The sequence below is a fragment of the Streptomyces sp. NPDC057743 genome (assembly GCF_042798755.1).
Lineage (GTDB): Bacteria > Actinomycetota > Actinomycetes > Streptomycetales > Streptomycetaceae > Streptomyces.
This window is the reverse complement of record NZ_JBHVJX010000032.1, coordinates 1-57671: the sequence shown is the minus strand read 5'-3', so window position 1 is coordinate 57671 and position 57671 is coordinate 1. Positions and strand designations below refer to the sequence as shown.

Here is a 57671-nt window from a genome sequence, read left to right as displayed (position 1 = left end):
CCGTCACCACCCGCGCGGGAGTGCTCGCCCCGCAGTTCCTGACCGAGGCCGGCGACGCCGCGGGGGTCGACGCGCAGACCCTCGCGCAGATCTTCGGCGGCGCCAAACTGCTGGGTCCCATCGACCTGTCCGCCCTGCTCGCCGACGTTCCCGCGACCTCCGTGGCGGAGTTGAAGGACCTGGGTGAGGACGAGATACGCCGCAGACTCGACGGCGAGTCCCAGGCGTTGCTGCCGGTCCCGATCATGCGCGTCAGCGACCTCGTCGACGGTTCCGAACTGCGGTACGTGTGGAAGCCACAGCTGAACAACGACCTCCCGTTGCTCGATCTGGGCTCCGCCTCGCTGGTCCTCGAAGCGACCACCGTCCGCTCGCCCGACGCGCTGAGCAAGTCCACCGTGCGCGGCGAACTGCGCAGCTTCGCCTTCGTGTTCGCCGAGATCGTCCGCGTCGACTTCCAACGCCTGACGTTCGCGGCCCGGCCCGGCAGCAGGCCCGACGTCACCGCCGACGGGGTGGCCCTCTCGTTCTTCAACGACCTGGAGTTCGTCAACGCGCTCCGCGAGGCGCTGCCCGCGGACGTGTTCGGCACCGGCGCCTTCGTCGACGTGAACGCCTCGGGGGTCACCGCCGGCTACGGGCTGACGCTGCCGACGCTCTCCCTCGGCCTGTTCAACCTCAGCAACCTGGCCCTGTCCGCACGCCTCACCATTCCGTTCGACGACAAGCCGGCCCGCTTCCGGTTCGCCGTCTCCGAACGGTCCAACCCGTTCAACCTCAGCGTCTCGCTCTTCGGAGGCGGCGGGTACTTCGCCCTCGAAGTGAGCACCCACGGCATCGAACTGGTCGAGGGGGCCCTGGAGTTCGGCGGGAACGCCTCCCTCGACCTGGGGGTGGCGAGCGGGGGAGTCCACCTGATGGCGGGGGTCGCGTTCCAACTGTCCGGCGACGCGGTCACGCTCACCGGATACCTGCGCTGCGGCGGCTACCTGTCGGTGCTGGGCATCGCCAGCGTCTCCGTCGAGTTCTACCTGGCCCTCACGTACCACAAGGACCCCCACGCACACGTCTGCGAAGTGGTCGCGCAGGGCAGCATCACCGTCAGCGTTCGCGTCGCGGTCTTCAGCAAGTCCGTCAGTCTCCCGCTGGAGCGCAGGTTCACCGGCTCCGCGAGCAGCGACCCGTCGTTCGCCGACAGCGTGTTGCCGAAGCACTGGGATATCTACTGCCTGTCCTACGCCGCGTGAAACCGGCACCGGGCACCGTCGTTCGCCGCACACCCACGGGTGACCTCGTCAGGAAGGCACACCGATGACGAGCCAACAGAACAGCCAGACGAGCCAACAGGACATCCAATGGATCGCCCTACCGGACGGCCTGTCGCCCGATGGGACCGAGGCACGCCTGTCCGTCTTCGTGGCGCCCCGGCTGAGCGGCGCCGGGGCCGACACCCTGGGGGCCTTCCCGGACTTCCAGGACTGGCCGGCCCGCCTGAAAGACGCCCAGTTCCAGCTCTTCCTGGGCGACGCGGACGGCAACGAGGACGGCACCCCACCCATCCCGCTCACGCGCACCGGACCGTTGCCCGACTCCGCGCTGTGGACGATGCTCTTCACCACCAGCACCCCCGTGGAAGCCTTCGTGTTCGACGACCACCGGCAGAGCACACCGGTGACCTATCCGGCGCAGCAAGTCGCCACCACCACACGCGACGCGTTCGCCAACACCGCCGCCCAGTCACCGGACCAGATGCCCCCGGTCCAACACATGAGCACCCTCGCGGGGTTCACCGCCGACGCCCACCCGCAGAGCTCCATGCACACGATGCGCGAGCACATCGCGGCCCAACTCGCCGCCGCCGACGAGCAGATCGCCGCCCAGCCCGGCACCCTCGTGCAGCCGCAGCTCACCCCGCAGGAGGCGTTCCTCGCGTTCCACGAACCACGGCCACCGGCCGCGCCGGTCGCCGGCCTGGTCGCGGGCGCGGACGGGAGTGGGGACGGCAGTGGGGACGGAAGCCCGCCGATCGGGCCGCCGCCCGATGTGCCCAGCCCCGACTTCCACCAACTGCTGTCCTCGCTCGGCGACCACCCCACGCTGCAACGACGCCTGGGACTGGTGCTGGACTTCGTGCTGCCCGCCGCGCAACTGCACCCGTCCAACGGCCAGTTCACCCTCATCCCCATCGTCACCTGGCAATCGCTGCTGCCGCCCGCTGCCACGAACAACCTCGCGGCCGCCACGCTCTTCGCCTTCGCCCCGGGCCACGGCTTCCGCGCCGCCGCCCAGGGCAACGACGCGTTCGGACCGCCCGCCCGCGGACTCCTGGCGCTGCCGGATCCCGAATACGCCATCGAACAGGCCGACATCGACGGCGTCACCATCAAGCTGCTGTCCGCCGCCACCGCCGCTCCCGCCGATGCCGACCCGGACACCCAAGGCGCGCCGCCGACCGTCCGCACCAAGGGCCTCTCGCTGGTGCAGAGCGGCCGGGTGCAGTCCCTGTACGCGGGCTTCCAGCGGGCCGCAGACAACCAGGACAAGATCTCCGGCAACAACCGGGCGGTGTTCAACGCCGAGGACCTCGTGCGCGGACACCGCATCGACATCTTCGACGAGACCCGACAGCAGTGGTTCTCGCTGCACGAGCGGGAAGTCACCTACGACCGGCCCGGGAGCCCTGCGGGCGACCACCTGGACACCGCGTCCGACGAGGGGTTCTTCCAACTCAGCCTCGCCGCGCCGCAGGCCGCCCCGCAGCGGGTCCACATCCACGAACACCTCGTCACATGGGACGGGTGGTCGCAGTCGGCGCCCCACCCGGGCACCGCCGTCGCGGTCGACCGTCCGCCGCCCACTCCCGACGCGTCCGCCACGACGCTGCCGTTGGAGATCGACTGCCAGGTGCGGCCGGGCACTCTGCCGCGGCTACGGTTCTCCAACGCGTACCGCATCCGGGTCCGCACGGTGGACCTGGCCGGCAACGGCCCGACGCTCGACGAGGCGAACGGCCTCCTCGACCAGGACGTCCTGGCCCTCCCGGCGTCCGGCGCCGTGGTCTTCCGCAGGTTCGAACCGGTCCCCGCGCCGATGCTGCTGCCCCGCACCGCGTTCATCGACGGGTCGTCGGCGTACCGGCTGGTGATCCGCAGCACCGCCGAGTCGACCGCGACGGACTACGCCCAGACGTTCAACGCCTCGGCCCTGGTCTCCGGCGGGACGCACGCGCCGTACCAGGACGCCGACGAGCGGCACATCGTCGCGCCCAAGGCGTCCCTGGAGTGCGTCGAACGGCACGGAAAGCTGGACGAGGCGATCGGCTCCAGTGACGCCGAGGCACGCCAACGGGTGTACGCGATCGCCGCGCGGGAGAGCGGCTCGCTGGACGACGCGTCGCTGCCCGGCGTGCAGGCGGTGCCCTACCCGACGGCCACTCCCGAACAGGCACCGGGGCACTACGTCATCCACACCGGGGAGACGGTCGACCTGCCGTACCTGCCCGACCCGCTCGCCGAGGGCGTGGTGTTCCACGGACTCCCGGGCGCGCCCGACGGCCAACCGTTCGAGGTGCCGTGGGGCGGTCCCGACTGGCACACGCCGCAGTCGCTGCGCCTCCGCATCGTCGAGGGCAGTGGGGAACCCAGTCTGGACGCGACGACGCGCGTGCTGACCGTCCAGCTGCCGAAGGCGACGGTGGCGACCGTGCGGGTGTGCTCGATCGTCACGGCGGACGAGACGACCATGGGCATGCTCAAGTGGTGCCACGAAGCGCTGACCGGCGCCCCCGACCAGTTCGCGAGCGTGATGGCGGCCGCGCGGACGAATCAGCACTGGATGCTGACTCCCTGGCACGAGGTGACGCTCGTCCACGCCGTGCAACAGCCGTTGAGCGACCCGGAGTTGACGCTGTCCGAGGATGCGGGACGGGGGCTCGGGGAGACCGCCGAGCAGCTCTCCGGGGCCGTGCAGCTCAGCGCCAGCAGCACCGAACGCATCGACATGATCGCCTCGTGGAGCGAGCACATCGACGACCTCAGCGCGCCCGCGCCGAGCACCCGCACCCTCACCGCCCCGGTGTTCCGCCTCCCGCTCGCGGCCGCCACCGCACCGGACCCGAACGCGAGCACGGCCGCACCCAGCACGCTCGACGGGGACAACCTGACCTTCGACACCCGCGCGGCCGAACAGGCCGTCGCCGGCAAGGGACCCGACCAACCGCCGGCCACGCCGGTGCCGGCAAAGCACGAGTTCGGCGACACCAAGCACCGCGAGGTGTCGTACACCCCGGTGGCGACGACACGCTTTGCCGACTGCTTCCCGCCGGAGTTCGCCCAGGACCCCGGCCAAGCGCTGTTGAGCCGGCAGGGCGCGCCCGTCACGCACACCGTGCGGAGCAGCGCCAAACCCGCCGCCCCGCACGTGCTGGACACCTTCCTCACCCTCGCCTTCGACACCTCCGGAAGCCTCCCGGCCGGCCTGACCAGGCGCCGCCTCGGTGGCGGGCTGCGCGTCTACCTGGCCAGACCCTGGTACTCGTCGGGCGACGACGAACTGCTGGCCGTGGTGCTCGGCGTGCAGGGAGATGAACAGCCGCCGCAGGCCCACCCGTTCATCACCCTGATGGGCCGTGACCCGATCCGCAGCTCGGCCCCGGTGTCCCTCCCCTCGGTGAGCAACTTCCCCGGCGCGCAGACCACCCTGGACGTGGCGCTACCCGAGGTCTTCGACGGGTTCACGGTCACCGCCGCGGGCTTTGAGCCCACCTTCGACCCGACGACCGGCCGGTGGTACTGCGACATCGGCGTCGATACCGGCGGCGCGTACTTTCCCTTCCTCCGCCCGGCCCTCGCCCGGCTCCAGGAACGGTCCCTGGAAGGCTGCCAACTGTCGCAGATCGTGCTCACCGACACGCTGCGCCTGCTCCCCGAGCGCACCCTCACCGTGTCCGGCACCGACCCGCTGACCGTCAAGCTCACCGGCCCCGCCTACCACGACGACAACAGCCCGCCGACCGTCGCCGCGGTCTTCCAGCACCGCGATCCCACCGTCCCCGACCCCGTCATCGGCTGGATCGACCTCCCGGACACCAGCACCGAGCTCCCCGCCGACGACGACAGCAGCCTGACCCCCGTCTACTCCGCCGACATCCCCCTGCCCACGCCCCGCCCCGACCAGCCGCTGCGCCTCCTGGTCACCGAAACCGCCTTCATGCGCTCCGACTTCGCCGCGGACGAGTCCGGCCCGACGGAGGAGAACCTGGTCTACGCGGACGCGATCGGACTGTGACGCGTCGGCACCGAGGTGGCGCGAGGTCACCAGCCTGGTCGGCGCCGCACCCGTACGCGCGCGTGCGGTGCGCCGGTCGCACCCCTCACCGTGAACACGAGCCCGAACACGAGCCCTCCGAGCGGAAGAAGGAGGGGAAACCCCATGCCCGACGGCACATCAACCCCCCAGTCATCGCCTCCCCAACCATCATCCCCCCAACCGTCGAATCCCCAGTCACCGCCTCCCCAATCACCGAATCCCCAAGCAGGTGTTCCTCCGATCTGGGTGGCGTTGGCGGGGCTCCTGGTCCTCGGTCTCCTCAGCGCGCTGGCCCTCGTTCTCCTGTCGAAGAGCCCCGACAAACTGCCCGGAATCATCGGGGCCATCGCCACCCCGATCGTGGCCATCATCTCCGCCTATCTCGGAATCAAGATCGGAAACGAGCAGGGGCTCGCCAACACCACCGCGGCGAACCATTCCCGGGAGCGGGCCGAGAAGAACGTCACGGCCATCCTGGCCGACCTCCCACCCGAACAGGCCGCGAAGTACACACAGATGATCGGCGCTCCGACGGCCCCTCAGCCACCCGCGAACCAACCGAATCCGTGAGGACGGAAGGCCACGGGCGGAGGGCCAAGGACACGAACACCACAGTCAGGGAGGGGCACTCCCGCCGTCGGCAGGTCAACGAGGGACCTGCCGACGGCCGTGGGCGGGCCCGGGTCAGTGGGCCGTGCCGGTGTTCCAGATGGCCTGGCTTCCGTCGTAGATCACGACGTTGCCGTCGTTCTGGACCACGAGCCGGGAGCCCGGGTGACCGGCGGTCTGCGAGTTCCACACCGGGCGTCCTGTGCGGGTGTAGACGACGAAGTTGCCGTCCGTCTGGAAGACGGCCCGCCAGCCCTGGTTGACGGTGGAGCTGGCCCAGCGGGCCCGGCCGAACTCGTCGTAGACGACGAGGTTGCCGTCGGTCTGCATGACCAGCTGAGCCGTGTCGGAAGTCCAGGACTGGCCCCGCTCCAATGCGGCGGGTGCGTCCAGCACTTGGTCGGAGGTGGGTCTCGCCGCGGCCGTGGTTCTGGCCGCGTTGACTGAGGCGTCTGCGGTGGTGGCGGCACTGGCCTGGCCGGCAAGCGTCAGGGTGGCGAGCGTAGCAACTGCGAGGAGTGCACTGACCCTCTTCTTCATAGGAGGGCCTCCTTTCGCCGAGTCGGTCGTCCACCGGCACTCGCCGGGGACGGCGGACAGATTCTGTCATCGGGTGGCAAATGTTGATTCGGTGGGCATGCAGGATGACGCGATTGCGCCCCCGCATTGGCCAACTGGGCACTGTGGGAGCGATGTTCGGCCGCGCGCAGCGTGGTGGAGGTGTCGGCGCGGGGCCGTGAGCGAGCGAGGGCTGTCGTGGAAGTGGAGCCGGGGGTGTTCGAGGCCACGGAGCTGGGGCGGAGCCGTGGTCACGGGTGGTTCAGCCAGGCGGTGTACCAGGTGCCGAAGTTGGGGCTGGCCGTGACGAAGCCGGCCCAGTCGGGGTCGATGCGCCAGACCTCGCCTCTGCGCGGGCCGTTGAGGATGAGTCGGATGTAGGTGCCGCAGCCTTCCTCGGTCAGCAGGAGTGTGCCTGGGGTCAGTTCTTCGACGGGTGTCCTGAGGCGGCCGGGTAGGGGTTCGGTGAGACGAAACCGTGCGGTGAGTCGGCCCGGTAGCCGGTCTCGTTGCCACTCGTCGTCCACGGCCCAGCCTTCGCCCTCGCCTTCGCCGGCTTCTGCGCGGGGAGTGGTCAACGGCATCAGTCCATGGCCGGGGCCGGCGGGGCCGTTGCCTACCTGGGCGACGAAGGACCGGTATACCAGGGGAAGTTCAATGCGGTGTGCTCCTTCGAATGCCCTGATCTCCGCCTCTGGCAGTGCGGGCGTCAGCTCATACTGGTGTGTGTCGGCCCCGAAGCGTTGGTGCGTGGGGTCCTGCGCCGCCAGCTGTCGTATCCGCCCGTGTACGGCGTCCGCATCCCACTTGTCCATCCACTGACCGTAACAACGACGTTGACGTTGGTGCCTGGCCCCGTGCGGCTGCGATATTCAACGCCGCTACGCCTCCGGCAAGATCGCAGCCTGCACCGCCTGCCCCACCCGCTGACGTCCACAGGTGTGTCCGGTGAGGGAGGACGGGCCGCGGTCAGTCGACTGCGGTGTCGGGCCGTGACGCGTGTTCGGTGGGGCGGTGGTCGGGGTGGTCCGCCGGTGGTGGGTCGATCGTTGCTGCCCAGCGGTCGGCCCAGTGGACGAGTGGGATGAGTGCCTGGTACGCATCCCATCCCAGCGGGGTGAGCTCGTAGCGGGTGTCGGGCAGTTGGTGCACGACCTGGGCATCCAGCAGTTCGGTCAGGCGCTGCCGCATCACGCTGGAGGACATGTCGTCACACTGCTTCTGTAGCGGGCGGAAGCCGAGGGGGCCCGCGCGCAGCTCCCACAGGATGCGCAGGCTCCACCGCCGCCCGAACAGGTCGAGTGCCGCCATGAGGGGGCGGCCCGTCGTCGAGCCACGAACTGGCCTTCCTGGCCTCGGTGTTGACATTGCGGCACATCCAACTTCCCTGTTGATGCTTCGAATTCCGGCACGCTATCATCGGCGACCGCTTCGGAAATCGAATCGAGGGGGGCTTGTCGTGGCAACTGCCCTGACGACTCAGGTGTGTCGGACGTTGGGAATCGCGACGCCGATCATCCAGGCACCCATCGGATCCGCGACCACCGCGGAGTTGGCCGCCGCGGTGAGTCGGGCCGGCGGCCTGGGGACGCTCGCACTGACATGGGACACCCCAGAGGAGGCGACGCGACGCATCCGCGACACGCGACGGCTCACCGACCGCCCTTTCGGGGCCAACCTGGTCCTGGACTTCCCGGTTGACCACGTCCTGACGACATGCCTGGACGAAGGTGTGCCGATCGTTTCCACGTTCTGGGGTGACCCGGCATCCGTGAACGAACGGGTGCACGCCGCCGGCGCGCTGCATCTGCACACGGTCGGAAGCGCCGGGGAGGCGCGCCGCGCGGTCGACGCCGGTGTCGACGTGGTCGTTGCCCAAGGGTGGGAGGCCGGTGGCCATGTGCGCGGGCAGGCCGCCACCATGGCGCTGGTGCCCGCGGTGGTGGACGCGGTGTACCCGGTCCCCGTGATCGCCGCCGGGGGAATCGGGGACGGGCGCGGCCTGGCCGCGGCGCTGGCACTGGGGGCGCAGGCCGGCTGGGTCGGCACCCGGTTCCTGACCGCCCGTGAAGCGAACACGCATGAGACCTACCGCGCGGCCGTACTGCGCGCGACCGAGGCGGACACGGTGTACACCCGTTGTTTCGACGGCGGTTGGCCCGACGCCCCGCACCGCGCGCTGCGCAGTCCCACGGTCACCGCATGGGAGCGCGCGGGGCGCCCGCCGAGTCCGCACCGACCGGGCGAGGGGGAGGTGGTGGGCACCACCTCCGATGACCGCAGTCACCTGCGCTACGACGACATGATCCCCACTGCGGACGCAACCGGCGACCTCGAAGCGATGGCCCTGTACGCGGGCCAGTCCGCGGGGCTCGTCACCCGCCCCGCGCCGGCCGTGGAGATCGTCAGGGCGCTCGCGGAACAGGCCGCCGCCCTGCTCGGCGGAGAGTTGCCGAGGCTGTGCCACGAGGACCGGTCGACGACGAACTAGGTTCTGTCTCTCCGATCATGATCGGAGAGACAGGAAGGGCCACTGACTCAGGCACGGGACTCGTTTGGTCAGTTCTGCAGAGCGCGATGAGCCCCGGAATGCCCTAAATGAACATATGCCGCGGATGTGCCCAGACCGCGGGGTTTCCCAAGGGCGCCAGCCGTTGCCTGGCCGAAGCGGCCGGTCAGCTCATGCCACAGGTACGAGCCTGCCAGCGCCTCTTGCAGCGACTTGACGAACCGTACTGCCTCGGGCGGTACGGCCGTTGGGACCTCGGCCAGAGTGTCGACCCTGGCGGTCAGCAGATCGTTGACGACGGTAGTAGCGTCACGCCGATTCAGCCGAAGGGCTTCGCGGGCAACCTCCACGCCGTTGTTGCCCACGGTGCCTTCATCGACCTCCCGGTCGTAGGACACGATGTCGTTGTGCAGGCTGATGGCGTCCACGAACGCGTCAACGGCGGTGCGGAACTCCCTGCTGCGAAGCACGTTCGGACGGAGCTCGCCCATCGCGTGCTCCATGAGCACGGCGGTGAACTGCAGGCCGCCGAAATCGCGGCGGGCTCCCAGATATTCGATCAGGTCGGTCACGGCATGGTCGACGTGCTCAAGCTCCCACAGCACCCCGTCCAGGAAGCGCCGCACGCTGCTGATGAACCGATCGCGCCAGAGAGGGCTCATGGTGGCGGCCGTGCCGGTCCACAGATCGGCGAAGGCCCGCTCCACGGGATTGCCGGGGCTCAGCGGACGCGGCAATCCGTCCAACGGCAAGAACAGCATCAGCCGTTCCACCTGAGCCGCAGCCGACTCCTGATCGTGGTCACGCCGGTAGAGCGGTAGGAACAGATCGTCCACGAACCACAGAGCAACATGCCAAGCAGTAACCAGGTCCAACTCGCAGGCATCCGCGTCCGGATGAGTCAAGGCGATGAACAACGGGAAGTCGGCCGCACCGAACTTCTCCTCACTCCACCTTTGCGGCCACTGCACGTACTCCTCATCGAACATGCCCATCTGCCGGGCCCACTCCTTGGCATGTGCGCGGGCCTGCTCAACATGAGGGTTGAGGCGGGACGCGAACGGCATGTGGAACTGCGACTGTGGAAGGGATCCCATAGCCGGGTCGCTTCCCCTCCCGGGCCACCGCGATGCCAGAACTCACTCCTAAAGGTTCGATGTTGGGGCTCTCCGGGCATGCGACTCGTTGGACGGGTATGACTGGTCGGGGGATCTGAGCGCTGCCGAGTGGGCGCGCCTGGAGCCGCTGCTGCCCGTGAGTAACGGGCGTTGTGGCAGGTGGCGGGATCACCGGCAGGTGATCAACGCCCAGTGCGGTGGGCGGTCGCACCGGATGGCTGCCGCTGGGTTCCTTCGGCCATGCCGGCGGTCAGGGTCGTGCCGTCCGAGGGGTCGATGAGCAGGAAGGAGCCGGTGCGGCGGGAGTTGGCGTAGGCGTCGAGGGCCAGGGGCTCGGCGGTGCGCACGACGATCCGGCCGATGTCGTTGGCGGTGAGTTCGCCGGGGGCCGGGTGCTGGGACAGGTCGTCGAGGGCCAGCCGCGACGGGATGTCCTTGACGATGGCCTTGACGGTGCGGGTGGTGTGCTTGAGCAGCACCCGCTGGCCCACCCTCAGCGGACGGTCCGCGACATGACAGATCGTCGCCTCGATGTCCCGCGAGGTGGCCGGTGCGGAGGCGGTCGGGGCGATCAGGTCGCCGCGTGAGATGTCCAGGTCGTCGGTGAGCCGAACGGTCACCGACTGCGGCGCCCAGGCCACGTCCACGGCCCGACCGAGCACGTCGATGGCCTCGATGGTGCTGGCGCGGCCCGAGGGGAGGACGGTGACGGGGTCGCCGACGCGCAGCACGCCGGAGGCGATCTGGCCGGCGTAGCCGCGGTAGTCGGGGTGGGCGGCGGTCTGCGGGCGGATGACGTACTGGACCGGGAAGCGCCCGGGGGCGTGCGAGGGGTCGGTGTGGACCGGCGCGGCCTCCAGATGCTCCAGGACGGTGGGGCCGCCGTACCAGTCCATGGTGGCCGAGGGCATCACGACGTTGTCGCCGGCCAGCGCGGAGATGGGGATGGCGGTGATCTCCGGGACGCCCAAGCTGGTGGCGTAGGTGGTGAATTCCTCGGCGATGGCGGCGAAGACGGGCTCGGCGTAGCCGACGAGGTCCATCTTGTTGACCGCGAGCACGACGTGGGGGACGCGGAGCAGGGCGGCGACGGCGGCGTGGCGGCGGGTCTGTTCGACGACGCCGTTGCGGGCGTCGACCAGGACGACGGCGAGGTGGGCGGTGGAGGCGCCGGTGACCATGTTGCGGGTGTACTGCACGTGGCCGGGGGTGTCGGCCAGGATGAAGCGGCGGCGGGGGGTGGCGAAGTAGCGGTAGGCGACATCGATGGTGATGCCCTGTTCGCGTTCGGCGCGCAGGCCGTCGGTGAGCAGCGCCAGGTCGGGGGTTTCCTGGCCACGGCCGAGCGAGGCGCGCTCGATGGCCTCCAACTGGTCGGCCAGGACCGACTTGGAGTCGTGCAGCAGGCGGCCGACCAGCGTCGACTTGCCGTCGTCGACGGAACCGGCGGTGGCGAAACGCAACAGGGAGGTGGCACCGCCGTCCATGGCGTGGGTGGTGCTCACGGTCAGAAGTACCCCTCGCGCTTGCGGTCTTCCATGGCGGCTTCGGAGAGTTTGTCGTCGGCTCGGGTGGCGCCGCGCTCGGTGAGACGGGAGGCGGCGATCTCCGCGATGACCGCATCGATGGTGTCCGCGTCGGAGTCGACCGCACCGGTGCAGGACATGTCGCCGACGGTCCGGTAGCGGACCGTGCGCCGCTGAAGGGTCTCGCCGTCCTTGAGGCCGCCCCAGGCGCCGGGGGCGAGCCACATGCCGCCTCGGGCGAAGACCTCGCGCTGGTGGGCGTAGTAGAGGGCGGGCAGTTCGATCTTCTCGCGGGCGATGTACTGCCACACGTCCAACTCGGTCCAGTTGGACAGCGGGAAGACGCGGACGTGCTCGCCCGGGGAGTGGCGGCCGTTGTAGAGCTGCCACAGTTCGGGGCGTTGGCGGCGCGGGTCCCAGCCGCCGAACTCGTCGCGCAGGGAGAAGACGCGTTCCTTGGCGCGGGCCTTTTCCTCATCGCGGCGGCCGCCCCCGAAGACGGCGTCGAAGCGGTGGGAGTCGATCGCATCGAGCAGGGGGACGGTCTGTAGGGGGTTGCGGGTGCCGTCGGGGCGTTCGCGCAACTCGCCGCGGTCGATGAAGTCCTGCACCAACGCGATGTGCAGCCGCAGCCCGTGCTCGGCGACGACGCGGTCGCGGTAGTCGATGACCTCGGGGAAGTTGTGGCCGGTGTCCACGTGCAGCAACGCGAAGGGCAGCGGCGCCGGCGCGAACGCCTTGAGCGCCAGGTGCAGCATCAGGATCGAGTCCTTGCCACCGGAGAAGAGGATCACCGGCCGCTCGAACTCCCCCGCCACCTCACGGAAGATGTGCACCGCCTCCGACTCCAGGGCGTCCAGGTGCGACAGGGGCCAACAGGTACAGAAAGCTTGGGGGTTCAACGGGGCCTACCTTCCTGCTCGGGCGGGGGGTGAGGCGATGAAGGCGGACCAGAGCTCCGCGTACGGGCCGCCGCAGGACAGCAGTTCGCCGTGGGTGCCGGTCTGCGCGACGCGTCCGCCGTCCAGGACCACCACGAAGTCGGCCGCGGCCGCGGTGTGCATCTGGTGGGTCACGACGATGGTGGTGCGGTGGCGGGAGAGCAGCCGGCGGGAGCGGTGCACGGCGGCCTCGCTGACGGGGTCGAGTGCCGCGGTGGCCTCGTCCATGATCAGGATGTCGGGGTCGACCAACTGGGCGCGGGCCAGGGCCAGTAGCTGGCGCTGGCCGGCGGACAGGCCGCGGCCGCCCTCGCCGACCTGGTGGTGGTAGCCGTGGGCGAGCGAGGCGATTATGTCGTGGGCGCCGACCGCGCGGGCCGCCCGCTCGACCTCGGTGTCCGCGGCGTCCGGCCGTCCGTAGGCGATGTTGTCCCGGGCGGTTCCGGCGAACAGATACGCCTCCTGGGGAACGATCCCGAGTCTGCGCCGGTAGCCGGTCGGGTCGAACTCCCGCAGGTCGGCGCCCCCGATCCGGATGGCGCCCGCGGTCGGCACGTAGAGCCCGGAGAGCAGCTGCACCACGGTGGACTTGCCCGCTCCGGTGCGGCCGACGAGTGCCGTGGTGCGGCCGGGAGGGATGACGAGGTCGATGTCCGACAGCGCCTCGCGGGTGGCGGCCGGGTAGGCGAACCGCACGCCGTCCAGGGCGATGGGTCCGTCGAGCCGGGGTGGCAGCGCCAGCCGTTGCGCCGCGGGCACCGACGCGGGCGGTGGCGTCCGCAGCAGTTGACCGACCCGCTCGAAGCCCGCGGCGGCCTGCTGGTAGCTGTCGAAGGACTGCGAGAGCTCCTGGACCGGCGAGAAGAACATCTCGATGTAGAGGAGGAAGGCGGCGAGCACACCGGCGCTGACGGAGCCGCCGGTCACCCAGCTCGCGCCGAGGGCCAGCACCAGCAGGACGCTGGTGTCCGCCAGCAGTTGGACGAAGCAGAAGTACGCGGCCAGTTGGCACTGCGCCCGGTACTGAGCGGCCGTGAAGTCCCTGCTCCGCACCTCGAAGTCGCGTTGGCTGCGGCGCTCGTGACGGTATGCCTGCACGGTGCGCAGGCCCGCGATGTTCTCCTCAAGGCCGGCGACCAGCGCGCCGGCGCGTTCCCGGGACGCCAGGTAGGCACGCGAGGAGACCCGGCGGTACAGCAGGGTCGCCACGATGAGCGCCGGCTGTAGGGCGAGTACGGCCAGGGCCAACGGCACGTTGATGACCAGCAGCAGGACGGCGACGGTGACGAGCGAGAGCAGGCTGAACAGGCCGTTGGTCAGGTCCGTCTGAAGGAAGGCCGACAGTTTTTCCAGGTCGGCGGTGAGCCGGGTGATGATGCGGCCCGAGCCCTCCCGTGCGTAGTACGCCAGGTCTATCCGCTGGAGATGGCCGAACGCCTTGAGTCGGAGGGTGTAGAGGAGGCGCTCGCTGGTCCGTCCGTTGACCCGGTCCTTGGCCACGTTGACGCCCCAGGTGAGCAGGACGACGCCGAGGCCCGCCAGCGAGGCGGCCAGCAGGACGGCGGGGTCGGAGCCGCTGATGCCCTGGTCGATGCCGGTCCGTACGAGGGCGGGGAGGGTGAGGATGCCGGCCGCGCTGGCGATGACCAGGGCGAGGGAGAGGGCCAGCGGGCCGGTGAGCGGGCGCAGCAGGTGGGACAGCCGGAAGCCGGGTGGCACGTGGAGGGCGGCTTGTTCGTCGATGTCCGGGGTGTCGGTCGCGGCGGGCAACTTCGCCGCCTCGGCGGCGAGTTCAGGTGGCGGCTCAGGGTCCGGCTTTCCGTCCGTGTCCTGGTCCTGGTGCCGGGTCCAGAGTGCGGAGTTGACGTCGGTGACCGGGTGGGGCGCAGTGCTGTGGTGGCGCGGCGGGTCGGCGCGCGGGTCGGCGGCGGCCACCAGGGCGCGGTAGGGCGCGCAGTTCTTCTTGAGCGCCCGGTGGGTGCCGGTGGCCAGGATTCTGCCCTCGTCCAGCAGGGCCACCCGGTCGGCCAGGGCCAGAGTGGCTTCCTGGTACGCGATGATCAGCACCGTCCTGCCGCGCAGGGCGGTGCGCAGGCCGCGGTGGATGGCCGCGCCGGTCTTGGCGTCGACCGCGCTCGTCAGGTCGTCGATGACGAGGACGTCGGCGTCGCTGAGCAGGGCGCGGGCCAGCGCAAGGCGTTGTCGCTGGCCGCCGGAGAGGCTCTGGCCGCGTTCGCCGATCACCGTGTCGTAGCCCTGCGGTAGCGCTTCGATGAAGTCGTGGGCCTGGGCGGCGCGGGCGGCGGCGGTGATCTGGTCGGGGGTGGCGCCGGGGTTCCCGTAGGCGAGGTTGGCGCGGACGGTGTCGTGGAAGAGGAAGCCGTCCTGGGGGGCGAGTGCGACCTTGGATCGCAGGGATTCCATGGGGAGTTGGCGGATGTCCTGCCCGTCGATGCGGATCGTGCCGTCGGTCGGCGGACAGAAGCCGGCGAGCAGCAGGGCGAGGGTGGACTTCCCCGAGCCTGCCGGGCCGACGAGCGCGACGGTTTCGCCGGGCTTGACCGTCAGCGAGACCCCGGAGAGCAGGGGCGGGCCCGCGTCGTACCGGAAGGTCACCCGGTGGAGTTCCACGGCGGGCGGCGCCGGAGGGAGGGCGGCGGGCCGCGGCTCGTGGTCTTGCAGGTCCTGGGGGAGGTGCGGTGCGGGGCGGGTGGTGCGCGGGTCGGAGTCGATGATCTCGAACATCCGTTGGGCGCCGGCCTTGGTCTGCTGAGCCTCGGTCACCAGCGACGAGAGGACCATGGTGGGTTCCATCAGCTGCGCCAGATAGGCGGAGAAGGCGAGGAAGGTGCCCAGTGAGATCCGGCCGCTGAGGGTCAGCCAGCCGCCGAGCGCCAGGATGCCGATCTGCCCCAGCGCCGACAGCATGCCCATCAGTGGGCCGTAACGGCTGCGCAGCCGCACCGACCGCACTCTGGAGGCGAAGAGGCCGCGGGCCGCCGTCCGCAACTTGGCCTGCTCCTGGTCCTCTTGGCCGAAGCTCTTGACGACCTGGACGCCGTCCACCGCTCCGCTCACCACCGCGGTGACGGCGCCGGCCTGCTCCTGCGCGTGCCAGGCGGCGGCGGACACCCGGACGAAGGCGCACCGGGCAACCCACCACACGGCCAGGCCCGTTGCGGCGGCCACCAGCGTCAGCGTCGGCGACAGGACCAGCATGGCGGTGAGGGCGAAGACGAACAGCAGGACCGAACCGAGCATGGTCGGCAGGTTGTCCAGCAGCCGCTGCACGGTGGCGGCGTCGGACGTCATGCGGCTGATGAGCTGGCCCTTGTCCATCCGGTCCTGGGTGCGCCCGTCGTGCTGGACGAGCGCGCGGAACATGTCGGACCGCAGGGCGTGCAGCACGTCGAGGGAGAGCCGGCCGGCGGCGCGGCGCCGCGCGTAGGAAGCGAGGAAGCCCACCGAGGTGACGGCCGCCATCGCGCCGAGCAGCGGCCCGAGCGGGCGGTGGTGGGGGCCGATCGCGTCGTCGACGACGGAACGGATGATCAGCGGTACGGCGGCGGTCGCGGCCGTACCGGCGGCGGTGGCGGCCACGACGACGGCCAGGGCGAGCGGATGCCGGCGGCAGTAGCGCAGCAGCCTCCGGATCCAGCCGCCGGGCCCGCGGTCAGCTTGGCAGTCCACTTGAGCCTTCACGCCCCTCTTGCGACCAGCACGGCATGGCCTCCCACGAAGGTCCGGAAATGCGCGCCGAATTCTTGACCGCCGCCCCTCCTGGCGCACGGAGGTGGCGCTCTGCGCGGGGCGACGAGGATGCCCGGCCGCGCTCGATCAACCGGTGCCGGTGTGATCACGGGCCCGCTGATCAATGGCGCAACGCTTGCCCGGCAAGAAGCAATATAACAGTGGACTTCCGACCAACTGTGCCATAACGATAATTTCTTGCCATTCCGCACAGTCGGTTACTGTTCAGTAGACAGGGCGGCCGTTTTCTCCTGACAGGTTTACTCGTCCGCGGCGGGGGAAGCGCACGGTTCCGGTCGGTGCGGGAGCCGCACATTCGAGCTAGAGATATCTGCATATCGCGTATCGATTGGCGTGGCCCGGCTTATGCCGCGGCGCGCGTCCTGGCGTGAAACGAACCGTCATTGCTCCACGCTTCCGGAGCGGCTGGTAGACATGGCCGGAAGAGTGCCAGGATGACGGTTAGTCCCACAGTGCCCGATCCCCCTCCTGCGCCCCCTGGTGCACGCCAGTCTGTGTGTGCCATTGTCGGCCGGCTGGTTTTCGGGGTCGATGGCCGGACCTCGACACGGGAGGAGGGGAATGATTTCAGCCGCGGCGAATTCTCATCCTCGCGCGGCCGTGCGGGCTCTCTTCAGGACCAACGTCACTCATCATGACGCCACGGGGGAACGGGGATGAAATTTACTCTTCTGGGGCCGCTGACCGCGACCCATAACGGAAAGCGGATGCCCTGCGGAAGCACCAAACAACAGATTCTCTTGTCCTACTTATTGCTCCACGCCAACCGGCAGGTCACGGTGACGGAACTCATCGAGGCCCTCTGGGGCGTGCACCCTCCGGTATCCGCGGTCAAGAACCTCCAGCTCTACGTGGGACGACTCCGCCGGACCCTGCGGTCGACCGAATCCGAGCAGCGGCTGCACACCGTGGGCAAGGGCTATCTGCTGTCCGCAGAACCGGACGAGATCGACCTGGAACACTGCCACCGACTCATCCAGCGCGGCACGCTGGCCTGGCGCGCGTCCCAACAGGACGACGCGGCACGGCTGTTCGCCGAGGCCCTGGGCCTCTGGCAGGGCCGTCCCCTGTCGGCGCTGGTGGGCACCGCCTCCATGGCCGCGGAGATCCGATGTCTTGAGGAGCTTCGGCTGATGCTGCACGAGCACTACATCGAGGTGCTCCTGGAGGCGGGGCGACACCGGGAGGTCGTGCCTGACCTGCAACGCCTGGTCGATGCCCATCCGCATCACGAACGGCTCAGGTTCCAGCTGATGTTGGCCCTCGCCCGGGCGGGCGACCGGCTGACGGCACTGGCCGCCTACCGGGACGGCTACCACCTCCTGGCCAAGGACCTCGGGATAGAGCCGTGCCGCGCGCTCCGGGAACTCCACGACTCGATCCTCACCGACACCGTTCCGCCCGTGCCCCGACAGCCGGACGGGCGGCCTCGCGGAGCGGTCCCCTCCCCGCACCGCGGGGCCGACCTCCGCTCGTCTCCGGAACACCGCCGCGCGGTAGGCGTGCGCCCCTGACTCCGCCCGAACCCGCCCGATTTCGACGACTCAGCCAGGGAGAGATCTATGCGTTTCATCTTCGTCGGAGGCTGCGCCCGCTCCGGAACCTCGCTCGTCCAGAAGCTGCTGGCCAGCCACTCACGGATCGTCGGCGGCCCGGAATTCGACCACACCGCCGGGATCTTCGAGCTGTACCGGTCCATGTCGGTGGAGTGGCGGCTGGCGCGGCAGTCGTTCTACTACGAAGGCAGTGAACTCGCCCGCGCCTTCAAGGACTTCTACGAGGGGTTCTTCGCTCCGGCCGTCGAGCGGAAGGCGGGCGCCGACTTCGTGTCGGAGAAGACGCCGAGCAATATCTTCGCCGCCAAGACCCTACTGGAGCTGTGGCCGGACGCCGTCTTCGTGAACGTGGTACGTGACGGGCGCGACGTGCTGCTTTCCCACGAGGACGTGAACCGGCGCTACCGACAGCGCGGGGAACGCAATCCGGAGCGGGACACCCTCCTCAGCGTGAGTCGGCACTGGAACGCCTGTGCCGACGCGTACTTCTCCCTCATCAGCAGACCGGAACTCCGGGACCGGGTATTCCTGATCGAGTTCGAAAAGCTGGTCGCCGAGCCGAAGACAGAGCTTTCCCGGCTCTTCGACTTTCTCGGCCTGACCATTGAGGAACGCCAGTTGTGTCCGGAGGAGATTACCGAACAGGAAACCGGTGTCGCGCTGGAAGGCGCGTACTTCACGAAGGACCTGTACCGCCAGCCGTTCAACACCGGGAAGACGGCGCGATGGCGCCGGGAGATGAACCCAATCAAGCGGACCGCATCGACCGCACTACTCCGCACCAATCTGCGCCGCTTCCACTACCCCGTCTGACCGGTGCGCACGGGGCCGGCGGCCACCGGCCCCGCCCCCACCGTGCGTCAACTCTCCCCCCCCCGACAAGCGTGCCGATGCCCCGGAGCGCCATCCCCCGGCCACCCGCGCGGATGGCCGGGGGATCGGCGGTGTCGGCGGCTCCGGCGGCGGAACTGGCCGAACTCGCCCAGGCGATGGCAGGACCAGGAACCGGACCGATGCGGCCCACGTCTCCCGCACCATGACTCCTGACGACCAGCAAGGGCACATGAGCCACACCGAGGGTGACTCGCCGTCCGCGGTGACCGTGGATCCGCCGAGGGTCAACGACTACACCAGTTTCGCCGAGGCGTACGCGAGCGAAAACGAGGCCAACCTCCTCAATGCCCACTACGAGCGACCCGCGATGCTGGCCCTCGCCGGGGACGTGACTGGCCGGCGGATCCTCGACGCCGGCTGCGGCTCCGGCCCCCTGTTCGCGGCGCTGCGGGAGCGCGGCGCGCACGTCAGCGGCTTCGATGCGAGCGCCGGGATGCTGGAACTCGCCCGGCGTCGACTCGGCGAGGATGCCGACCTCCAGGTGGCCGCCCTGGGCAGCCCCCTTCCCTACGCTGACGACACGTTCGACGACGTCGTCGCATCCCTGGTGCTGCACTACCTGGAGGACTGGGGGCCGGCGCTGACCGAACTGCGCCGCGTACTCAAGCCCGGCGGTCGACTGATCGCTTCCGTCGAGCACCCCTTCGCCATCGCCCTCATGCACCTCCAGGCTGGTCGCCAGAGCGAGTACCACTACCTCGACACCACCAACCGGACCGAAGAGTGGACCATGGGCGGCCAGACCGCCCTGATGAGTCTCTGGAACAGGCCGCTGCACGCGATGTCCGACGCCTTCACCGCGGCAGGCTTCCGGATCACCGTCATCAGCGAGCCCGATCCTGACCCCGCCGCCCGTGACCTGTTCCCCGAGGCCAAGCCACGCTTCCTGTGCTTCCTGTTCTTCGTGCTGCGCGCGGATTAGTGCTCCGAACTGCGTGCCCGATGGCGGCGATTGCGTCTGCCGTCGAAGGCGGGCAGATCAGCAGTCCCGGGATGACCTGCCCGTAGCGGGTGTAGGGGTCCTTGCCGTAGATCTTGGCGATGACCGGCGCCAGCAGCCCGATCGCGAAGAAGAACAGCACGACGCAGGCGCTGGTGACACCGGTACGGTCCCGCTTGAAGCGCGCCCACATCAGATGGCTCGGCGACCGGCCGGTCAACGCACCGCCCTCGCGCCGCCTCTTCGAGCCCCGGCCCTCGGGCCCCGAGCCCGGACCGTCGGTCTGAGCCACCGCTGCCGGAGATGGCCTACGCATCGCGCAGCGCCCCGCGCCGAAGTCCCGTGGGCCGCCTGCCAGTTCGCCGATCCACGCGCTTCCCCCTTGGTGTGTGGCGCTCGCCCCGCCGTTCGGAGGCCGTCTGTTGACGTTGCGGTGCTCTCAGCCCGGTGGAACCGGATGCCGACCAGACCTGCGCCCGTCGGCCTGGTGCAGGCGCCTCCCCCGTTGAGGCGCCTGCACCGGCCACGACCGAGCTTTGTGGGGGCGGCGGTTGTTGCGCAGCCCGTAGCCCCGCGGGCAACAATCTTCCGGATCGCCCGCTGGCGGGCGGCTGGCCGCAACAACCTGGCCAGCGCGGGTAACGGCCTGCTTTGATCCATCTGTTGTTTCTCTGGTGAGTTGTTTCTCTCCGAGGAGGTGGGGATGGGGCGCCGTGAAGGACCCCTGGATCCGGCTGCCGGTCCAGTGCAGCGCTTCGCTTTCGAGCTGCGGAAGTTACGCCAGGAAGCGGGCGGGTTGACGTATCGGGTGATGGCGGAGCGGACCCGCTACTCGGTCGCGACGCTCTCGCGGGCGGCCGCGGGGGAGCAACTGCCCTCGCTGCCCGTCGTGTTGGCCTATGTGACAGCGTGCGGCGGCGGAGCGGCGGAATGGGAGCGGCGCTGGCGCGCAACGGCGGAGGAAACGGCGGCCGGGGGAGAGGACGAGGACGACGCCTCCGGGCCCTATCGAGGGCTCGCCCGCTTCGAGCCGGGCGACCGGGAACTCTTTTTCGGCCGGGAGGAACTCGTTGCGCAGCTGGTCGACCGGGTGCGTGCGTACCAGGTGGTCGCCGTCGTCGGGGCGTCGGGCAGCGGCAAGTCCTCCCTCCTACGAGCGGGACTGATCCCCGCCCTCCAGAACCGGGCACCGTCGAGCCAGCGACCGTCAGCCTTACGCATCCTCACCCCGGGAGCTCACCCGTTACCCACCCACGCCGCAGCCCTGACGCCCGGTCAACGCCCGGGCGACACCGTGGTCGTGATCGACCAGTTCGAAGAAGTCTTCACGCTGTGCACGGATCCGGCGCAGCGCACGGACTTCCTCGACCTGCTCCTTTCCGCGACGGAGCCGGGGAGCCGGCTGCACGTGGTGATCGCCGTGCGGGCGGACTTCTTCGGCCGCTGCGCCGAACACCCCCGTCTCGCCGAGGCACTGCGCCAGGCGACCGTGCTGGTGGGGCCGATGGGGCCGGGGGAGTTGCGGGAGGCGATCGTCAAACCGGCGGCCGCACAGGGACTGATCGTCGAGCGCGCGCTGACCACCCGCATCGTCGCCGAGGTCGCCGAAGAGCCCGGCGGCCTGCCACTGATGTCGCACGCGCTGCTGGAGACCTGGCGCCGCCGCAAGGGCCGCACCCTGACCCTGGCCGCCTACGAAACCACCGGCGGGGTGCGCGGAGCCCTGGCCCGTACCGCGGAACAGTTCTACGGTCGCCTGACGGCAGAGCAGGCCGAGACGGTCCGTCGGATCTTCCTCCGCCTCGTCACCCCGGGCCAGGGCGCACAGGACACCAGCTGCCCCACCGCACGCGCCGAGTTGGAGACCACCGGAACCGGTGGAGCATCCGCCGCCGACACCGCCCTGCTGGTGGAGAAGCTGGCACGCGCACGCCTGGTCACCCTCGACGGCGAGATGGTCACCCTCGCCCACGAAGCGCTGATCACCGCCTGGCCCCGGCTGCACACCTGGATCGACGACGCCCGCGACCGACTGCGCCTGCACCGCCGACTGACCCAGGACGCCCGCACCTGGGACGAACTCGGCCGCGACGACGGAGCGTTGTACCGGGGCGCCCGACTAAGCACCGTAGAAGACACCCTGACCAGGCACCACGACGAACTCACCCCCCTGGAGCGGGACTTCCTCCACGCAAGCTCCGCCCACGCGGCCGCCGAACGCCACAGGGAACGGACCCGCATCCGCCGCCTACGCCAACTCGCCGGCAGCCTGGCGGTCTTGCTGGTCCTGTCGATCGTCGCCGGCACGGTGGCGCTCGTACAGACGCGCAGCGCCCACGACCAGAGCCACCTCGCGCTCTCCAGAGAACTGGCGGCGCGGGCCGACGCGATGCTGCGCCAGCGACCGGAAGCGGCGATGCTCACCGCGCTGGCCGCCTACCGCCAATCCCCCACCGCCGAAGCCCGCGGAAGCATGCTCAGCGCCTACGCGGCATTCCACGCCACCAGACTCGGCGGACACGACGTCTCCGCCATGGCCTTCAGCTCCGACGGGCGAACCCTGGCCACCGGTGGCGCCGACCACACCGTCAAACTCTGGGACACCGCCACCCACCAGTTGACCGCGACCCTGCACGGGCATACGGACGAGGTGGCGGGTGTCGCGTTCTCGCCCGACGGGCGCCTCCTGGCCAGCGCCGGACGCGACAAGACGGTGAAGCTGTGGGACGTCGCCACCCACAGGGAGCTCGCCGCCCTCACCGGACACACCGCTTCCGTCGAGGGCGTCGCCTTCAGCCCCGACGGGCGGACCCTGGCCACCGCCAGCCTGGACCGCACCGTCCGCCTGTGGGACATCCGCACGCAACGCCAAGTCGCGGTCCTGTGGGGGAAGGACTGGGTGTACGGCGTCGCGTTCGCACCGGACGGGCGCACGCTGGCCAGCGCCTGCAACGACCACACGGTGAAACTCTGGGACGTCTCCACCCACCGGCAACTGGCCACCCTCACCGGGCACACCGACTCGGTGGCAACCGTGAGCTTCTCTCCCGACGGGCGCACTCTGGCCAGTGCAGCCGGCGACAACACCGCGCGGCTGTGGGATGCCCGCTCCCATCGGCTGCTCGCCACGTTCCAGGGCCAGCGGGTCGCGTTCTCCCCCGACGGCCATACCCTCGCCACCGCCGGTACGGACCGCACCGTCCGCCTCTGGGACGCCCGCTCCCACGCGTTTGTGGGAGCACCGCTGCAACGGAACGGGGACCTTGTGGCGTTCAACCCGCAGGGCAACACCCTGGCGGTCGCCGCGACCGACAGCGACGGTGCCATGCTCTGGGACGTGGCCACACGCACGATGACCACCACGATCGGCGGCAGCAACGCCACCCCGGCCAAGGCCCTCTTCGCCCCCACCCACCACCTCGCCGCGGTCGCCAGCAGCGACGGTTCGGTGACCCTCTGGGACCTCGCCACCGGGAGGTCGGTGGCCGCCTTCCGCACCGGTGCCGTCGGCCTCTCCAGCAGCCCGACCACCTTCATGCACGCGGCCTTCGCCCTCAACGGGAACACCCTCGCCGTCGGCAACCAGGACGGAACCCTGCGCCTGTGGGACATCCGCACACACCGCCAGGTCGCAGCAGTGAGCGGCCACACCCGGCGGATCACCGCCGTGGCGTTCTCGCCCGACGGGCGCACCCTCGCCACCGCGAGCACGGACCGCACCGTCCGCCTCTGGGACACCCGCTCCCGCACACCGCGCGCCACGCTGACAGGGTTCTCCGACTTCGTGAGCTCCCTCGCCTACAGCCCCGACGGACGCACTCTCGCCGCGGGAAACGCCAACGGAACCATCCGCCTCACCGACGTCCCCTCCGGCCGAACCGTGACCACCCTCACCAACGGATCGTCCCTGAGCATCACGGACGTGGAATTCAGCCCCGACGGAATCACATTGGCCGTCGCAAGCGACACGGTCACGCTGTGGAACGTGGCAACGCACCGGCCCACCGCGACCCTCACCGCCCACACCGCCCTCGTCACCGACCTGGCGTTCTCGCCCGACGGGCGCACCCTCGCCACCGCCAGCGCCGACGGCACCACCCGCCTGTGGGACACCACCGACCGCCATCCCGTCACGACCCTCAACGGACACGACGGCATCGTCTATTCGGCCACGTTTTCCCCCGATGGACGCGCCCTCGTCACCACCGGCAGCGACCGCACCACACGGCTCTGGCAACTCACCACCAAGGAGGTCAGGCACCGCATCTGCCAAGCCAGCAAAGACCACCACTGGACGTTTCCCCTCCCCGGCACACCGGACGAGACCCCCACCCCGTGCCCCTGAGGCACCTCTATGCGTAGAGCCGCCCCGCCGGGTCCGTGACGCGGAGATGGAGGAGGTGGGGGCCGTCGTCGTCGCCGAGTGACGTGACGGCGTGGTCCAAGGCCGCGCCGAGGGCGTCGGGGCGGTCTGCGTAGCTTGCGGGGCAGCCGAACGAGGCGGCGAGAGCGGTGAAGTCGACCCCGCGGATGTCCGTGCCGGGGACGGGTGTGACGCCGAGGCGGCGACCGAGTGCGCTGACCGCTTGGTAGCCGTTGTTGTCGAGGACGACGAAGGTGACGGGCGCCTGGTGTTGGGCCGCGGTCCATAGTGCCTGGACGGAGTACAGCGCCGAGCCGTCCCCGAGCACGCAGAACACCCGTTGCCGGTCGGCGAGGGCGCGGCCGACGGCTAGCGGTAGGCCCCAGCCCAGTGCGCCGCTGCCGGTGGTGAGGAAACCGCCGGGGAGGTCGATGGGGATGCGTGCGTGCAGTGCGTCCCGGTGGCTGGGGGCTTCCTCGACGAGTACGCGGTTGTGGGGGAGGCGTTGGTGGAGTTGGTCGAGGACCAGTTCGGGCGTGAGGGCGGGGCGCGCGCCCGCGCTGACCGGTGTTGAGGGCCGGCGCCTGGGAGGCGGATTGCGGTCGGATCGGCTGGTGAGCGTGGCGAGTTGGGTGAGGGCGGGGCGTAGCGTGGTGAGCAGGCTGGTGCCGATGGGGAGCCATGCTGCCTGGGTGGGGTCGCAGTCCAGGTGGAAGAGCTCGGTGCCGGGCGCCAGTAGGGGGCCGTCGTCGGCGACGTGGTAGGTGAACACGGGTGCCCCGAGCGCGACCACGACGTCGTAGGGCTCCAGGCAGGCCGCCAACGGTCCCGCGACGGGGGGCAGGATGCCCTGGAAGTACGGGTGTGTCTGGGGGAAGCCGGAGCGGCCGGACATCGGGCTGATCCAGACGGCCGCGCGGATGCGTTCGGCGAGGGCGACGGCCTGGGGGAGTGCGGCTTCGTCGTCGACGCCGGGGCCGACGACCAGTGCGGGCCGTCCGCAGGTGTCCAGGCGGGCGGCGAGCGCGCCGAGCGCGTCCGGGTCGGCGGTGAACCCACCGTGCACCGTGCGGGGTTGGACCAGTTCGGCCGGTTGGTCCCAGTCGTCTTCCGGCACGGAGAGGAACACGGGTCCGCGTGGCTGCGTCATGGCGATGCGGTGCAGCTCGGCGAGGGCGGCCGGTACGTCGGCGGCGCGTTCGGGCTGGCGGGCGGCCTTGACGTAGGGGCGCGGGAACTGTTCCGGCTCGTCGGCGCCGAGGAAGGGACGTAACTGGAGCAGGGAGCGCGCCTGTTGGCCGGCGACGATCACCAGCGGTACGCGGTCGCGGTAGGCGTTGAAGACGGCGCCCAGGGCGTGGCCGACGCCGCCGGCCGAGTGCAGGCTGACGCATGCGGCGCGCCGTGTGCCGAGGGCGTGGCCGGCGGCCAGGGCGACGACCGAGGACTCCTGGAGGCCGAGGACGTAGGTGAAGTCGTCGGGCCAGTTGCGGAACATGCGGAGTTCGGTGGAGCCGGGGTTGCCGAACAGGGTGGTCATGCCGGTCTCGCGCAGGAGATGGGTGACCGCGTCCAGGACCGTTGACGTCATGCTGTCCTCCCTGTGCCGAGCCGTCGTTTCCGACGGCCGGGAGCCGGTGTTGAGGAGATGGTCCAAGGAGCCGGGAGCAGAATCAACGCCGCCCGGGTGGCGAGCAGTTCGGGGCGGGACGAGGGGGCGGGGGCAGGAGTACAGCCCTTTCACAAGGGCGCAACCTTTCACCGTGTTGCACATGCCCGCGACGGGAACCGCCTTCCGTCTCCCCGTGGGTGCCTGGTCCGCTGGACACCGCAGGGCCAGATCTTCGTTCGCGGCCACGTCACCAACACGTCCCCGAACAGTCAGAGGAGACGACCAGTGGAACTGAAGCAGGCGACGCCCCAGTTGGCTCGGAGGTGTGCCATGCGCCCGCGTGGACGCCCGGCTGGTTACGACCGTGCCCGGCATGGCGTGCATCTGCTCAGGTCGCCCGAGGTCATTGCGGATCCGTCCCGCTACATCGATGCGATTGCCGAGCTCGGCCCGCTGTTCTTCGACGAGGTCGGCTCGGTGTGGGTGTGCTCCGGCTATGCCGAGGCGGTCGAGATCCTGCGCGATCACCGAAGGTTCTCCTCCGTACGCGAGCACGACCGCACCGCGCTGCGCGAGCGGGGACTGCACGCCTCCGCCGCGCTGAGCGCGATGGTGCACGAGCAGATGCTCTTCCTGGACCCGCCGCACCACAGCGCCATCCGCTCGGCGTTGGCCGGGCAGTTCTCCGGCAAGCGGATCAAGAGCCGTGAGGGAGAGCTGCGGCGGATCGCCGCTCGTATCGTCGAGGGGCTGCCCGCCGAGGGCGTCCTCGACCTGGTCGGCGACTTCGCCGCGCAACTTCCCGCGGCCTTGGTGGCGTTGTTGCTCGGCATGCCGGGGCGGGAGGCGGAGCTGACCCGGTGGGCCGAAGCCTACGAACGGCTGCTGGGCAGCCTCTCCGCGCTGCCGTCCACCCCGGACCCCCAGGTGGACCAGGACCTGGCCGACGCGCTCTCGGTACTCCAGCAGGAGGCGAAAAGCCGCCTGTGCGACCCCGGCGACGATGTGATCAGCTCCCTGACGGCCCCGCTGGCCGGCCGGACGCCGAGCGACGAGGAACTGTTCGCCATCGCCGCGAACTGCATCGTCCTGGTCGGCGGCTACCAGACCCTGACCCACCTCGTCACCTCGACGCTGCTGGCCCTGCACGACAACCCGGCCTGCCAGCAACAGCTGCGTGCAGCACCCGAGGCGATCCCCTCGGCCGTCACCGAGATCATGCGGATCAACGGATCCAGCCAGTACGTCGCACGCCGGGCCCGCACCGACGTGACGGTCCAAGGCACGCCGATCGCGGCCGGCGAGAGCGTCCTGGTCCACCTGGCCGCCGCCAACCTCGACCCGCGGACCTTCACCGCGCCCCGGGCCCTGGACCTGACCCGACGCGGTCCCAGACATCTCGGTTTCGGCACCGGGCGGCACGCCTGCCCGGGCGCGGGCTATGCCGAACGCCTGGCCAGCTTCGCCATCGAGGGCTTCCTGGACAGGTACCCGTCCTATGCCCCGGAGCCCGGGCCGAACGCGCTGTCCTGGGGCCTGCACGGCAACACCCGCTGCCTCGAACACGCACACATCCGTGCCACCGCGGCCGCGCCAGCCAAGACGATCACCGCCACCGCCCTCCAGACGGCCGGAGAGGACACCTGCCCCGAAGGCGACCACCCACTCCCGCCGCCGAGCGGCTCCACGACCGCGAACTGCTGGCACGAGGTCTTCGCACAGCAGGCCCGGCTGACCCCCGAGGCACCGGCGGTGCAAGGGCCGCACGGCGCCGCCACGTACCGCGAACTCGACCAGCGGGCCAACGCATTGGCCCACCGGCTGCGTCATCTGGGTGCCGAGCCCGGCGCGGTGGTCGCCGTGGTGATGGAGCGGTCCGTCGAGTTCGCGCTCGCCGTGCTGGCCGTCGCCAAGACCGGCGCCGCCTTCCTGCTCGCGGACGTGACCTGCCCTCGCGAGCGCCTGCGGACCATGCTCGTCGAAGCCGCAGCCCGCCTGGTCGTCAGCGACGGCACCCTGCCTGCGTCAACCTTCCCCACCCAGGTGGTCAGCACCGACGTGCCCGCACCCCGGCCCGACGCCCCGCTGACCGGCGTCTCGCCCGGCGACACCGCGTACATCGTTTTCACCAGTGGCACCACCGGCACCCCGAAGGCCATCGCGATCAGCCACGAGGCGACGGTCAACCTCTCCCTCGCCCAGCGTCAGATCTTCCGCCTTGGCCCCGGCGAGCGGGTCCTGCAGTTCCTGTCCCCGAACTTCGACGGATGCCTCGCCGACCTCACCCTCGCACTCCTGTCGGGCGCCACCCTCATCGTCGCCCCGACCGACCAACTCACCGTAGGACCACCGCTGGTCCGGCTGCTCGCCGACCAGAAGATCACCACGGCGATCCTGACGCCCTCCGTCTGGAGCGCACTGCCCGACCAGCCCCTGCCCGACCTACGCATCGCCGCGGCCGCCGGCGAGCGGCTGCCGGCAGCATGGGTGCGGCAGTGGGCGGCCCCCGGGCGGCGCCTGCTCAACCTGTACGGTCCGGCCGAGACCGCCGTCCTGGCGACCTGGCACGAATGCACCCCGGGCGAGGACCAGCCGCCCATCGGCCGACCGGTCGCCAACAAGCAGGCGTACCTCCTGGACGACGCCTTGCGCCAGGTCGCGCCCGGCCAGGAAGGCGAACTGTGGATCGGAGGCATCGGAGTCGGCCGCTACCTCAACCGGCCGGATCTGATGGAAGAGCGCTTCATCCGCAACCCGCACGCCACCACCGAGGAAGCCGGCCTGCTCTACCGCACCGGCGACATCTGCCGCCAACGCCCGGACGGCACACTCGACTACGTCGGCCGGCGCGACCGCCAGGTCAAGATCCGCGGCCAACGCCTCGAACTCGACGAGGTCGAGCGCGTCGTGGAATCCGCCCCCGGCGTCGCCGCCTGCCATGTGCAGGAGAACGACGGCCGCCTCCACGCCCTGATCGTCCCCACCGGCCCGCACCTCGACGAGGAACCGCTCCGCAGCCACCTGGCCCTGCGCCTGCACAGCGCCATGCTGCCCGCGACGTTCACTCCCGTCACCGAACTCCCGCGCACCCAAAACGGCAAGGCCGAGCACCGCTTCGCCCCCGCTACGGCCCCCACCGCACCCGCTCCCCACCCTCACGGCCCCGCCGCCGCATCCGACCCACCCCGCAGGGAACACTCCCGTCTGACCTGGCAGATCGCCCAGGACTTCGCCCACGCCCTGGACATCCCCCTGCACCAAGTCCGGGCGGACTCCGACTTCTTCACCATCGGCGGCGACTCCCTCACCCTGGCCGCCTTCCTGGTACGCCTGGAATCCCTGACCGACAACCCCACCGACACCACCGCGCTGATCACCGCCCCCACCCCGGAGCAGATCGCCTCCCGCCTCCTCACCTCCGGGGCATCCACATGATCCGGCCGGCCCTGCGCACTCGACGAGGCACCGGACCCGAGACGGTCCTGTTCGTCCACGGGACGATGGACCACAGCGGGAGCTTCCACCGGATCGCCACTCACCTGCCCGACTGGACCGTTGTCGGCTATGACCGCCGCGGATGGGGCGCCTCCCGCGCGCTCGCCACCCAGCAGACCGCGCTGGCCGACCACCTCGCCGACCTGACCACGGCGGCTGCCACGCTGCCCAGGCCCGTCGTGGCCGGACACAGCTACGGCGCCCTGCTGGCGCTCACCGCGGCGGCCCAACACCCGCACCTGATCCGCGCGGTTGTCGCTTTCGAGCCACCCCTTCCCTGGCTTCCCTGGTGGCCCGGAACCGCCCCCTGGGAACAACTCGTCGACGAGGCAGCCCACCAGGGCCCGGCCGCCGCCGCCCAAGCCCTCCAGGAAGCCGTCCTCGGCCGCGCTGTCGCAGGGCAGAGCGACGAGGAACTCACCGCGCTCGGGACCACCCTGATCCGCGAGATGACAGATCCCACGGTCAGCCAGCCCTCCTTCGACCCCCTCACGATGACCACCCCCGTCCTCGCCGCCTCGGGAAGCCGATCGCTGACGCACCACCAGCAGACCGCACTTCACCTCTCCGACCTGATCCCCGCCGGCCGCCACGAGCACATCGACGGCGCCGGCCACCTCGCACACGTCACCCACCCCCGACACTTCGCCGCGCTCATACGACAGGCCATCGCCCCCTAACCCCGCCCGGCCCGCGCACGCCACAGCGGACCCGCTACCGCACCACACAGGAGGACCCCGTGCTGCCGAGCAACTTGGAAAAGGCCATGTTCGGCGTGATCGCCACGCCCATCCTGCACCTGGCCGACCGCCACCACGTGTTCTCCCACCTGGCAGCCCACGGACCAGGCACCGCAAAAGACATCGCCACGGATCTGAACGTCGACGAGGACACCCTGGACCGGATGCTGCTGCTCCTGACCGCCTTCGACGTCATCCAGCGCACCCCCGCAGGCCAGTACAGCCTCCCGGGGAACATGCGGCCCTACGTCGACCCCGACGACGAGCGGTACGTCGGAGGCTTCCTCACCCACCTCGCCCAGGAGACGGCGAGCAGGATGCCGCTGCTCGACTCCTACCTACGGCACGGCAAGCGCGCCGTCGACGGCCCCAACCCCCAGCCGTTCGCCTCCCTCTACCGCGACGACCAGGCCACCCGCACCTTCCTGAACGCCATGTGGGACCTCAGCTTCGCCCCCTCCAAAGAACTCGCCGCGCTCGCCGGACTCGACGACGCCACCCACCTCGTCGACGTCGGCGGCGCCAGCGGCCCGTTCGCCCTCGCCGCACTGCACGCCTCACCCACCCTCCGGGCAACGGTGTTCGACCTCCCCCTAGTCCAGCCCTACCTCGAAGAAACCCGCGCCACCCACGACCTCGGCGACCGACTCACCTTCGCCCCAGGCGACTTCTTCACCGACGACTTCCCCGAAGGCGACTTGATCGCCTTCGGCTACATCCTGTCCGACTGGCCCGACCACATCTGCCTCCACCTCCTCCGCAAGGCACACCAGGCATGCCAGGACCACGGACGGGTGCTCGTGATGGACAGGCTTTTCGACGACTCCCGCCAAGGCCCCCTGGCCACTTCGGCAATGAACCTGACCATGCAGCTGGAAACCCAGGGCCGGCACCGCACAGCCGACGAATACACCGCACTCCTCGAAAACGCCGGATTCACCTCCTGCGAGACACCCCCTTCCCACAGCGACAAACACCTGATCATCGGGCACAAGACCACAGACCGGAGCCTGGCGCGCCCGCAAACCCGCCCCAGCGCACGCTCGTCACACCCCCGCCCCCTCGCGTCGAAAGGCCGTCTCGCATGAGCGCATCAGGTGCGACAGAGTCGATGGAACCCCCGACCGGCGTGCGGCACCCCGCGGAACCGTGGCGGATCAAGAGCGTCGAGCCGATCCGTCTCACCAGTCCCGAGGAGCGCAGGGCGGCCCTGGCCGCGGCGGGCTACAACGTGGGCCTGCTACCGGCCGAGTTGGTCTACATCGACCTCTACACCGACTCGGGAACCGGGGCGATGTCGGACCGGCAGTGGGCGGCCGTGATGCTCGGCGACGAGTCGTACGCGGGATCGCGCAGCTTCTACCGCTTCGAGGCGGCGGTACGCGACCACTACGGCTACGAGCAGGTGATCCCCACCCACCAGGGGCGGGCGGCGGAGAACATCCTCGCGCGCTGCCTGATCCGGCCGGGCCACCACATCCCGGGCAACATGTACTTCACCACCACTCGTGAACACCAGGAGCTCAACGGCGGGACCTTCCACGACGTCATCGTCGACGAGGCCCACGACCCGTCAGCGGACCTGCCGTTCAAGGGAAACGTCGACCTCACCAAACTGCGGCAGCTCATCGACAAGGTAGGGGCCGAGCAGATCCCGTACGTCTCCCTGGCCGCTACGGTCAACATGGCCGGGGGCCAACCCATCAGCCTGGCCAACCTCGCCGAGGTCCGCGAACTGACCCGCCGCCATGGAATCCCGGTGATCCTCGATGCCGCCCGCGCGGTGGAGAACGCCTGGTTCATCAAGCAGCGCGAACCCGGCTGGAGCCAGCGGACGGTGGCCGAGATCCTGCGGGAGATGTGCGCGCTGACCGACGGCGCCACGATGTCGGCGAAGAAGGACAGCTTCGCCAACATCGGCGGTTGGCTCGCCGTGCGCGATCCCCACCTCGCCGAGCAGGCCCGCAACCTGGTCGTCGTCTACGAGGGCCTGCACACCTACGGCGGGATGGCGGGCCGCGACCTGGAGGCGGTGGCACAGGGCATCGAGGAGTCGGTGCAGGAGGACAGCATCCGCACGCGCGTCGAGCAAGTGGCCTACCTGGCGCACCGGATCGCCGGCGCCGGTGTGCCGATCGTGCGCCCGGTAGGCGGACACGCGGTGTGCCTGGACGCGACCGCCTTCCTGCCACATGTACCGCGCGAGCAGTTCCCCGCCCAGACGCTGACCTGTGCGCTGTATCTCGACTCCGGTACCCGGTCCACCGAGCGGGGCGCGGTGTCGGCCGGCCGCGACCCGGACACCGGCGAGAACCGGTACCCGCCCCTGGAACTGGTCCGGCTCACGATCCCACGCCGTGCCTACACCCAAGGCCACATGGACGTGGTGGCCGACAGCGTCATCCGGCTGTACGCGCGGCGGGTAACGCTGCGCTCGGGTGTGGAGTTCACCCACGAGCCCACGACGCTGCGCTTCTTCCAGTCCCGATTCCAACCGCTGTCACCAGAGCCGCTGTTCGGCGCCCCCGCCACCTAGGGCGCTTCTGACGGATCTCCGCGGCGTCTGGCACGCACGCTCGCGGCGTTGCCGAAATGCCCCCATAGCTCTGCTATGAAGCCATCCCGGCGCCTTGCGATCGCACGCACCAGACGCCGCTCCTTCCTCCACGGAGATCCGTCAGAAGCGCCCTAGCCCACCGGACCCGTCGACCCCGCCGGGCGGCAACCAACCACTTCCCCCTGTCCCCGCCGTCGGCCACCGCGGCCGACCACTGCCCCTGAGGAGTTCCGCCATGCCCGAATCGCCCCCAAGCACCACCCCACTTCTCCCCACCTCACTGATGCAACTCGCCACCGGATTTTGGAGTTTCAAAACCTACGCGGGCGCCATCGAGATCGGCCTGTTCAACCTCCTGGCCAACGGGCGCGAGCTGACGGTGGAGGAGGTGTCGGCCGGACTGGGAATCGCCCACCGCCCGGCCGACCTGCTGCTGGCAGGCTGCGCCTCGCTGGGCCTGCTGGACAAGTCCGGTACCCGGTACCGCAATTCCGCCCCGGCAGAGGAGTTCCTGGTCGAGGGGCGGCCGTACTACTTCGGCGGGTTCGTCCGCTACCTGGACCGCAGGGAGTACCCGGCGTGGCAGCACATCACCGAGATCCTACGGACCAACCGCCCCACCACCTGGACACCCGGCACCCAGCAGTCGCTCTTCGACACCGAGGACCCGCAGACGCTCCAGCTGTTCTGGGACTGCATGTACTCCATCTCCACCTTCACGGCACGAGCGCTGGCCGGCGTCTACGACTTCACCCGGCACAAGCGGCTGTTGGACGTCGGAGGCGGCGCGGGCGCCTTTCCCATCGAACTGTGCCGCACCTTCGGCCACTTGAGCGCCACGGTCTTCGACCTGCCGCCCGTGTGCGACCTGGCCCGCCAGAAGATCACCGACGCCACATTGGACGACACCATCGACGTGGTCCCCGGCGACTTCCTCCGCGACGCCGAACTGCCCCCCGGCCACGATGCCATCATCCTGAGCATGATCCTGCACGACTGGGACGAGGAGACCGGCCGGACGCTCCTGCGCAAGTGCCGCGCCGCTCTCCCCCCAGGCGGCGCTGTGCTGATCTGCGAGCTCCTGCTGAACGACGAGCGCACCGGCCCGCCGGCCGCGGCCCTGATGGGGATGAACATGCTGGTGGAAACCGAGGGCGGCAAGAACTACTCGGCCGCGGAGTACCGCAGTTGGCTGCGGGAGGCGGGCTTCGCCCGCGTGGAGGTCCTGCCCCTCGAAGCGGCCGGCGCCAACGGCGTGGTCGTCGGCTACGCCAGCTGACCACGCACCGACGCCGTTTCTCCGCCGCACCCCAAGCCGGACCACTCCCTCAGGAGGTTCCCAAGCGCCTGCGTGAACGCCCCGCCGGATACGACCGTGCCAGGCATGGCGTCCACCTGCTCACCACCCCCGAAGTCATCGCGGGTCCGTCCCTTTCCATCGATGCCATCGCCGAGCTCGGGCCCCTGTTGTGTGACGAGGTCGGGGCGGCGTGGGTGTGCTCCGGCCACGCCGAGGCCCCGCCAGTTGGACCGCCCCACCTCGACGGTCATGCGCGAGGTCGCGCGTAACAGCCGCAGAACTGGCGCGGCGCCCGCGGGTCAGCCCGGCGACCATCTCGCGCGCCGTCGCCCTTCTGAAGAAGCAGGCGCTGATCCGCCGTGGCCGCGACGGCCGGCACCGGCGCGACGGTATTTCCTCGACGACGACGCGGGGTTCCGCTCCGCGGTGGTCGGCGTCCACGCCAACCAACGGCACGCGACCACCGCGACCGGCAAGGGGTCTGAGGCCGCACCGGCAGACCAGGCATCGTTGGAACAGCAGCCCAACCGGCTGCACATCGTGATGCGTTGATGTTCCCGTCAACCACCTCAAGGGGCGCCGCGCCGTCGCGACCCGGTACGGCAAGCTCGCCGTCCGCTACGAGGCGACTGCCCTCAACGTCGGAGATCTCCGGGATGGAGAACGGCCGAGGGTGCCGCGCAAGGTCCGCTCAGACCAGCAGCCGCACCGATCCCTATATCAGTCTCATCTAATGTTGCGCAAGGGCACATTGGGAGCGCGTTGAGGCGTGCTGGAGTATTGATGGAGCTTCAATGCGCCCCGAGCGTGACGCGTGGGGAGCGCGAGCGGGGAGCGTTGTCGGTGTGTGCAAAATCGGCCAAGGTGTGGCCGTATATCGGCCGCGGCAGGGCGCCGTATGTATGTCGTAGGTAAAGCCTTCGTGTTTCTTGCCCGTGAATTGGCTGGTCGGTGACGCCAAACGGAAAGGGAGGGGCGCTCGGAGGCTTAGGGGGAGTGGGGCGCTACCCCCGTCGCGGTGTGTGATCGCATGGGCGTGGCCGGTTCGCCGGACTGGTCAGGTGTGAAGGTTTTGTGGTGTACCGTACTGACGCTCGCCCGATTTCCGTTCGGAATATCGGTCAAAGCCGTAGCGCATAGGTGGGGTTGGGGCGCGGGTGCGATCCCGATCGCCTCCTGGTTTGTCAGCAGGAAGGAAGGAGCAGGGGGAAGCTATGGCCAACGTTTTTGACGATGAGTTCGCCCGATTCATCGTTCTGGTCAACGAGGAGCGTCAGTACTCGCTCTGGCCGGCCGTCACAGAGGTGCCGGGCGGCTGGCACGTCGCGCGGCCCGAGGGGACGCGCCAGGAGTGCCTGGAATTCATCGAGTCCACCTGGACCGACATGCGGCCGGCCAGCCTGGTCGCGGCCATGGAGGCTCAGGGCTCCTAGCCCACGGTCGTGACCAGGGCAAGTACGGCTGTGGCGCGCCCAGTTGAGGGCGTGGCAACCGGCGGTGCCACCTGGTCACCGGCCGTACCATCCGCCATCGCCCGCGCCGGGCGGTGCTGCGCATGTACGTCAATCCTTCTCCTTCGATTCTCGTCGATGACGCCGCTTCGCCATGCCCGGAAAGGATCTCCGGGCATGGCGGACACGGCGAACGAAGGTAATTCTTCGGGCCGTTACCCGTAGTTCAGGGCGTGACTCTTCTCCGGTGATCCCGGATGCATTCTCGAACCCTGACGGGGCAGTCGAATACCCACCCCCTGAAAGGGCGGAAGCACCATGCCGAAAAACCACGCACGCCTCCTCCCGCTGACGATGTCGCAGCAGGGAGTGTGGTACGGACAGCAGTTGGATCCACAGAGCCCGAAGTACAACATCGGTGAATGCATAGAAATCCAGGGCCCGTTGGACGAGGCCCTGTTCGTGACGTCGCTCGAAAAAGTCAGCAACGGCTGCGACAGTCTCAACATCGAATTAATCGAGCAGGGCGACGACATCCGTCAACGCGTGGGACGAGCATTGTCCGGGTGTCCGCGCGTCATTGACTTCTCCGCCGAGCCGGACCCGGCCGCCGCCGCTGAGCGCTTCATGGCCGCCGACATGGCCACCGCCGGCACGCCGGCCCCGCCGCACCACGCCTTTGCCCTGCTCAAGCTGAGTCCCGATCACTACTATTGGTACATCCGCTATCACCACATCGTGATGGACGGTCTCGGGTGCTCCGTTCTCGCGCGCAAGGTGGCCGAGACGTATACCGCCGCGGTGCGTGGCGAAGCGCAGCCGGAATTATTTGCTCCGCTCAGCACTCTCGTCGACGACGAGACCGCGTATCGACAATCGCCTGATTTCGAACGGGACAAGGCGTATTGGACCGAGAAATTCGCTGATTTCGCCCGGACCGACGCCGCCGGAAACGCGTTGCTCGTTGCCGCCCGCCAAGTTGGTGACGACGTTTCCACACCGCGTGACGTTGCTTCGGGACCGGGAGCCGGCGACGAACGGCATTCGGTGCCCGGTAATCACCTGCACCAGGGTGAAACCCTCGACCCGCAGTTGATGGACGGCCTGCGCGAGTTGGCTGCCGCGACCAGGACCACATGGTCCGCCGTCTTCGTCAGCGCGGTCGCCGCCTACCTCGCCCGGGTCACCGGCGCGAGCGACGTGACGGTCGGGCTCGCCTCGAACGGCCGCCCCGGCCGCCTGCGCGAGATCCCGGGCATGACGGCGAACATCCTCCCGCTGCGCGTGCGGATCACCCCGGACATGACCGTTGAGGCACTGATCCGGACCGTCGCCGCCGAGATGCGGCTGGCGCTGCGCCACCGTCGCTACTCCAAGGAGCAGCTCGCGCGCGACCTCAGGATCACCGGCGACTCGGCCCGGCTGTGCGACGTGGTCGTGAACGTCATGCCCTATGAGTACGCCCTCGACTTCGCCGGAAGCGCCGGCGCTTCAAGGCTGTTGTCCACCGGCCCGGTTGACGAGCTCTCGCTCTTCATCTCCGAGCGGTCGGAGGGGAAGGGCCCGCTGATCGGCTTCGACGTGAACCCGGACCAGTACCGTCCCGAGGACGTCAGGCCGCACCAGCAGAGCATCACCGCCCTCGTCGCCGCACTCTCCCGGGCGGACGCCACGTCTCCGCTCTCCCGCCTCACCATCCTCGACGAGCAGACCGCCGACCAGGTGCTCGCGGCCGGGCGCGGCGCCCCCCTCGAACGACGGGACCACGAGCCGGCGCGGCGGGCGTCGCTCCCCGAGCTGTTTGCGGCGCGGGTGGCTGTGGATCCGTGCGCGGTGGCGGTGTCGGGTGGTGAAGTGTCGTTGTCGTATGGCGAGTTGGAGTGCGTTTCGGGTGTCTTGGCGTCGTGTTTGGTGGGGTGTGGTGTAGCGGCCGAGGGTGGCGTGGGTGTGCTGTCGGGGCGTTCTGTGGCGGTGGTGTCGGTGTCGTTGGCTGCGGTGCGTGCGGGTGGTGCGTATGTGCCGTTGGATGTCCGTTGGCCTGTGGAGCGGCTGCGTCAGGTCGCGGGGGTTGGTGGCATCCAAGTGCTGGTGGTCGGTGAGGAGTTCGCCGGTCACGAGTGGGTCGCCGAGATGCGGCAGCATGTGCCGGTGGTGGTGGTTGATGCTGTGGGTCGGGTGGTCGGCGGTGCGTCGGCGTCCGCGGTTGCGTCGCCTTCGGTGCCTTCGCTGCCTTCGGTGTGTGGTGGTGGGCAGTTGGCGTATGTGATGTTCACGTCTGGTTCGACGGGTGTGCCCAAGGGTGTTGGGGTGTCGCATGCGGATGTGGCGGCGTTGGCGGCGGACAGTGCCTGGGGTGGGGGCGTTGCGGATGCGGTGCTTTTGCATTCTGCCTATGTCTTTGACGCCTCGACCTTTGAGATGTGGGTGCCGTTGCTTCGCGGTGGGCGGGTGGTGGTGGCGCCGGAGGGGGCCCTTGAGCCCCACGTTCTGCGTGACATCGTCACGACCGAGAACGTCACCGCCCTGTTCCTGACCACCGCGCTGTTCAACGTCATCGCCGAGGTCGACCCGCAGGCCCTGGCCGGGGTCCGCGCGGTCTGCACCGGCGGCGAACGCGCCGCGCCCCATGCCCTGCAGCGCGTCGCCCGCGAACTGCCAGGCACGCGGGTCCACCACGTCTACGGCCCGACGGAGACCACCACCTTCGCCACCCGCTACCACGTCACCCCCGACACCCCCATGGGACCGCCGCCCATCGGACAGTCCCTGGACGGCATGCGCGCCTACGTCCTCGACTCCGCCCTGGGACTCGTACCGCCCGGGGTCGCAGGCGAGTTGTACCTGGCGGGCCAGGGGGTCGCGCGCGGTTACACGGGCCGTCCGGGGCTGACCGCCACCCGCTTCATCGCCGACCCCTTCGACCCGTCGGGCGGACGGATGTACCGCACCGGCGACCTGGTCCGATGGGACGAGGACGGCCGGCTCGTCTACCTCGCCCGCGCCGACGACCAGGTCAAACTCCGCGGCCACCGCATCGAACCCGGCGAAATCGAAAGCGTCCTCGCCGGGCTGCCCTCGGTGGGTGCCGCCTGCGTCGTCGTACGGGAAGACCTGCCCGGCGACCGGCAGTTGGTGGGCTATGTGGTCCCGGCGGACGGCTCGTCCGTGGACGAGGGCGAGCTGTCCTCGTCGGTGGCCCGCGTCCTTCCCCCCTATATGGTCCCGTCGGTCTTCGTGCCCCTCGCGACGCTGCCGTTGACCCCCAACGGGAAGGTCGACCGCCGCGCCCTGCCCGCGCCCCGGGTGCCGGAACGCACCGCCGGGCGCGGCCCGCGCACCGTCCGTGAGGAACTGCTGCTCGCCCTGTTCACCGACGTCCTGGGCACCGACGGCATCGGCGTACACGACGACTTCTTCGCCCTCGGCGGGCATTCGCTCCTGGCGACCCGCCTGGTCAGCCGCGCGCGCTCGGCACTCGGCGCCGAACTCGACGTGCGCACGCTCTTCCAACACCCGACCGTCAGCGCACTCGCCACCGCGCTCGACACGGCCGACCGGGCCCGGGCCGCCCTCGTCCGCGAGGAGCGTCCACGAGACCTCCCGCTGTCCTACGCGCAACAGCGCCTGTGGTTCCTCAACCGGCTCGAAGGGCCGAGCGCCACCTACAACATCCCGCTGGTGCTGCGGCTCGACGGCCCCCTGGACCTCGATGCCCTGCGCGCCGGCCTCGCCGATGTCGTCGACCGCCACGAGTCCCTGCGCACCGTCTTCGTGGAGGAGGGCGGAGCACCGCGCCAGCAGGTCTGTGACGCGGCACAAGCGGCCGGACTGGTGCCGCTGCGCTTCGAGGAGGCGCCGGACGGCGGAGCCCCAGCCGCGGTTGAGCAGTGGGCCGACGAAGCGATCCGCTCCGCGGCGACCGAAGCGTTCGACCTTGCGGGAGACCCCGCGATACGGGTGCGGTTGCTGCGACTGGGCGCCGAGAGGCATGTACTGGTGCTGGTGGTGCATCACATCGCTGCCGACGGTTGGTCGTTGGCACCGCTGGCTCGTGATCTGGGTGCCGCCTACCGGGCGCGTGCCGAGGGCAGGGCTCCTGACCGGTCGCCGCTGCCGGTGCAGTACGCCGACTACACGCTGTGGCAGCGGCGCATGCTGGGCGAGGAGTCCGACCCGGAGAGCCTGACGGCCCGCCAACTTGGCTACTGGCGCCGGGCACTGGCCGGCGCTCCCGAAACGCTGGCACTTCCGTTGGACCGCAACCGGCCCGCTGTGCCGCAGCACCGCGGTGACGCCGTTCCCTTCCTCGTCACGGCGGACGTGCACCGGGGGCTCGTCGAGTTGGCGCGCTCGTGTGGTTGCACGTTGTTCATGGTGGTGCAGGCGGCGGTGGCGGTGCTGCTGTCCCGGCACGGTGCCGGCGATGACGTCCCGTTGGGTACCGCGGTGGCCGGTCGTACCGATGAGGCCCTGGACGACCTGGTCGGGTTCTTCGTCAACACCCTCGTGCTGCGCACGGACCTGTCCGGCGACCCCACCTTCCGTGAACTGCTCGAACGTGTAAGGGAGTTCGACCTCGCCGCCTACGCCCATGGAGACGTGCCGTTCGACCGCGTCGTGGAGGCGTTGAACCCGGCACGCTCGCAGAGCCATCATCCGCTCTTCCAGGTCATGCTGGTGCTGCAGAACCAAGCCGCGGACGCCCTCGACCTGCCGGGGATCACGGTGACCGGCCAGCCCCTGCACACGGGCATCAGCAAGTTCGACCTGACCTTCTCCCTCACCGAGACCCATGACGATGCCGGCCGGCCCGCCGGGGTGGACGGGTACCTGGAGTTCTCCACCGAGCTGTTCGAACCCGGCACCGCGCGGGCGCTGACCGACCGGCTGTCGCGGCTGCTGTCGGCGGTGATCGCCGACGCCGACCAACGGGTCGACGACATCGAGCTGTTGGACGCGCAGGAACGCGCCGTCGCGCTGGAACAGGGGCAGGGCGACATCCGCCGGCTCTCGGCGTCGACGATGTCGGAGCTCTTCAGTGAGCAGGCGGCGCGGACTCCGGGTGCGGTGGCGGTCCGGGACGGTCGACGGACCCTGACTTACGCCCAGTTGGAGTCGGAAGCCGATGTCCTGGCGGGGTACCTGTCTGGGTGTGGGGTCGGTCCGGAGGACTTGGTGGCGTTGGCGCTGCCGGGGGCTGCGGAGATGGTCGTGGCGATGTTGGCGGTGTTGAAGGCGGGGGCGGCCTATCTGCCTGTGGATCCGGCGTATCCGGCGGCTCGTATCGCGTACTTGTTGGAGGACGCTGGTCCCAAGCTGCTGATCACGGAACGGTCGGTTCGGGAGCAACTGCCGCCGACCGACGTGCCGTTGGTCGTGGCGGATGATGCGGCGTCCTGGTCTGTGGAGCATGCGTCCGGTCCGGTAGGTCCGGTGTCGGCCGCCAGTCCGGCGTACGTCATTTACACCTCGGGTTCTACGGGGCGTCCGAAGGGGGTGGTGGTCACCCATGCCTCGATGGCGCATCACATGGCGTGGATGGCTGACCATCTCGCCTTGACGGTTGAGGATCGGGTGCTGGCTCGGACGTCGCCGAGCTTCGATGCCTCCGTGTGGGAGATCTGGCTGCCGCTGCTGCACGGCGCGTCGGTGTGCGTGCTGCCGGTCGACGCCAACCGGGATCCCGATGTCCTCGTCGGCTGGATGCGGGAGTTCGGGGTGACGGTGGCGCAGTTCGTGCCGTCGCACTTGTCGTTGGTGCTGGGCAGCGGGACTGGGACAGCTCCTGGGTGTCTGCGGGCTGTGTTGTGTGGTGGTGAGCCGTTGGTGGGGGAGTTGGCGGCTCGGGTTGCTGACGTGTGGTCGGTGGAGGTCCACAACCTGTATGGGCCGACGGAGGCGACGATTGATGCCACTGCGCATGCGGTGGGTGCGGGTGATAGTTCGGTTTCGGTGCCGATTGGGCGGCCGGTCTGGAATGCGCGGGCGTATGTGTTGGATGGGGCGTTGCGGGTGGTGCCTCCTGGTGTGCCGGGGGAGTTGTATCTGGCGGGTGGGTTGTTGGCGCGTGGGTATGTCGGTCGGCCGGGTCTGACGGCGTCTCGTTTCGTTGCGGATCCGTTTGATGTGTCGGGTGGGCGGATGTATCGCACGGGTGATGTGGTGCGGTGGGATGTGCGGGGGCGGCTTGAGTATCTGGGGCGGTCTGATGACCAGGTCAAGTTGCGGGGCTATCGCATTGAGTTGGGTGAGGTGGAGAGTGCGCTGACGGCCCTGCCGGGTGTGTCCTCGGCGCGTGCGCTCATCCGCGAGGACCGACCGGGCGACAAACGCCTGGTCGCCTACGTCGTTCCCGCGGACGGCAGCACCGTGCACCAGGCCGCGCTGCGCACGGAACTGACCGGCACACTGCCCGACTACATGGTTCCGGCCGCGTTCGTCGTCCTCGACGCGTTGCCGCTGCTGCCCAACGGCAAGGTCGACCGCCGCGCCCTGCCTGCCCCCGAGGCGTCGGCGGGCGGCAGCGTGGGGCGCGGCTCGCACACGGCCCAGGAAGAGATCCTGTGCGGCCTCTTCGCCGACGTGCTGGGCCGACCCCGGGTCGGAGTCGACGACGGATTCTTCGACCTGGGCGGGCATTCGCTGCTCGCCACCCGGCTCGTCAGCAGGGTGCGCTCCGTTCTCGGAGTCGAGCTCGCCGTCCGCACGCTCTTCCAGCACCCCACCCCCGCCGGTCTCGCCGCCGTGCTGGACGGAGCGGGGCGGGCCAGGACCCCGGTCGTGCGGGCGGAGCGGCCCACGACCGTGCCGCTGTCCTTCGCGCAGCAACGCCTGTGGTTCCTCAACCGGCTTGACGGCCCCGGCGCCACGTACAACATCCCGCTCGTGCTGGAACTCGACGGGACGCTCGATGCCCGTGCCCTGCGCTCCGCGCTCGGTGACGTCGTCGAACGACACGAGGTGTTGCGCACGGTCTTCCCCGAGCGGGACGGCGTACCGCACCAACGCGTGCTGGATCCCTCCCTCGTGGACCCGGAACTGAGGGTGCGTGAGATCACCGCGGACGCGCTCGACGCGGCCGTGATGGACGCGGTGACGACCACGTTCGACGTGGTGATCGATCTGCCGCTGCGTGCCTGGCTGTTCAGGACGGACGCCGAACACCATGTGCTGGTGCTGGTCCTGCACCACATCGCCGGTGACGGGTGGTCCCTGGCACCGCTGGCCCGCGACCTCGGTGCCGCCTACCGGGCGCGCATCTCAGGCAAGGCGTCCGACCGACCGACGCCGGCGGTGCAGTACGCCGACTACACCCTCTGGCAACGGCACATCCTCGGCGCGGAGAGCGACCCCGACAGCCTGGCGTCGCAGCAACTCGCCTTCTGGCGGGACGCGTTGGGCGACCTCCCGGAACTGCTGGAACTGCCCCTCGACCGGCCCCGCCCGGCCGAGACGGACCCTGCCGGCGGCGTCTTCGTCCGCACCTTGGACGCCGTACTGCACCACCGGCTGCTCGACCTTGCCAGGGCTTCCGGCAGCACGCTGTTCATGGTGCTGCAGGCCGCCGTGGCGACGGTGCTCTCCCGGCACGGAGCCGGGTCCGACATCCCCCTCGGCACCCCGGTCGCAGGCCGCACCGACGAGGCGCTGGACGATCTGATCGGCTTCTTCGTCAACACCCTCGTCCTGCGCACGGACGTGTCGGGTGATCCGACGTTCCGCGAACTCCTCGACCGGGTAAGGGAGTTCGACCTCGCGGCGTACGCCCATCAGGATGTGCCGTTCGAATGGCTGGTGGAGAGCCTCAACCCGGTCCGTGCGCGCAACCATCATCCGCTGTTCCAGACGATGCTGGTGCTGCAGAACCAGGACACCGCCGACACCGAACTTCCGGGGCTGACGGTCGGCAGCCGTCTGGCGCACAACGGGATCAGCAAGTTCGACCTGACCTTCGCCTTCGGTGAGGACCGCGCGCAGGGCGGGCTGACCGCCGGAGTCGAGTACGCGACCGCGCTCTTCGACGCCGCAACCATCGAGGCCCTGACCGGCCGCCTGATCCGGCTGCTGGAGGCCGTCGCCACCGACCCGGATCGGCCCCTGCACAGCTACGACCTGCTGTCCGACGGGGAACGCGCCGAGGTCGTCGCCTGGGGCGAGGGCGCCCGCCTCCCGGCCACCACCGCCGGGGCGTCGCTCCCCGAGCTGTTCGCGGCGCGGGTGGCGGCGGATCGGTGTGCGGTTGCGGTGTCGGGTGGGGGAGTGGTGTTGTCGTATGGGGAGTTGGAGGAGGTTTCGGGTGTTCTGGCGTCGTGTTTGGTGGGGTGTGGTGTAGCGGCCGAGGACGGCGTGGGTGTGCTGCTGGGGCGTTCTGTTGCTGTGGTGACGGCGTCGTTGGCGGCGGTTCGCGCGGGTGGTGCGTATGTGCCGCTGGACATCCGCTGGCCCGTGGAGCGGCTGCATCAGGTCGTAGAGGTCAGTGGCACCCGGGTGCTGGTGGTCGGCGAGGAGTTCGCCGGTCACGAGTGGATCGTGGAGATGCGGCAGCGTGTGCCGGTCGTGGTGGTCGATGCCGTGGGTCGGGTGGTCGGCGGTGCGCCCGAGCAGGTTGCATCTCTGCCTGTGGTGGCGGGTGGTGGGCAACTGGCGTATGTGATGTTCACGTCCGGTTCGACGGGTGTGCCCAAGGGTGTTGGGGTCTCGCATGGGGATGTGGCGGCGCTGGCCTCCGACAGTGCCTGGACCGGCGGTGTCGCGGATTCGGTGCTGCTGCATTCCGCCTATGTCTTCGACGCCTCCACCTTCGAGATCTGGGTGCCCCTGCTCAACGGTGGACGGGTGGTCGTCGCCCCGGAGGGCGCTCTTGAGCCCCATGTCCTGCACGACATCGTCACCGCCGAGAACGTCACCGCCCTGTTCCTGACCACCGCCCTGTTCAACGTCGTGGCGGAGGTGGATCCGCAGGCCCTGGCCGGGGTCCGGATGGTCTGCGCGGGCGGCGAATTGGCCTCACCAGGAGCGATGCAGCAGGTCGCCAGTCACCTGCCAGGCACGCGGGTTCAGCACGTCTACGGCCCGACGGAGACCACCACCTTCGCCACCCGCTATCACGTCACCCCCGACACACCCATGGGTCCGCCGCCCATCGGACAGTCCCTGGACGGCATGCGCGCCTACGTGCTGGACGCCGGCCTGGGAAGGGTCGCGCCGGGCATGACCGGGGAGCTGTACCTCGCCGGGCCGGGAGTGGCCCGCGGGTATCTGGGCCGCCCCGCCCTGACGGCCACGCGGTTCGTGGCCGACCCGTTCGACCCGTCGGGCGGACGGATGTACCGCACCGGCGACCTCGTGCGGTGGGATGCGGACGGCCGGCTCGTCTACCTCTCCCGCGCCGACGACCAGGTCAAACTCCGCGGCTACCGCATCGAACCCGGCGAGGTGGAGGGCGTTCTCGCCGGTCTGCCGGGCGTCGCCGCCGCGCACGTGCGGGTGCGGGAGGACCTGCCGGGCGACCGGCGGTTGGTCGGGTACGTGGTGCCCTCCGCGGGTGCGGAACTGGACCCCGCGGAGCTGGCGTCGGGTGTGGGACAGGCACTGCCGGCGTACCTGGTTCCCTCGGCGTTCGCCGTGCTGGACGCACTGCCGCTGACGCCGAACGGGAAGATCGACCACCGTGCGCTTCCGGTGCCCGAGGCGTCCGGCGCCGGCGAAGGCCGCGGCCCGCGCACGGCCCGCGAGGAGATCCTTAGCGGCCTGTTCGCCGCCGTCCTGGGCGTCGACCGGATCGGCGTGACGGACAACTTCTTCGCGGCCGGCGGACATTCGCTGCTGGCGACGCGACTGGTGAGCCGGGTGCGCTCGGCCCTGGGCGTCGAGGTCGAGGTCCGCGCGCTCTTCGAGCACCCGACGGTCGCCGGACTCGCCGCGGTCCTCGACGCCGCCGAGGCGGCACGGCCGTCGGTACTGCCCGAACAGCGACCCGAAGCCATGCCGCTCTCCTTCGCGCAGCAACGCCTGTGGTTCCTCAACCGGCTCGAAGGGCCGAGCGCCACCTACAACATCCCGATGGTGCTGCGGCTCGACGGACCGCTGGACGTCGCCGCGTTGGGTGCCGCGCTGGGCGACCTCGTCGAGCGCCACGAGACCCTGCGCACCGTCTACCCGGTGACCGACGGCGTCGCCCGTCAGCTCGTGCTGGACGCGTCCGCCGTCGACCTCGCACCGCGGCCCCAGGACGTGTCGCCCGCCGAACTCGACCGGGCGCTCACGGACAGCGTCAGCTGCGCCTTCGACGTGGCGAAGGACGTTCCCGTACGGGCGCGGCTGCTGCGGCTGGGTGCCGAGGCGCATGTACTGGCGCTGGTGGTGCATCACATCGCCGCGGACGGCTGGTCGGTGGCCCCGTTGGCTCGTGATGTGGGTGCCGCCTATCGGGCGCGTGCCGAGGGCGGGGCGCCCGAGTGGTCGCCGCTGCCGGTGCAGTACGCCGACTACACGCTGTGGCAGCGGCGCATGCTGGGCGAGGAGTCCGATCCCGAGAGCCTGACGGCCCGCCAACTGGACTTCTGGCGCCAACAGCTCGTGGGCATACCCGAGTTGGTCGAACTGCCGTGGGACCGTCAGCGACCCGCCGTGCTGAAGCACGAGGGCGACGCCCTCACCTTCGTGATCGACCAGGACACGCACCGGGGGCTCATCGAGTTGGCGCGCTCGTGTGGCTGCACGTTGTTCATGGTGGTGCAGGCGGCGGTGGCGGTGCTGCTGTCCCGGCACGGTGCCGGCGATGACGTTCCGTTGGGTACCGCGGTGGCCGGTCGTACCGATGAGGCCCTGGACGACCTGGTCGGGTTCTTCGTCAACACCCTCGTGCTGCGCACGGACCTGTCCGGCGACCCCACCTTCCGCGAACTCCTCGACCGAATAAGGGAATTCGACCTTGCGGCATTCGCTCACCAGGACGTGCCGTTCGAGCGGTTGGTGGAGGCGCTCAACCCGGTGCGGTCGCAGGACCGCCATCCGCTGTTCCAGGTGATGCTGGTACTGCAGAACCAGGCAGCGGCGGACGTCGAGCTGCCGGGGATCACGGTGACCGCCCAGCCCGTGCAGACGGGTATCAGCAAGTTCGACCTGACCTTCTCCCTCACCGAGAAGCGGGACGAAGCGGGTAGTGCCGCTGGCATCGAGGGGCATCTGGAGTTCTCCACCGAGCTGTTCGAGCCCGACACCGTCCAGGCACTGGCCGACCGCCTCTCGCGGCTGCTGGCAACCGTGGTCGCCGACCCCGACCAGCGGGTGCACGAGGTCGAGCTGTTCACCGACGAGGAGCGGTCGCGGGTGATCGCCGCGGGCTGCGGCCAGTCTCGGCAGATGCTGCGGTTGACCGTACCGGAGCTCTTCAGTGAGCAGGCGGCGCGGACTCCGGGTGCGGTGGCGGTCCGGGACGGTCGACGGACCCTGACTTACGCCCAGTTGGAGTCGGAAGCCGATGTCCTGGCGGGGTACCTGTCTGGGTGTGGGGTCGGTCCGGAGGACTTGGTGGCGCTGGCGCTGCCGGGGGCTGCGGAGATGGTCGTGGTGATGTTGGCGGTGTTGAAGGCGGGGGCGGCCTATCTGCCTGTGGATCCGGCGTATCCGGCGGCTCGTATCGCGTACTTGTTGGAGGACGCTGGTCCCAAGCTGCTGATCACGGAACGGTCGGTTCGGGAGCAACTGCCGCCGACCGACGTGCCGTTGGTCGTGGCGGATGATGCGGCGTCCTGGTCTGTGGAGCATGCGTCCGGTCCGGTAGGTCCGGTGTCGGCCGCCAGTCCGGCGTACGTCATTTACACCTCGGGTTCTACGGGGCGTCCGAAGGGGGTGGTGGTCACCCATGCCTCGATGGCGCATCACATGGCGTGGATGGCTGACCATCTTGCCTTGACGGTTGAGGATCGGGTGCTGGCTCGGACGTCGCCGAGCTTCGATGCCTCCGTGTGGGAGATCTGGCTGCCCTTGCTCCATGGTGCGTCCACCTGTCTGGTGTCACCGGAGACCAACCGCGACCCGGACCAACTCCTTTACCGCATGCGGGAGTTCGGGGTGACGGTGGTGCAGTTCGTGCCGTCGCATCTGTCGTTGGTGTTGGGCGCCGGGGGGTCGGTGCCTGGGTGTCTGCGGGCTGTGTTGTGTGGTGGTGAGCCGTTGGTGGGGGAGTTGGCGGCTCGGGTGGCTGGTGCGTGGTCGGTGGAGGTGCACAACCTGTATGGGCCGACGGAGGCGACGATTGATGCCACTGCGCAAGCGGTGGGTTCGGATCAGGGTGCGAGTTCGGTGTCGATTGGGCGGCCGGTCTGGAATGCGCGGGCGTATGTGTTGGATGGGGCGTTGCGGGTGGTGCCTCCTGGTGTGCCGGGGGAGTTGTATCTGGCGGGTGGGTTGTTGGCGCGTGGGTATGTCGGTCGACCCGGTTTGACGGCGTCTCGTTTCGTTGCGGATCCGTTTGATGTGTCGGGTGGGCGGATGTATCGCACGGGTGATGTGGTGCGGTGGGATGTGCGGGGGCGGCTGGAGTATCTGGGGCGGTCTGATGACCAGGTCAAGTTGCGGGGGTATCGGATTGAGTTGGGTGAGGTGGAGAGTGCGCTGACGGCGCTGCCGGGTGTGTCCTCGGCGCGTGCGCTCATCCGCGAGGACCGACCGGGCGACAAACGCCTGGTCGCGTACCTGGTGGCCGGCGCCGGGCAGGAGGTGGACGCCGTCGAGCTGCGGCGGAGTCTTGCGGCGGCACTGCCCGACTACATGGTTCCGGCCGCGTTCGTCGTCCTCGACGCGTTGCCGCTGCTGCCCAACGGCAAGGTCGACCGCCGCGCCCTGCCCGCCCCCGAACCGGACACGCACCGGACCGGCGGCCAGGCACCGCGTACCGACGAGGAACGGATCCTGTGCGGGGTGATCGCCGAGACGCTCGGCATCCCTGAAGTCGGCGTTGATGACGACTTCTTCGCCCTCGGCGGCGACAGCATCCTGTCGATCCAGGTCGTCAGCAGGGCCCGCGGCGAGGGACTGGTCATCACGCCGCGCGACGTCTTCGTCCACCGGACCATGGCGGCGATCGCGCCGGTCGCCGTGCCGCTGGGCGCGGAAGCGGAGACCCCAGCCACCCCGGGCATCGGCGAGGTGCCGCTCACGCCCATCGCCGCCTGGTTCCTCGACCGGCCCGGCAGGTCCGACGGTTACAACCAGTCGAGCGTGCTGCGCTCGCCGGCCGGCGCGACGGAGAGCGACATCGCAGCGGCGCTCCAACTCCTCCTGGACCACCACGACATGCTGCGACTGCGGGTGGCTGCTGCACCCGGGGGGCGCCCCGGTCTCGAAGTGCTGCCACAGGGCGCGGTGAGCGCCCGCTCGCGGCTGACGCGGGTCGACATCGCCGGACTCGACGGCGCCCGGACCGAGGCGGTGGTCGGCGAGGCCGCGGAGGCAGCCCGCCTGCGGTTGCGGCCGGACACCGGAGGCGTGTTGGAGGCCGTCTGGTACGACGCCGGGCCCGACCGGCCCGGCCGGCTGTTGCTCGTCGTCCATCACCTCGCGGTGGACGCGGTCTCGTGGCGCACCCTCACCGCGGACCTGGCCACCGCCTGGCAGGCCGTCACTACCCGTGCGACGGCCGACAGTTCGTCCCTACCGCCGGTGCGCACCTCCTACCGCAGGTGGGCGGAGCTGCTGGTGGCCGAGGCGCGAAGCGCCGAGCGCGCCGCGGAACTGCCGCTCTGGCAGGAGATCCTGCGCACCGAGGACCCGCAGTGGGGATACCGACCGCTCGACCCGGACCGGGACACTGCCGACGGCGTGCGGACGCTGACGGTCACCCTGCCCGCGCAGTGGACGGGGCCCCTGCTGACCACCGTGCCGACCGCCTTCCACGCCGGGATCAACGACGTGCTGCTCACCGGCCTGGCGTTGGCGATCGCCGGGTGGCGTGCCGAGCGCGGGGACGCGGGCGGTTCCGCGGTGCTGCTCGACCTGGAAGGACACGGCCGCGAGCAGATCGCCGACAACATCGACCTGTCCCGGACCGTCGGCTGGTTCACCAGCATGTACCCGGTGCGGCTCGATCCGGGACCGGTGAGCCGCTACGAGGCGCGGGCCTTCGACGGCCCGCTGATCGACCGCGCACTGAAGCGGGTCAAGGAACAGCTGCGGGCCGTCCCGGACCACGGCATCGGCTACGGCCTGCTGAGGCATCTCAACCCGGGCACCCGTGACCTGCTCAAGGATGCCGTGACGCCGCAGCTCGGCTTCAACTACCTGGGGCGCTACGCCGGTTCATCGGCGGCGGGCGACGCCGGTGACTGGCAGCTGCTCTTCGACGGGGGCCGGCCGCGCAGTCAGGACCCGGACATGCCGGTGCACCACGTGCTGGACATCAACGCCTACACCAAGGACCTGCCGGAGGGGCCGCAGCTGGTCGCCGGCTGGACCTGGCCGACGGATCTGCTCAAGGAGGAGGACGTCGAGGAACTGGCCGAAGGCTGGCTGCGGGCACTGCGTGCCGTCGCGGAGCACGCCCAGGCACCCGACGCCGGCGGCTACACGCCCTCCGACCTTCCGTTGGTCTCGCTCAACCAGGCACAGATCGATCGACTGCAGAACAAGTTGCAGAACAAGTGGGGTGGACGCAAGTGACCGGGTTCCAGCTGCAGGACGTCCTGCCGTTGACACCGCTGCAGGCAGGCATGCTGTTCCATGCCGTGTACGACTCCGAGGCGGTGGACGTCTACACCGCGCAGTTCGTCTTCGACCTCCAGGGACCGGTCGACGCGGCGGTGCTGTACGCGGCCGTGAAGGGACTGCTGCGCAGGCACGCCAACCTTCGGGTGGGGTTCCTCTACGAAGACCTCGACGAGCCGGTGCAGGCCGTCGCCGTGGAGGTACCGCCGGTCTTCGAGGAACTCGACTTCGGCGCGGGCGACGACGCCGGGCGCGCGGAGCGGCTGGCCGCGTTCCTGGCCGCCGACCGCACGCGGCGGTTCGACCTGTCCGAACCACCCCTGATGCGCTTCACCCTGATCCGGATGGGGCACCACCGGTACCACCTGGTGATGACCAACCATCACCTCCTCCTCGACGGCTGGTCGATGCCGCTGCTGGTGCGGGAACTCTTCGAGCTCTACGCGCGCGGCGGCGACGGCAGCGCGATGCCGCGCGTCGCCCCGTACCGGGACTACCTCGCCTGGCTGGCCGCGCAGGACCGTACGGCCGCGACCGGCGCCTGGCGCGCGGCGCTCGCCGGAGTGGCGCAGCCGACCCTGCTGGCCGGCCAGAAGCCGGCCACCGCGTCGTCGGGCGAGTTGCCCGAACAACTGGTGCTGGATCTGGGGGAGGCCACCACCGCCCGACTGCGGGAGGCGGCCCGCCGGCACCGCCTGACGCTCAACACGGTGGTGCAGGGCGCCTGGGGCGTGCTGCTGCACCAACTCACCGGTCAGGACGACGTGTTGTTCGGCACCACCGTCTCGGGACGGCCGCCGGAGATCCCCGGCGTCGAGACCATGGTCGGACTGTTCATCAACACGATTCCGGTCCGCGTCGGCATCCGGCCCGACGACACCCTGGCCACGCTGCTGCACCGGATGCAGGACGAACAGGGCCGGCTGCTGGGCTCCCAGTACCTCGGGCTGACCGAGATCCGCGCCCTGACCGGCCTGGACGACCTCTTCGACACGCTCGCCGTGTTCGAGAACTACCCCATGGACGCGGCGGCACTGCGGCAGGCCCAGGAGGGCCTGCCGGGTCTTCGGGTCACCGGCGTCCGGGGCACCGACGCGGCGCACTACCCGCTGACCCTCACCATCGCGCCGGGGGACGACCTGCGGATCACCTTCGGTCACCGCACGGACGCCTTCGCGTCCGGGACCGTGCGGCTGATGGCCGAGCGGCTGCGGCTGCTGCTGGAAGCCTGCGCCGATGACTTGGCGCGGCCGGTCGCCGGCCTGTCGGTGTTGCTCGACGGCGAGCGGGCACGCCTGCTCGACCAGGGCAGGGGCGCGCCCCTGCCGGCCGGGGCGCCGCGGGCCGGCCTGCCGGGACTCTTCGCCACCCGGGTGGCGTCGGACCCGGACGCGGTGGCGGTCAGGCAGGGCGAACAGTCCCTGACCTACCGGGAGTTGGACGGACTCTCCGACTCGCTGGCACGGTGCCTGACGGGTTTGGGCGTCGCCGCCGAGGACGGCGTCGGGGTGCTGGTCGGCCGCTCGACCGCCGTGGTGACCGCCTCCCTGGCCGCGGTCCGGGCCGGCGGCGCGTACGTACCGCTGGACGACCGCTGGCCGGTCGGGAGGCTGCGCCGGATATCCGCCTCGGCGGGGCTGCGCGTCCTCGTCGTCGCGGCGGAGCTCGCCGACCATGCCTGGGTGGCGGAGGCCCGCGACACGCTCCCGGTCGTCGTGGTCGACACCGACGGCCGGGTCGTCGACGGCCCACCCGCCGAACCGGGCCCGCTTCCCACGTTGACCGGCGCCGCGCGGCTGGCATACGTGATGTTCACCTCCGGCTCCACCGGCGAGCCCAAGGCCATCGGCGTCACCCACGCCGACGTGGCGGCGCTCGCCGCCGATGCCATGTGGCGCGGCGCCGCCGACGCGGTCCTGATGCACTCCGCCTACGTCTTCGACGCCTCCACCTTGGAGATCTGGGTCCCGCTGCTCCACGGTGGAACGGTCGTGGTCGCCCCCGACGGCCCGCTCGAACCGCATCGCCTCGGCCGCATCCTGGCCACCGAGCGGATCACCGCGCTCTTCCTGACCACCTCCCTGTTCAACCTCGTCGCCGACGGCGACCCGCAGGTGTTCGCGACCGCGCGCCTGGTGGTGACCGGAGGCGAGGCGGCCGCAGCGGGCGTACTGCAACGCGCCGCGACCGCCTGCCCGCGGACGAGGTTCGTCAACGGCTACGGGCCGACGGAGACGACGACGTTCGCGACCCGCTATCAGGTGCCGTCGCAGTCGGTCGCGGAACACCGGGTTCCGCCCATCGGCGGGCCGCTGGACGGCATGCGGTGCTACGTCCTCGACGCCCGGCTGCGGCCGGTACCCGAGGGCGTGGTGGGCGAGTTGTACCTCGCCGGACCGGGGGTGGCCCGCGGCTATATGGGCCGCCCCGACCTGACGGCCGCGCGCTTCGTGGCCGACCCGTTCGACCAGTCCGGCGCCCGGATGTACCGCACCGGCGACCTCGTGCGGTGGAACGACCGGGGTGAACTCGCATACCTCTCCCGCGCCGACGACCAGGTCAAGCTCCGCGGCCACCGGATCGAACCCGGCGAGATCGAAGCCGCGCTCACCGCCCTGCCGACGGTGGCGGCCGCCTGTGCCGTCGTCCGCGAGGACACCCCCGGCGACCGGCGGCTGGTGGCCTACGCCGTGGCCGCGGACGGCACCACGACATCCGCGGAGGCACTCGCGGAGCAACTGGGCCGGAGCCTGCCCGCATACCTGGTCCCCTCGGCGTTCGTCGTGCTGGACGCGCTGCCGCTGACCCCCAACGGCAAGCTGGACCGACGGGCCCTGCCGGCGCCCCAACACACCGCGGACGGCGGCGGACGCGGCCCCCGCACCGTGCAGGAAGAGCTGCTCGCCGACCTGTTCGCCGACGTGCTCGGCGTCGGCCGGGTCCCCGCCGACGAGAGCTTCTTCTCGCTCGGCGGACACTCCCTGCTGGCCACCCGCCTGGTCAGCCGCATCCGCACCACCCTCGGCGTGGAACTCGAAGTGCGCACGCTCTTCGAGCACCCCACCGTCGCGCGACTCGCCGCTGCCCTCGACGGTGCGGGCACGGCACGGGAGGCCCTGGTGCCCGCGCAGCGCCCGGCGAGGCTGCCGCTGTCCTTCGCGCAGCAACGCCTGTGGTTCCTGGGCAGGTTGGACGAGCCCGGCGCCACCTACAACATCCCGCTGGTGGTGCGGCTGGACGGCCCACTGGACACCGACGCGCTCCGCGCGGCGCTGGGCGACGTCATCGAGCGCCACGAGGCGCTGCGCACCGTCTTCCCCCAGCACGACGGCGAGCCCGAGCAGCTGGTCCTCGGCCCGGCCCAGGCACAGCTCGCACTGACCGTCGACGACGTCGAGGAACCCGAGCTGCCCGCCCGGATCTCCGCCGCGGTGACCGAGCCGATCGACGTGGAATCCCAACTGCCGTTGCGGGCAAGCCTGTTGCGGCTGGGCGCGGAGAGCCATGTGGTGGTACTGGCGCTGCACCACATCGCCGGCGACGGCTGGTCGCTGGCGCCGTTGGCCCGCGACCTGGGCGCCGCCTACCGGGCGCGCGCCGAGGGCGCGGCTCCTGACTGGCCACCGCTGCCGGTGCAGTACGCCGACTACGCCCTGTGGCAGCGGCGCATGCTGGGCGAGGAGTCCGACGCCGACAGCCCGATGGCGCGTCAACTGGACTTCTGGCGCCGGGCGCTGGCCGGCGTGCCGGAGGAACTGGCGCTGCCCCGGGACCGGCCGCGGCCCGCCGTGACCGACCACAGCGGGCAGGCACACTTCTTCAGCCTGGGCCAGGACACCCACCGCGGGCTCGTCGAGCTGGCGCGGGCCTCGGGCTGCACCCTGTTCATGGTCGTGCAGGCGGCGGTGTCGGCGCTGCTGTCCCGGCACGGTGCCGGCGACGACATCCCGCTCGGTACCGCGGTGGCCGGCCGGAGCGACGAGGCCCTGGACGACCTGGTCGGGTTCTTCGTCAACACCCTCGTGCTGCGCACGGACCTGTCCGGCGACCCCAGCTTCCGCGAACTCCTCGACCGGGTGAGGGAGTTCGACCTGGCCGCGTTCGCGCACCAGGACGTGCCGTTCGAGCGGCTGGTGCAGGCGCTCAACCCGGCGCGGGCGCAGGACCACCATCCGCTTTTCCAGGTGATGTTGGTCCTGCAGAACCAGGCGACAGCCGGAATCGAACTGCCCGGGATCACGGCGACCGGCCAGGCGGCGCACACCGGCATCAGCAAGTTCGACCTCACCTTCAGCTTCACCGAGACCCGGGACGAAACGGGTGCCGCCGCGGGCATCGACGCCCACCTGGAGTACTCCACCGAGCTGTTCGACGCCGGGACGGTGCAACAACTGGCCCACCGGCTGTGCCGCCTGCTCTCCGCGGTCGTCGCCGACCCCGACCTCCCCCTCCGCAGCCACGACCTGCTCACCGACCAGGAGCGGGCGCGGATGCTGGGGGAGTGGGGACGCGGCCCCGTCGCGTACCCGCCGGCCCCGACGGTGCCGGAGCTGTTCGGGGAATGGGTCACGCGCACCCCCGACGCCCCGGCGGTACGCGACACGACGGGCACCCTGACCTACGCCCAACTCGACGCCCGCGCCAACGACCTCGCCCACCACCTCTCCGGACGGGGCATCGGCCCCGAGGGCCTGGTCGCCCTCGCACTGCCCCGCTCCACGGACCTGATCGTCGCGATACTGGCGGTGCTGAAGACCGGAGCGGCCTACCTGCCCCTCGACCCCGCGTACCCGCCCGCCCGCATCTCCTACATGCTCGACGACGCCGCGCCGGCCTTCCTGATCACCACCACGGCCCTCCGCGCCGAACTCCCCACCACCGCCCGCTGCCTGGCACTCGACGACACCCCCACCTGGTCCACCGGCCACCCCGCACCCCCGCGCACCGGCCCCCTGCCCACCCACCCCGCCTACGTCATCTACACCTCCGGCTCCACCGGCCGGCCCAAGGGCGTCGTGGTCACCCACCAGGGCGTCGACGCGATGGTCCGCACACAGACGGAAAGGCTCCACCTCACCCCCGCCAGCCGGGTACTGCAGATGGCGTCGATCAGCTTCGACGCGGCGTTCTGGGACATCTGCATGGGCCTGCTGACCGGCGCCTGCCTGGAAGTCGCCGACCCGGCGCAACTGGTGCCCGGACCCCCGCTGGCCGGCCTGCTCGCGGAACGCGGCATCACCCACCTGACCCTCCCGCCCGCCGCCCTCGCGGTGCTGCCCCAACACGAGGGCGTACCCGCCGGCACCACCCTGGTGCTCGCCGGTGAGGCGTGCCCACCGGCCCTGGTCGCCCGATGGGCCGATGGCCGGCGGATCGTCAACGCCTACGGGCCGACCGAGACCACGGTCTGCGCCACCATGAGCGACTTCCAACGGCCGACCGCCCCGCAAACACCGGCCCAACGGGTACCGATCGGCGTCCCGGTGCGCAACGCACAGGTGTATGTGCTCGACGACGCCATGCAGTTGGCGCCGCCAGGGGTGATCGGTGAACTGTACGTGGCCGGCGACGGACTGGCCCGCGGCTACCTGAACAACCCGGGCCTGACCGCCACCCGGTTCGTCGCCGACCCCTTCAGCCGCACCGGCGGACGCATGTACCGCACGGGCGACCTCGTCCGCTGGAACGACCGCGGCGAACTCGAATACCTCTCCCGCGCCGACGACCAGGTCAAGCTGCGGGGCTTCCGCATCGAACTCGGCGAGATCGAGGCGGCGTTGACCGCCGTACCCGGGATCACCGCCGCCTGCGCCGTCGTCCGGGAGGACCGGCCGGGCGACCGGCGACTGGTGGCCTACGCCGTTCCCGCCGACGGACAGCGGGAGACGGCACCCGCCCGGATGCGCCGGGCACTCGCCTCGCAACTGCCGGAACACATGGTGCCGTCCGCGTTCGTCACGCTCGACGCCCTGCCCCTGACCCCGAACGGGAAGATCGACCGGCGCGCCCTGCCCACCCCCGGCCCGGCCACCGGCACAGCCGCCCGACGCGCACCGGGCACCGAGCGGGAGAAGCTGCTGTGCGAGGCGTTCGCCGAAGTCCTCGACGTGCCCGAAATCGGCCTGGACGACGACTTCTTCGAGCTCGGCGGACACTCCCTGCTCGCCGTCAAGCTGGCCCAACGCATCGAGGACCGCTTCGGCGCACGGCTGTCGATGCGCGCCCTCTTCGCCGCACCCACCCCGGACGGTGTGCGCCGCCTCCTCGACGACCCCGACGGCGGCACCGGGGGCACACCCGCCCCCGACCCCCGGCAGGACGTGCACCTGGCACCCGACATCACCCCGGCGGCCAGGCCCCTCCCCGGCCAACCCGCCAGCTCCCGCCGCCCGTTGCTCACCGGAGCCTCCGGCTTCCTCGGAGCGTTCCTGCTGCGCGACCTGCTGGAGGCGACCCAAGCCCCGGTGGAATGCCTGGTGCGGGCACGCGACACCGTCGAGGGCGCTCGCCGGCTGCGTTCCGGTCTGGAGTGCTACGGGTTGTGGCAGGAGCGCTACGGTGACTTGATCTGCCCGCTGCCGGGCGATTTGGGCGCGCCGGGCCTGGGCCTGTCCGACCGGGAGCATCGGGCACTACGCAAGCGGGTCGGCACCATCTACCACAACGGCGCCAGGGTCAACTTCGCCGCCCCTTACGCCGAACTCCGCGCCGCCAACGTCACAGGCACGGAGGAACTCCTGCGGCTCGCTGCCGCAGCGGGGTCCGCCGGCATGCACTACATCTCAACTACCGGCGTGTACGCACCGCACGCCGCCGACGGCCGACCCCGCACGGAAGCGTTCGCCATCGGCCCCGTGCACGAACTGCCCGACGGCTATGCGCAGAGCAAGTGGGTTGCCGAGGAACTCGTCCGCATTGCGCACGGCCGCGGAATCCCGGTCACTGTCTACCGTCCCGCCCGCATCTCCGGCGCCACGCACACCGGCGCCTGCCAGGATCGCGACCTGCTGTGGCAGTACATCAAGGGATGCCTCCAGGCACAGGCGGTCCCCGAGGGAGCCGACGAGTCCACCGACTGGATCCCTGTCGACTACGTGAGCGCGGCAGTCATCGCCCTCGCCAACCACCAGCAGGCGACGGGCAACCCGACCGGCCAGGAACCGACCGTCTTCCACCTCACCCACCCCGCGCCGCCGACGCTCTCGCAGGTGTTCCGGGCAGCGGCCGCGCTGGGCCACTCGGTGCGGCCGGTGCCGTTCGACCACTGGCGCAAGCTGGTGGCCGACCAGCCGGACAACGCCGCCCAGCTCTTCCTCGGCGACGCCGGGAGTCAGGCGACGGCAGGTGATGCGGCCCACGGGCCGCGCCGCGCACACCGCACCTTCGACTCCTCCGCAACGCACCGCGCGGCGGCGGCAGCGGGAGTCCACCTCCCGCCTCTCACCGACGAGACCGTACGGGCCTACCTGACGTACTTCGCCGACACGGGATTCCTCCCCTCGCCGGCCCAGCCGTAGCGTCACGCTCCGCCCCTCGCCCCGCATCCAGCGGGCCGAGGGGCGGATCACGTTCCGTTGGCTGCCGTCAGCGAGGCCGCCGTCATCGGCGGGATGGGGCGTTGGCCGCCGAGATGTGCCCCTGCATGCCCAAGACCGTGCTGGCCGTGGCCGGGCGGTGGTCGCCGAAGTACCCCAGGTTGCCCTCTGCCGTCGCCGCGG

General features: G+C 70.3%; 25 protein-coding genes and 1 pseudogene (1 of these 26 running past the window's edge). 17 read left to right on the top strand and 9 right to left on the bottom strand.

Annotation, left to right across the window (positions count from 1 at the left end):
* From ACFVFQ_RS29700 to ACFVFQ_RS29690, 3 genes are all read left to right on the top strand, one after another.
* Positions 1-1247, top strand: partial view of a hypothetical protein gene (locus ACFVFQ_RS29700; RefSeq protein ID WP_383421889.1) — the 3' portion only. It extends 1564 nt beyond the left edge of the window; only the last 1247 of its 2811 coding nucleotides appear in the window; its start codon lies off the left edge, out of view; it ends in the stop codon at positions 1245-1247.
* 64 nt (positions 1248-1311) lie between these two features.
* A complete protein-coding gene (locus ACFVFQ_RS29695; protein ID WP_383421887.1) occupies positions 1312-5286 on the top strand; it encodes a hypothetical protein in 3975 nt (1324 codons plus the stop codon).
* 267 nt (positions 5287-5553) lie between these two features.
* Positions 5554-5877, top strand: a complete 324-nt coding sequence (locus ACFVFQ_RS29690) for a hypothetical protein (RefSeq protein ID WP_383421885.1) — start codon at positions 5554-5556, stop codon at positions 5875-5877.
* Between the two features lie 114 nt (positions 5878-5991).
* On the opposite strand, the gene ACFVFQ_RS29685 is transcribed toward ACFVFQ_RS29690, so the two are convergent.
* The 3 genes from ACFVFQ_RS29685 to ACFVFQ_RS29675 all read right to left on the bottom strand — a co-directional run bounded on the left by ACFVFQ_RS29685 (position 5992) and on the right by ACFVFQ_RS29675 (position 7785).
* Entirely contained in the window at positions 5992-6456 is a 465-nt protein-coding gene (locus tag ACFVFQ_RS29685; RefSeq protein ID WP_383421883.1) for a hypothetical protein, read from the bottom strand.
* A 269-nt stretch (positions 6457-6725) separates the two neighbouring features.
* Complete coding sequence (locus tag ACFVFQ_RS29680) at positions 6726-7289, bottom strand: SMI1/KNR4 family protein (RefSeq protein WP_383421881.1); 564 nt, start codon at positions 7287-7289, stop codon at positions 6726-6728.
* Positions 7290-7443: 154 nt separating this feature from the next.
* A complete protein-coding gene (locus tag ACFVFQ_RS29675; protein WP_383421879.1) occupies positions 7444-7785 on the bottom strand; it encodes a winged helix-turn-helix transcriptional regulator in 342 nt (113 codons plus the stop codon).
* 148 nt (positions 7786-7933) lie between these two features.
* On the opposite strand from ACFVFQ_RS29675, the gene ACFVFQ_RS29670 reads away from it, so the two are divergent.
* On the top strand, positions 7934-8965 hold the full coding sequence (locus ACFVFQ_RS29670) for an NAD(P)H-dependent flavin oxidoreductase (RefSeq protein ID WP_383421877.1): 1032 nt from the start codon (positions 7934-7936) through the stop codon (positions 8963-8965).
* A gap of 68 nt (positions 8966-9033) precedes the next feature.
* On the opposite strand, the gene ACFVFQ_RS29665 is transcribed toward ACFVFQ_RS29670, so the two are convergent.
* The 4 genes from ACFVFQ_RS29665 to ACFVFQ_RS29650 form a co-directional block, all read right to left on the bottom strand.
* Entirely contained in the window at positions 9034-10050 is a 1017-nt protein-coding gene (locus ACFVFQ_RS29665; protein ID WP_383421875.1) for a terpene synthase, read from the bottom strand.
* Positions 10051-10283: 233 nt separating this feature from the next.
* Entirely contained in the window at positions 10284-11588 is a 1305-nt protein-coding gene (locus ACFVFQ_RS29660) for a sulfate adenylyltransferase subunit 1 (RefSeq protein WP_383421938.1), read from the bottom strand.
* Between the two features lie 20 nt (positions 11589-11608).
* Positions 11609-12529, bottom strand: a complete 921-nt coding sequence (gene cysD / locus ACFVFQ_RS29655) for a sulfate adenylyltransferase subunit CysD (RefSeq protein ID WP_383421873.1) — start codon at positions 12527-12529, stop codon at positions 11609-11611.
* Between the two features lie 6 nt (positions 12530-12535).
* Positions 12536-16258, bottom strand: a complete 3723-nt coding sequence (locus ACFVFQ_RS29650; protein ID WP_383421870.1) for an ABC transporter ATP-binding protein — start codon at positions 16256-16258, stop codon at positions 12536-12538.
* A gap of 737 nt (positions 16259-16995) precedes the next feature.
* Here ACFVFQ_RS29650 and ACFVFQ_RS29645 point away from each other — a divergent pair.
* The 3 genes from ACFVFQ_RS29645 (at position 16996) to ACFVFQ_RS29635 (ending at position 19711) form a co-directional block, all read left to right on the top strand.
* Complete coding sequence (locus ACFVFQ_RS29645) at positions 16996-17853, top strand: BTAD domain-containing putative transcriptional regulator (RefSeq protein ID WP_383421868.1); 858 nt, start codon at positions 16996-16998, stop codon at positions 17851-17853.
* A gap of 48 nt (positions 17854-17901) precedes the next feature.
* Positions 17902-18708, top strand: coding sequence for a sulfotransferase family protein (locus tag ACFVFQ_RS29640; protein WP_383421866.1), 807 nt, complete (start codon positions 17902-17904; stop codon positions 18706-18708).
* Between the two features lie 250 nt (positions 18709-18958).
* Positions 18959-19711: a class I SAM-dependent methyltransferase gene (locus ACFVFQ_RS29635; protein WP_383421864.1), complete on the top strand. Its 753-nt coding sequence runs from the start codon at positions 18959-18961 to the stop codon at positions 19709-19711.
* 76 nt (positions 19712-19787) lie between these two features.
* Here the strand turns inward: ACFVFQ_RS29635 and ACFVFQ_RS29630 are convergent.
* Positions 19788-20045: pseudogene (locus ACFVFQ_RS29630) on the bottom strand (ABC transporter permease); the annotation flags it as partial.
* Positions 20046-20432: 387 nt separating this feature from the next.
* On the opposite strand from ACFVFQ_RS29630, the gene ACFVFQ_RS29625 reads away from it, so the two are divergent.
* Positions 20433-24074 (top strand): helix-turn-helix domain-containing protein, encoded by a 3642-nt coding sequence (locus ACFVFQ_RS29625; protein ID WP_383421862.1) that lies wholly within the window; start codon positions 20433-20435, stop codon positions 24072-24074.
* Positions 24075-24081: 7 nt separating this feature from the next.
* Here the strand turns inward: ACFVFQ_RS29625 and mdlC are convergent, their stop codons facing one another.
* Positions 24082-25683 (bottom strand): benzoylformate decarboxylase, encoded by a 1602-nt coding sequence (gene mdlC / locus ACFVFQ_RS29620; RefSeq protein ID WP_383421860.1) that lies wholly within the window; start codon positions 25681-25683, stop codon positions 24082-24084.
* Between the two features lie 399 nt (positions 25684-26082).
* On the opposite strand from mdlC, the gene ACFVFQ_RS29615 reads away from it, so the two are divergent.
* The 9 genes from ACFVFQ_RS29615 to ACFVFQ_RS29575 all read left to right on the top strand — a co-directional run bounded on the left by ACFVFQ_RS29615 (position 26083) and on the right by ACFVFQ_RS29575 (position 57470).
* A complete protein-coding gene (locus ACFVFQ_RS29615) occupies positions 26083-29139 on the top strand; it encodes an amino acid adenylation domain-containing protein (protein WP_383421858.1) in 3057 nt (1018 codons plus the stop codon).
* Positions 29136-29879, top strand: a complete 744-nt coding sequence (locus tag ACFVFQ_RS29610; protein ID WP_383421856.1) for an alpha/beta fold hydrolase — start codon at positions 29136-29138, stop codon at positions 29877-29879. The genes ACFVFQ_RS29615 and ACFVFQ_RS29610 overlap by 4 nt, the downstream gene beginning before the upstream one ends.
* 59 nt (positions 29880-29938) lie before the next feature.
* Positions 29939-31027: a methyltransferase gene (locus tag ACFVFQ_RS29605; RefSeq protein ID WP_383421854.1), complete on the top strand. Its 1089-nt coding sequence runs from the start codon at positions 29939-29941 to the stop codon at positions 31025-31027.
* A 23-nt stretch (positions 31028-31050) separates the two neighbouring features.
* Positions 31051-32475 (top strand): tryptophanase, encoded by a 1425-nt coding sequence (locus ACFVFQ_RS29600; RefSeq protein WP_383421852.1) that lies wholly within the window; start codon positions 31051-31053, stop codon positions 32473-32475.
* 256 nt (positions 32476-32731) lie between these two features.
* Entirely contained in the window at positions 32732-33775 is a 1044-nt protein-coding gene (locus tag ACFVFQ_RS29595; protein WP_383421850.1) for a methyltransferase, read from the top strand.
* A 211-nt stretch (positions 33776-33986) separates the two neighbouring features.
* On the top strand, positions 33987-34340 hold the full coding sequence (locus ACFVFQ_RS29590; protein WP_383421848.1) for a MarR family transcriptional regulator: 354 nt from the start codon (positions 33987-33989) through the stop codon (positions 34338-34340).
* 670 nt (positions 34341-35010) lie between these two features.
* Positions 35011-35229, top strand: coding sequence for an MbtH family protein (locus ACFVFQ_RS29585; RefSeq protein ID WP_383421846.1), 219 nt, complete (start codon positions 35011-35013; stop codon positions 35227-35229).
* Positions 35230-35565: 336 nt separating this feature from the next.
* Positions 35566-49908 (top strand): amino acid adenylation domain-containing protein, encoded by a 14343-nt coding sequence (locus ACFVFQ_RS29580; protein ID WP_383421844.1) that lies wholly within the window; start codon positions 35566-35568, stop codon positions 49906-49908.
* Positions 49905-57470, top strand: a complete 7566-nt coding sequence (locus ACFVFQ_RS29575; protein WP_383421842.1) for an amino acid adenylation domain-containing protein — start codon at positions 49905-49907, stop codon at positions 57468-57470. The genes ACFVFQ_RS29580 and ACFVFQ_RS29575 overlap by 4 nt, the downstream gene beginning before the upstream one ends.
* The last annotated feature ends 201 nt before the right edge of the window (positions 57471-57671 follow it).

Coding starts and splice junctions, on each gene's coding strand:
- ACFVFQ_RS29695 (WP_383421887.1), top strand. CDS start 1,312: ATGACGAGCCAACAGAACAGCCAGACGAGCCAACAGGACATCCAATGG.
- ACFVFQ_RS29685 (WP_383421883.1), bottom strand. CDS start 6,456: ATGAAGAAGAGGGTCAGTGCACTCCTCGCAGTTGCTACGCTCGCCACC.
- ACFVFQ_RS29680 (WP_383421881.1), bottom strand. CDS start 7,289: ATGGACAAGTGGGATGCGGACGCCGTACACGGGCGGATACGACAGCTG.
- ACFVFQ_RS29675 (WP_383421879.1), bottom strand. CDS start 7,785: ATGGCGGCACTCGACCTGTTCGGGCGGCGGTGGAGCCTGCGCATCCTG.
- ACFVFQ_RS29665 (WP_383421875.1), bottom strand. CDS start 10,050: ATGCCGTTCGCGTCCCGCCTCAACCCTCATGTTGAGCAGGCCCGCGCA.
- ACFVFQ_RS29660 (WP_383421938.1), bottom strand. CDS start 11,588: ATGGACGGCGGTGCCACCTCCCTGTTGCGTTTCGCCACCGCCGGTTCC.
- ACFVFQ_RS29645 (WP_383421868.1), top strand. CDS start 16,996: ATGAAATTTACTCTTCTGGGGCCGCTGACCGCGACCCATAACGGAAAG.
- ACFVFQ_RS29640 (WP_383421866.1), top strand. CDS start 17,902: ATGCGTTTCATCTTCGTCGGAGGCTGCGCCCGCTCCGGAACCTCGCTC.
- ACFVFQ_RS29635 (WP_383421864.1), top strand. CDS start 18,959: ATGAGCCACACCGAGGGTGACTCGCCGTCCGCGGTGACCGTGGATCCG.
- ACFVFQ_RS29625 (WP_383421862.1), top strand. CDS start 20,433: ATGGGGCGCCGTGAAGGACCCCTGGATCCGGCTGCCGGTCCAGTGCAG.
- mdlC (WP_383421860.1), bottom strand. CDS start 25,683: ATGACGTCAACGGTCCTGGACGCGGTCACCCATCTCCTGCGCGAGACC.
- ACFVFQ_RS29610 (WP_383421856.1), top strand. CDS start 29,136: ATGATCCGGCCGGCCCTGCGCACTCGACGAGGCACCGGACCCGAGACG.
- ACFVFQ_RS29600 (WP_383421852.1), top strand. CDS start 31,051: ATGGAACCCCCGACCGGCGTGCGGCACCCCGCGGAACCGTGGCGGATC.
- ACFVFQ_RS29595 (WP_383421850.1), top strand. CDS start 32,732: ATGCCCGAATCGCCCCCAAGCACCACCCCACTTCTCCCCACCTCACTG.
- ACFVFQ_RS29585 (WP_383421846.1), top strand. CDS start 35,011: ATGGCCAACGTTTTTGACGATGAGTTCGCCCGATTCATCGTTCTGGTC.
- ACFVFQ_RS29580 (WP_383421844.1), top strand. CDS start 35,566: ATGCCGAAAAACCACGCACGCCTCCTCCCGCTGACGATGTCGCAGCAG.